We start from the raw sequence: 56,671 nt of genomic DNA on the forward strand, positions 1-56,671 counted from the left end.
TTGCGCCTTGCACGGCGCGTCACTTTTGCCAATCGCGGCAAAAGTAACCAAAACCGCTTGCCCCTGCATCCGGCCCCGGCTTCGCCGGGGTCCCCTCGCTCCGGTGCCGTTCCAGGGGCTCGCCACGAAGGGCCGTCCATGGCCCTCGCGGCTTTCGCGGCATCCCTGCCGCTCAACCCCCTCCACGACACCTGCGCTCGGCCTGCTGATGGGGCGAATTGGTGTGGCCTGATGGTTTTGGTGTGGAAAAGCCAGAAAGCGAAGCTGTTGTGGTCTCGCATCGGCGGCGTTCTGTTGTGCCTTGCACGGCGCGAAATGTTTTTGTAGGAGCCCGCTTGCGGGCGATGCTTTTGCTTCTGTTTCTTGGCGTCTCGCTGAGGTGTTTTGGCCGCCGCGCTTTCCTCGGCCCGAACTACCGATTGCGCCCTGCACGGCGCGTCACTTTTGCCAATCGCGGCAAAAGTAACCAAAACCGCTTGCCCCTGCATCCGGCCCCGGCTTTGCCGGGGTCCCCTCGCTCCGGTGCCGTTCCAGGGGCACGCCGCGAAGGGCCATCCATGGCCCTCGCGGCTCTCGCGGCATCCCTGCCGCTCGACCCCTTCCACGACACCTGCGCTCGGCCTGCTAAAGGGGCGAATTGGTGTGGCCTGTTGGTTTTGGTGTGGCAAGCCAGAAAAGCAGAAGCCGAGCTGTTGTGGTCTCGAACGCGGGAACACCCGTAGGGCGCATCCGCGAAGCAATGCACCGGTTTCGCATCGGCGATGTCCCCGGCGGATTGTTCGCTTCGCTCCGGAATCCGCCCTACGTCTGTAATGCAGCAATCACCCAAACGTCAGCCGCCGTAGGGTGGAAAACCGCAAAGCGTTTTCCACCGCTTGCACTCAACGAAGCCTTTACCTGGCTATCCATGTTGTGCCCAACCGGCGCGTGCTCAAACTTTTGATTTCACTTGCACCACACTCCAGACCACTCGGACCAACCCCCTTTCATCCGGCCGAACGCAGGCGTTGCGCAGGGGGACGCGAGGCAGGACGCCGAGCGAGGCGCGGCGGGACAGGGACGTCCCGTCGTGACGCGCCCCCGGAGCGGCGCCGGAGTGAGGGCAGTCTTCGCGCAGCGAAGACCCGGATGACGGGGCGCGTTTTCTTTTGCTTACTTTTCTTTGCCGCGCGGCAAAGAAAAGTGAGGCGCCGTGCAAGGCGCAACCTGTAGTCCGGCTCGCGGAAAGCGCGGCGCCCAAAACGCCCGGGCGAGACGCCAAGAAACAAAGCAAAAGCATCGCCCGCAAGCGGGCTCCTACAAATTCTTCCAAACTTCCACGCCGTGCAAGGCGCACCTGGCAAGAACTAGACGTCCCCCGGCCTCTAACGTACGGCCATGCCACCCCAACCTTTACCGCCGCTCCCGCCAGCAGCTCTCGCACAGCCGAAACTGCCGGCTCAGCAATGGCATCGCCTTGCCGCATTGGGTGCAGGCTCGTGCGTCGCTGCCGGTGATCCGTCGCTGGTCGGTGCGGCGTGGCTTGCGTTGGCGGGACAGTTCGCGGGTGATGGCATCGTTGAGCAGGCGTCGGTGCTCTTCGCCTTTTTCCACCCAGGGGAAGAAGTCGGGCAGGGCGCGGGCGAGGTGCAGGTAGGTTTCGATCACGTGCAGCGTCGACTCCAGCGTTGCCAGGTCGCTGCCGAGCAGCAGACGCGGCAGGTCGATGGCCTTGCCCTGGGCGACTTTCTTCAGCCATTGCTGCGCGAGAGTAGCCGCCGGGCTGTCGAGCCCGCCGCGGATGGGCGTGCAGGCGAAGATCCAGCGCAGGGCCAGGTCGATCTGCGGATCGTCGATCGCCTTGATCCACTCGGCCAGTTCGTCGGGCAGTACCGAGACGAACTCGGCGCCATAGTTGATGTTGCGGTTGAAGGTCAGCCAGGCGCGTAGCAGGCTCGGCTCGTTCATCAGTTCGGAGATCGCCCGCAGGTGGTCGATCGAGGGGCGCACCTGGAACTGCGCGAGGTCGACCGGCTGGTCCTGGCTGTTGAACAGGCGCTTGATGGTCTTGAGCGTCGACGGATCGAGCGCGGTGATGCTGCCCTCGTCGTGGTGGCCGAAACGGCCGGCGCGCCCGCCGATCTGCTTGACCTCCTGCACGTTGAGCTGGCGGTTCTGGATGCCGTCGAACTTCTCGTCCGTGTAGAAGCACAGCGTGTGCGCGGGCAGGTTGAGCCCCATGCCGACGGCGTCGGTGGCGACCATGATGTCCGCCTCGCCTTCGCGAAAGCGCCGTGCCTGCTCGCGTCGCACTTCTGGCGAGAGGGCGCCGTAGACCACCGACACCGATTTGCCGGTCATCTCCAGCAGGGCCTTGAGTTCGAGCACGGTGCGGCGGCTGAAGGCGACCAGCATCGAACCGGGCTCCAGGTGCTTGAGCGTGGTCGAGTGCCGAGCGACCTCGACCGGCGACAGGCGCTTGGTGCGCTGGATCACCAGCCGGTCTTCGCACAGGTCGCAGAGTGTCTTGAGCGAGGGCTCGATCAGCGCTGGCCCGGTCATCAACAACTCGGGCGTGTGCGCGGCGACCAGCGCATCGACCCATGCCCAGCCGCGTTGCCCGTCGGCCATCATCTGCACCTCGTCGACCACTACCACCTCCCAGTGACGATGGCGGAAGCGGGCGAATTCCTCGACCGTGCAGCAAAAGTGCGTGGCGCCTTCGCGGATGATCTGCTCCTCACCGGTGATGAGCGAGCAGGGTGTGCCGGCGGCCTCGATGCGTTCCTGGTTTTCCAGCGCCATCAGGCGCAGCGGCGAGAGGTAGATGCCGTGTGTGACGTTGCGCATGGCTTCGATCGCGCGATGGGTCTTGCCGCTGTTGGTCGGGCCGAGCAGGGCGGTCCACTTGCGCGTCAGGCGCCGGGCCGAGTACAGCTGGTGGTAATGAGCGAAGCGCGGGTCTTCGAGCAGGATGGCGAAGGCCATCTTCTCGCGGTGATCGCGTACCACGGCGCGGATCGCCCGGCGCGCCTTGCCGGGTTCGAGCAGCAGGATTTCGGCGATGCGCTTCTGGCCGAGCTGGCTGAGGTCCAGTCCTTCGGCTTCGTCGACGAGGCTGTCGAACCGCTCCTGCACCTCCCGGCGGTCCTCGGCCTTGCGCTCGGCGACTTCGGCCGCCGTCAGCACATGGCCCTGACCGGCCGGGATGCGGCGCTGGATGTCGAGCGCCAGGTCGCCGTGGCGCAGCTCGACCACATAGCGCAGCTCGTGGCAGACCTCGTTGAGCGTCTCGACGGCGCGGGGGAGGAAGTCGTCGACCCGCTCCCGCTCGTCCGGCACGCGGGCGAGGCAGGCGGCCTTTTCCTCGTCGCTCATCTGCCGGAAAGGCGCTTCGAGGATCTGCAACCGGCCGCGCACCCAATGCTGGACGGCCAGTCGCGCCTGCTCGTCGAAGTCCGCGACGCTGTGGCTGTCACCGATGCGCAAGGCCCACTCCGGTTGCAAGAGCTGCTGCACGGCGCCGCAGTCGAAGCGCTTCTCGGCGCCGAAGACGTCGACGGTGCAGGCCCAGGTCTCCCGGTGCTTGCCGAGCACCCGGGCCGCCAGCGAGGTCGCCTCCGGCTCGGCCAGCAGCTCGGCGACCGCGGCCGCATCCAATCCGAGCCAGAATGCCTTGGCGGCGCGACCGAACTGCGGGTACGGGAAGCCGGTGTAGGGCGTGAACCACTGTTCCTGGTGTTTGCTCTTGGGGACGAAGTCGGGGTAGGTCGTGCTCGCCCAGCCGAGAAAGCGCTGGAGTCGTTCCAGGCGAATGGCCTTGCGCTGCGGATGGTGCTCCCTGGACATGACCGACCCCTCGCTGATCAATGGCTGTCATAAGTCGGACCTGTCGGCGGGCAAGACGATCAACCGCCTGCGCGACCACCTGGCTACAATGCCGGTCCTTCCTTCTGGGCGCACATCATGACCGACCCCATCCGCCTGTCCAAACGCGTGATCGAATTGACCGGCTGCTCACGCCGCGAGGCCGAGCTGTACATCGGTGGCGGCTGGGTGACGGTCGATGGCGAAGTCATCGACGAACCGCAGTTCAAGGTCGCCGATCAGCGCGTCGAACTGCTGCCCGGCGCAAGCCCCCAACCGCTCGAGCCGGTGACCCTGCTGCTGAACCAGCCGGCGGGCGCCCTCAGCGGCGACGAGGCGCTGCGCCAGCTGCTGCGGGCAGAAACCCACTGGGCGCTCGACCCCCTCGAGCAGCGCGTGCTCAAGGGCCACTTCGTCCGGCTGAGCGGCAGCGTGCCGCTGGTCGCCGGTGCCAGCGGGCTGGCGGTGTTCACCCAGGATTGGCGCACCCAGCGCAAGCTCACGTCGGACATCGGCAAGCTGGAGCAGGAGTACATCGTCGAGGTGAAGGGCGAGATCAGCCCCACCGGGTTTGACCGTCTCAAGCGCGGGCAGACGTACAAGGGCGTGGCTCTGCCGCCCTGCAAGGCGAGCTGGCAGAACGAAAGCCACCTGCGCATCGTCATCAAAAATCCCGGACCCGACCTGATCCAGACGCTGTGCGCGAGCGTCGGGCTGCATGTCGCCGGGCTGAAGCGCATCCGTGTCGGTGGCGTGTCGATGGGCAAACTGCCGCTCGGTGAGTGGCGCTACGTGGCGCCGGCCGAGCGCTTCTGATAGCCAATCCCTAAGTAGGGAAAGTCCGCCGCCGCGCTGCACGATCGACTCGGCAGCCGCGGCGGCGGTGGCAACCCTCAGTGGGCCAGCCACTGGTCGGTGATGCGCTTGTATTCGCCGGTCTTCTTCGCCAGGCGCAGCCATTGGTCGACATAGGCCTTCCAGGCGACGTCGTCGCGCGGCAGCAGGAAGGCCTTCTCGCTGAATTGCAGCGGATGGTCCGGGTTGACGGCGCAGAGGCCCGGGTAGTTGCGCTTCTGGTACAGCGCCTCGGAGGCATCGGTGATCATCACGTCGGCTTCGCCATCGGCCACCTGCTTGAAGATCACCGTGTTGTCCTCGAACAGCTCCAGCTGCGCGTTCGGCAGCTCGCGACGGACGAAGGCTTCGTTGGTGCCACCCGGCGGTTCGATCAGCCGCACCGAGGGCTGGTTGAGCTGCTCGATGGTCTGGTAGCGGGCGACGTCGTCGCAGCGCACCAGCGGGATCTTGCCGTCGACCGCGATTGGGTCGCTGAAGAAGGCGTTCTTCTGCCGTTCCAGCGAGATGGAGATGCCGCCCACGGCGATGTCGCAGCTGCCGTCGAGAAAGTCCGGCATCAGGGTCTTCCAGCGGGTGGGCTCCCATTCGATCTTGACGCCGAGGCTCTTGGCCAGCGATTCGGCCAGTGCGATGTCGATGCCTTCGTAGGTGCCGTCGTCGCGCAGGTAGGTGTAGGGCTTGTAGTCACCGGTGGTGCAGACGGTCAGGGTGCCGCGTTGCTGAACGCTATCGAGCCGCGACTCGGTGGTTGCCGCGTGGGCCGTCGTGCCGGTCATCAGCAGGCCGGCGAGGATCAGGGTTTTCATGCACTGCGTCCTTGGTGCGGCCGCGCCGGGGTGGCGCGGTCGGTTCTTGTCGTCGCCGCAACCGGAGCGGTGGCGGTCACTGGACGCTAGCCGAAGCCGGCGGGCTTTCCAAGGTCGTTGGCCAAATCCGTTGGCCAGCGGTCTGTCGGCGAGCGGATCAGCGCGTGACGATGCGTACGCGCCCGGCCGTGGTGTCGCGCCCGCCGGCACGCGCGTTGGCCGAGCGACCGGGGATGGCCGCCACGCTGTCGGCGATCTCGCCCGCGCTGGTCCGGTCCTCCTCGGTGAGGCCGGTGCTGACCGACGTCGCGTCGGGATAACCGGTGGTCAGTGCCTCGGTGCTGGCCGTGGCGGGGCGTGGGTTGCGTTCGCCCCAGCGGGCGGCGCGCTCGTCGACATCGATCGCACCGTGGCGGGTCATGGCCTGCTCGACCTCGTCGATTCGCGATTCGTCGTCGAGCGTCACGGTGACGAGGGTCGATCCGCGCCGCATCGCTTCGGGAAAATGGGCCAGATGCGCGGGATGGCCTTCGCCGAACAGGCTGTGGAAGAAGCCGCTGACCTTCTCGCCCAGCGATTCCTCGGGCTGGCGCGCGACCTCGACCCGGCTGCCGGCCACCGTCTCCGGGTTGCTCGATGCGGAGAGCTGGAGGGCGTCGGCCGGCAGGCCTGCGGCGAGAAGATCGTGCTTGACCCGTTCGGCGTCGGCGTAATGGTCGAAGGCGGCAATCAGGATGTGCGTCATGGTTGGCTCCGGTCGGTCGTCGGTTTGGGCGTCGGGGAAACGCCAATGCAGTGCGCTATCGAAGGTTGGGCGCGTGGCGCATCGGTAGGTTCAGCCGATCCTGCGAGCCTCGACACCGCCGGTCGAATCGCCCACGCGGCCGCTGGCACCGGGTTGAGGCGCCGCGGGCACGGCGCGTAGAATCCGACTCCTCAGTCACACCCTCCATACCCCATCGTCGCCGATCGCGTCGGGCCTGCCCGTTCGCGCGCCGCGGCATTGGCGGTCGTGGTCATTTCGCAAGCCCGCCCGGGCCAGCAGAGACTCGATGAACCTACCTCCCGACGCCGACAACGGCCGCTGGCTCAGTGTCGTGGCACTGGCGCTGGCCGCTTTCATCTTCAACACCACCGAGTTCGTGCCGATCGCCTTGCTGACCGACATCGGCGCGAGTTTCGACATGCGCCCGGCCGAAGTCGGACTGATGCTGACGCTCTACGCCTGGATCGTGGCGCTGACCTCGCTGCCGATGATGCTGCTGACGCGCAACATTGAACGGCGCCGCCTGTTGATGGGGCTGTTCGGGCTGTTCATCGGCAGCCATCTGGTGTCGAGCGTGGCGACCAGCTACGGCATGCTCATTGTCAGCCGCATCGGCATCGCGCTGGCGCATGCGGTGTTCTGGTCGATCACCGCGTCGCTGGCCGTGCGGGTCGCGCCCGCCGGCAAGCAGGCGCAGGCGCTGGGTTTGCTGGCGACCGGCAGCGCACTGGCGATGGTGCTGGGCATTCCGCTCGGCCGCGTGGTGGGCGAGGCGTTGGGCTGGCGCACCACCTTCCTGGCGATCGCGGTGGTATCGGGGCTGACGATGTTCGTCCTGGCGCGCGCGCTGCCGCTGTTGCCGAGCCAGAACTCGGGCTCGCTGCGCAGCCTACCGATCCTGTTCCGACGCCCGGTGCTGCTGGCCGTCTATGGAATGACGGCGATCGTGATCACCGCGCACTTCACCGCCTACAGCTACATCGAGCCCTTCGCCGAGCGCATCGCGCAGCTGAGCGGGCAATCGATCACGGTGTTGCTGCTGACGTTCGGCGGCGCCGGCCTGTTCGGTTCGATGCTGTTCAGCCGCTACAGCACGGGTTATCCGCGCGCGTTCACGCTGGTGGCGCTCGCGGTGCTGGCCAGCTGTCTGTTGCTGTTGCTGCCGGCGGCGCGCAGCCCGGTTTCGCTGGCGGTGCTGGCGGTGATCTGGGGCGTGGCGGGCATGTGCTTCGGCCTGTCGCTGCAGGCGCGCGTGCTGTCGCTGGCGCGCGATGCGACGGACGTGGCGATGGCGATGTTCTCCGGCATCTACAACATCGGCATCGGCGGTGGGGCGCTGCTCGGCAGCCTGGTGAGCCTTCACCTGGGGCTGCCGAACGTGGGCTATGTCGGCGGCGTGCTGGCGCTGGGCGGCCTGCTGCTCGGCCTGTTCGCCACCTTCCGGCTGGCGCAGCCACAGCCGGCGACGCCGTAAGCGCAGCCGGCCAGCGTCCGGCGGAGCGGGTCAGAGTTCGCGGGTGAAGCGCTCGACCGCGCTGACCACCTGCTTGGCGGCATCCTGGATCTCGACGATCACGGCACCGGCCTGATTGGCCAGCCCCAACCCCTGGACCGCCTGTTCGCGGCTGGCGAACATGTTGCGCACCGCTTCGTCGGCCAGGGCCTGGTTCTGCTGCACCACGGTGACGATCTCGTCGGTGGCGGCGCTGGTACGGCCGGCGAGCTGGCGCACTTCGTCGGCGACCACCGCGAAGCCGCGGCCCTGTTCGCCGGCTCGCGCGGCTTCGATGGCGGCGTTGAGCGCGAGCAGGTTGGTCTGTGCGGCGATGCCGCCGATGGTCTGCACGATCGAGCTGATCAGCAGCGACTGCTTGCCCAGCGCCTCGATGCCGTCGGTGGCCGACTGCACCTCTTCGGCGATCTTCTGCATGGTGGCCTGGGTCTGCTTGACCACGTCGGCACCGCGCTCGGCGCTGACGTCGGTCTGCAGCGAAATGTCGTACGCGGTCCCGGCCGCCTCGCGCACTTCCTTCTCGCGCATCACCTGGTCGGTGACCACGCTGGCGAACTTGACCACCTTGTAGAGCTTGCCCTCGGTGTCGTGCACCGGGTTGTAGGTCGCTTCCAGCCAGACCTCGTTGCCGTGGCGGTCGACCCGCTTGAAGCGGTTGGAGACGTACTCGCCCTTGTTGAGGGTCTGCCAGAACGTCTTGTAGCCCGCCGACGCGGCCTCGTCGGCGGTGCAGAACAGGCTGTGGTGCTTGCCCTGGATGTCGCCGAGCTTGTAGCCCATGGTCCGCAGGAACTGCTCGTTGGCGGTGATCACGGTGCCGTCGAGGTTGAACTGGATGACCGCGGTCGAGCGCAGCAGGGCGGTGATGAAGGCTTCGTTTTCCTTGGCGAGGTGCATCGAATCGCTGACGTCGCTGGCGAAGCCCTGAATGTGCAGGAGCTGGCCATTGGGCGCGGCGATCGGGTACCAGTGCACGTGCAGCCAGGCGAGGCTGCCGTCCTGGCGCAGGTAGCGGTAGTCGTCGTCGACCGGTTGCAGCTTCGCCACTGCGCCACGGAAGTTGTGGAAGCAGGGCAGGTTCTTCACGTACGACGGCACGATCTCGGCCATCGGTCGACCCTCGAGCTGCGCGCGGCTGTAGCCCAGGCAACGGGCGAAGCTGTCGTTGCAGCTGGCGATGCGGAACTGCGGGTCGAGGGTCAACGAGAGCCTGCTCGCATGCATCTTGTCGACCAGCTGGCGCAATCCCTGCAGGGCTGCCTCTTTCTCTTGCAGTTCGGTTTTCAAGCGGCGGTCGAACATGAGCGTTCCTTGGTGTCATGCGAGGACGGGTGACGGGCTATCGGCGCGGCGGCGCCAGCCTTTAGCGCGTGGTGCGATTGATGCAGGCGAGGGCGGGCCGCCCCTCGGCGACCCGCGGCTCTGGCCGATCAGGCCTTGGGTCGGATGGTCTTGAGCAGATCGTCCGGCGTGATGTGGCCGACCACGCCCGCCGCGCTGCCCGGCTGCGGCAGGTCGAGGATGTGCCCCTTCATGCGGCCCACGACGTGCATCTCGCAGGGCTTGCAGTCGAACTTCAAGGTCAGCACCTCATCGCCATGGACCAGCTGCATCGGCGCGACCTTGGTGCGCACACCGGTCACACCCTTGGCCTGCTTCGGGCAGAGGTTGAAGGAGAAGCGCAGGCAGTGCTTGGTGATCATCACCGGTACGTCGCCGGTTTCCTCGTGCGCCTCGTAGGCGGCGTCGATCAGCTGCACGCCGTGGCGATGGTAGAAGGCGCGGGCCTTCTCGTTGTAGACGTTGGCGAGGAATGACAGGTGCGACTCCGGGTAGACCGGCGGCGGCACGCTTTCGGCCTTGCGACCGCCGACCGGGCGGAGCGTGGCGCGCGCCGCATCCAGGGCTTCGATGGCTTCGCGGCGCAGCGCCTTGAGCTGCGAATTGGGAATGAAGAACGCCTCGGGCGCGTCCAGTTCGATGGCCTCGGCGTGGTAGAGGGTCGTGCCGAGCTGGCCGAGCAGGTCTTCGAGTTGCGCCAGCGCCTGCTCGGGTTTCTTCGCTTCGCCGAACGGGCCGTCGAGACGCGCGGTCGCCGCGGCGCCTTCTTCGCTGGTCGCGGTCAGCTGCAGACCATCGCGGCGCAGATAGGCGTGCCAGCGCAGCGCGACACGTCGCTCGGCCGAGGTCTTGAGCAGCGCCTGCTGCCAGTTGTGGTCGAGGTTGCGGTTGAGCGGGTGGTTCGGGCGCAGCTGGCGCAGGGCGGCGGGCATCTCGTTCGGCTCGACGCGGTACTGCCAGCGCGGTTGGCCGTCTTCCTCCAGCTGCTTCAGTGGCTCGACCACGCTGGCGCGAAAACCCACCACCTCCCGCTTGATCAGCACGTTGAGCCCGTCCCCGTTCGACAGCGGCTCCTGCGTCTGCACGGTGAGATCGTGCTTGCCGACCTTGAGCACTTCGCCCACGGCAAGGCCGGTGAAGGTCGGCGAGTCGAAGGCACCGATGTCGATCTTGCGGTCGTTGACGAAGTAATCGGTGCTGCCGCGATGAAAGGTCTTGTCCGGGTCCGGCACGAAGAAATGCTCGGTGCGGCCGCTGGACGCGCGGGCGAGGTCGGTCCGCTCGTCGAGGATTTCATCCAGGCGCTGGCGATAGTAGGCGGTGATGTTCTTGACGTAGCTGACATCCTTGTAGCGCCCCTCGATCTTGAACGAGCGCACGCCGGCCTCGACCAGCGCCCGCAGGTTGGCGCTCTGGTTGTTGTCCTTCATCGACAGCAGATGCTTTTCGAAGGCGACGACACGGCCCTGATCATCCTTGAGCGTGTAGGGCAGGCGGCAGGCCTGCGAGCAATCGCCGCGGTTGGCGCTGCGGCCGGTCTGCGCGTGACTGATGTAGCACTGGCCGGAAAACGCGACGCACAGGGCGCCGTGGATGAAGAATTCCAGCGTCGTGTCCACCTCGTCGTGAATCTCGCGGATCTCCTGCAGATTCAGCTCGCGCGCCAGGACCAGCTGGGAGAAGCCCGCGTTGGCCAGAAATTTCGCGCGCGCCAGGGTGCGGATGTCGGTCTGGGTGCTGGCATGGATCTCGATCGGCGGGATGTCGAGTTCCATGATGCCCATGTCCTGCACGATGAGCGCATCGACGCCGGCGTCGTACAGCTGGTGGATGAGCGCGCGTGCCGCCTCGAGTTCGTCGTCGTGCAGGATGGTGTTCAGCGTGACGAATACCCGGACGTGGAACCGATGGGCGAAGGCCACCAGCTCGGCGATCTCGGCCACGCTGTTCTCGGCGTTGTGCCGCGCACCGAAACTCGGTCCGCCGATGTACACGGCGTCGGCCCCGTGCAGGATCGCTTCGCGGGCGATGGAGACGTCCCGCGCGGGTGCGAGCAATTCGAGATGGTGTTTGGGCAGGGACATGGCGGCGAGTCGGCTGAAGAAAAGAAGGGCGGCATTGTAGCGGCGCTGCGACGGTTTGTAGCGGGCCACCGACCGGGTGGCGGGCCGGCCGTCCGGCTGCAACCGCCGGTCGGTTCGCGCATGATGTGCCGCTACGCCCCGAGGAGATTGCCATGCGTGCCCTGAGCCTGTTCGCCGTCCTCGCCCTGTCGTTCCTCTCGAGCCCGGATTCGTCCCATGCGGCCGAGACGCTGCGGCTGGTCGACGCGATCAACCGCTTCCGCAGCGAGGTCCGCGCCTGCGACGGCGCCGCCTCGGTGCCATCGCCGCCGCTGCGACTGGATTCGCGGCTGGTGTTGCGCGCCGACGGGGCCGGCGACCTGCAAGGCGCGCTCGCCGGGACGGGCTATCCGATGGCGACGGTACGGGCGATCAGCCTGTCCGGGCCTCGCGAGGCGCAGGCGGCGATGAGCGCCCTGGGCGAGAGCTATTGCCGGGTGCTGCTCGATCCGCAATTCGTCGACATCGGCGTCAGCCAGCAAGGGCGCGACTGGCGAATCGTGTTGGCGCGGCCGCTGCTCGCCGGGCGACTCGGCGACTGGCAGGCGGAAGGTCGCGCGTTGCTGGAGCGGATCAACACCCTGCGCGCCGAGCCACGCCAATGTGGCGACCGGACCTTCGCCGCCGCGCCGCCGGTGAGCTGGCAGGCCGTGCTCGGCCAGTCGGCCGAGGCGCATGCCCGCGCCATGGCCAACGGCCGATTCTTCTCGCATCTGGGCGCGGAGGGCTACACGCCCGGTGATCGCGCCGAGCTGGCTGGCTTCGACGGAGCGGTGAACGAGTTGCTGGCGGCCGGCGTCGGCATACCACAGGAGGTGGTCGACGGCTGGCTGGCCACGCCGACGCTATGCGCCGTCGTGATGAATCCTCGATTCAGTCAGTTCGGCGGGGCTTATGCGAGCGACCCGCAGAGCGAGGCTGGCATCTACTGGGTCGGGCTGTTTGGCGCGCCCTAGCGACCCGATCGGCCTAGAGCGACGCGGCAACGGCCAGCAGCATGCCGCTGGCGACGGGCAGCCAGAGCGCAAGGCGCGGGGCGTACGGCATCAGCATCAGCAAGACGAAGCCGGCCAGCGAGATCGAACCGAACCAGGCGACTATCGCCATGCCGACCGGCCAGACAAGCCCGGCTGCCCAACCGGCCAACCCAAGCGACAGCACGCCGATGGGCCTGCACAGGCGCTGGGCGTAGGCGGGTAATCGGCCGGTCGCGAGCTGCTTCCAGTGGCGATCCATACCGAGGCAAAGGCCGAGCATGCCGGCGTAGGCCAGCACGACGCAGAGGGTGAACGAAGCGGCTGGATTCATTGTGCCGCTCCGGCTGGGCGAACCCTAAGGAGCGGCTCGGAGCGGCCTTTCGCCGACAGTGCCGGCACTTTCCACGCCGTCCAGCCGAATACCAGGCCCATCATGGCGGCGGCGGAGTCGATGCTCAGGCGGACCCTGTCGGTCGTGTCGGCGCTGAGGAAATCCAGCAGCGGCAGTGCCAGCGCCAGCACCGCCGCGACCAGCAGTTGCTCGCGCCAGGCGTGGAAGGGCGGGCGCCACATGGCATGCAGCAAGGTGGCCAGCCAGACGCCGAAGAAGGCCGCCAGTTCGGCGCTGGCACGGGCTTCGAGCGCGGCCGGCAGCAGTCGGTTGCTCCACAGCAGCGCCAGGCAGGCGACCGCCAGCCCGGCGATCACCGAGACATTCAGGCGCTCGACGACCGCCAGGAAGCGGTCGTCCCGAGCTTGCTTGCGCTTCTTCACGGCATAGAGCACCAGGCCGCTGCCGATCATCGCGCAGCTGACCAGGCCGCAGAGGAAGTACAACCAGCGCATCGGATAGCCGCCGAACTGCGCGAAATGCAGCCCCGCCAGCACCCGCTGGGTCAGCAGGCTCGCGCGTGCCGGCGCCGGTTCATGCAGCAGCGCGCCGCTTACGCCGTCGTAGGTCAGCCCTTGACCCTTGGTCAGCTCGATGCGGTTACCCAGCACCGGCCGCACCGTGACGCGCGCATCGGCCTGTCCCGGATCGCTCACCGAGACCGCCGCGACCATGCCGCGTCCGTAGTACGCCTCGCCCTGTTCGACGAACTGCCCGAGCGCCAGCAGGGGCGCGGCGGGGGCCTGGCTCTTCGGCGCATCGCGCCCGAAGCCGCGCCCTGTCTGGGCTGCGGCGGCCGGATCGGCCTCGCGGAACAGCGCCTGACGATCGCCGCCGTACAGCGCGTCCACGGCGGCCGGCATGTAGAGCACACAAAAGATCGCCAGCCCGGTGTAGGTGATCATCAGATGGAACGGCAACAGCAGAACGGCGCTGGCGTTATGCCCGTCGAGCCAGGAGCGCTGCCCCTTCGCGGGGCGGAAGGTGAAGAAGTCCTTGAAGATCTTCTTGTGGATGATGATCCCGCTGACCAGCGCCACCAGCATCGCCATCGCCGCGAAACCCACCACCCAGACACCCAGCAGCCGCGGCAGGTGCAAGGTGTAGTGGAAGTGGAAGAAGAACGCCCCGCCGAGCGTGTCGCGCACCGCCAGCGGCTCACCTGACTCGGCATCGAGGGGTGTGTTCTCGCCGCGCCGCTGGCCATCGACCGAAACGGCCAGGCGCGGCGAACGCTCGGTCGGCAGCGCGATGGTCCAGCTCGACGATGTCGGGTGGTTGGCCTGGAGCCAGCGCTGGGCAACGTTCGCCGCCACGACCGGCCCCTGGTCCTGGTTGGTCAGCTCGGGCGCCATCCACCAGTCGATCTCCTTGTCGAAGACGGCCAGCGTGCCGGTCAGGAAGATCGCGAACAGCGCCCATCCCAGCAGCAGCCCCACCCAGGTATGCACGCCGGACATCGACTGCGTGAGCGAAGGTGCGCGCGCCATCAGCGAAGCCCTTCCAGCAGTTGCGGCCAGAAGCCGATCGCCGCCAGCGGCAGCGTCGCCATCACGCCCAGCAGCACGCGCCAGCTCGAGCGCGTGGTCAGCGCCCAAAGCACGAACGTCAGGTAGACGACGAAGGAGGCGAGCATCGCGATGGCCGCCGCATCGTAACGATCGAAGGGCAGCAACCGCGCCAGCGCAGCGGTCGCCGCGTAGGTGAAGGCATAGCCGCCGAGCACAGCCATGACGATGCGTAACAAAAGGACCTGCCAGGCACGCCCATCCTTGGCTGCGGTTCGAGCCATGTCGAAAATCTCTCGTTGCAGGAAATGGTCCCGCGCGCCTCGGGCTCGCTGCGACGATATCGCAGACCCGCCCGGGCGCCGGGCATGCAAATGCTATGTATTCTCAACAAAGAGTAAAGTGCATTTACAAAGTAAACGAGCGAAATGTTGGGAATGGGCTGTCTGCAGGGCCGCGTTGAGGGCAATGAAAGGTCGCCGGTGCGTTGGCGCCACGCCGTCTTGCTGCGGCATTGCAGCGAACGGCCACCTTTTTACGCCTATTCAAAATGGCGTTGCCCCGCGACCTTCGCCGGCCATCCACATCTGGCAAGCGTTCTTAGTCAGCGCAGCTGTGCCGGGTTCCATGCTGGGCCTATCGCCCCTTGTGTCGATGCCTGGCGATGATCGCGTCTTGAAGACTCCGCCCGCGCATGGCCTTTGCCAGTCCCGCGCGGTAAGGTTCGGACCCAGTTCATCGACGAAGCGCACCATGAGAACCGATAGTCGCCTGTCCCGGATGCTTCACGTCCTGCTGCATATGGCGCGGGATGCGCGGCCGGTGACGTCCGAGCAGATCGCGCAGATGCTCGGCACCAACGCGGCGGTGGTGCGGCGCACCATGACCGGGCTGCGCAAGGCCGGGTACGTGCGTGCGGACAAGGGCTACAACGGCGGCTGGAGCCTGGCGGCGGACCTTCATCAGGTGACGTTGCTCGATATCTTCACGGCGGTCGGTGGGCCGCGCATCTTCGCCATCGGCCCGGACCGCGATCACCCCGATTGCCTCGTCGAGCAGGTCGTCAATGCGGTGCTCGACGACGCCCTGCGGCAGGCCGAAGCCCTGTTGTTGCAGCGTCTGGGCGCCGTGACCCTCGCTGACCTGTCGAGCGAGTTCAACAGCCTGTACAGCACGTGTCCGGGCATGCCGTCCGGGCACGCGCCTCCATAACCGACCGAAGCTGCTCGATTACCGGACGAATGCACTTCTCGTCTTTCTGCTAATTAGTGTAACTTCAAAAGCTACATAAATTAGTGAGGGGGCTTCGGTATGTATGACGCAATCATCCTGGGCGGCAGCTACGCGGGATTGTCAGCCGGACTGCCATTGGCGCGGGCTCGCCGACGGGTGCTGGTGATCGACGCCGGCCTGCGTCGCAACCGGTTCGCCGCGGCTTCCCATGGCTTCCTCACGCAGGATGGCGCGCCGCCGGACGAGATCGCCGCGCACGGCCGCGAGCAGCTCATGAACTACGGCACGGTCGACTGGCTGCACACCGAGATTCAGCACGTCGAACGGGCGGAGCAGGGCTTCCGGCTTCTCGATCGGCAGGGCGAGGCGTATCAGGCGCGCGTATTGATCCTGGCGACCGGCGTCGTCGACGAGCTGCCCGATATTCCAGGCCTGGCCGAGCGCTGGGGTACCCGCGTTTTCCATTGTCCGTACTGCCACGGCTATGAGTTGCAGCGGGGCCGTATCGGCGTGCTGGCCGTCTCGGCGATCTCGATGCATCAGGCCCTGATGCTGCCCGACTGGGGCCGCACGACCTTCCTGCTCAACCGAGCCTTCGAGCCGTCCGCCGAAGAGTTGGCGCAGTTGCAGCAACGCGGCGTCGCGCTGGAACGCGCTCCGGTGGTCCGCCTGGATGGCGAGCCGCTGGAGGTGATCCTCGAAGAGGGCCGCACCCTGGCGCTGGATGGCCTGTTCGTCGCACCGCGCATGCGCCTGTCGCCGCTCGTGTCGCAGCTCGGTTGCGCGCTGGAGGAGGGGCCGATGGGGGCGTTCATTCGCACCGACCCGACCCAGGCGACGTCGATTCCCGGGCTGTTCGCCTGTGGCGATGTCGCACGCGGCGCGGGGTCTGTGCCGCTGGCGGTGGGTGACGGCGCGATGGCTGGCACGGCGGCGCATCGCTTTCTGATGTTCGGCTGACAGGCGCCCGCCGTTCGATTCCGGCAATCGTTTTGAAATCCGCCGATTGCCGTGCATGCTCTCGCTCCACTCAAGCCGATAGCCCCTTGGAGAGGACGTGGCCTTGCGACAGAAGAAACCGGTAGACCCCATTCGCCAGGCGGAGAAGAACCGCGCGTACCGTATCGGCTGGCTGATCGCCCTGGCGGGCATCCTGTGCGGATTCGCCCTGCTGGCGCTCAAGCCAGCGTAGGGATTGCTGCTGGTTGGCACGGCGCAAACGCATCGAGCAAGCGCTGCCACGACCCCATGCCAGGCGCTCGCCGGACCTGTCGTCAGCCGATCCGGCGCTCGGACTGACGGCATGCACGTTGCGCCCGGCCAGGGTTCAAACAGGAAGGGCCACTGGCGGCCTGACTGTGAGGTGAACGATGGCAAACGAATCAGAAAACGACCTGACTGGGCAGCACCAGGAAGTCAACCAGCAGGAGCGCGAAGCGCCTTCGCGAAGCGATCCGGGCGTGGACCGCTCTTCGGGTGCCGCGGGCAAGCCGGATGAAGGCGGCCTGACCGATGAGGACGTGGATATGTTCGAGGACGATCCCAACATTCCCACCGAGTGACGTCATTCGGCCCCGCAAGCGCGGGGCCACTTTTAATGGCCGGCGGTGTCCGGCGCCGCACCGCAGTTGCCGAGACGAGCCGTGCAAGGCGGCGAAGTCTTGTACCGCTTGAATCGCACCATCGTCCTACCGAGACCAGCGCCGCAGGCGCCCGCCGATGAAGCCGCCTGTGACGAATACCAGCGACCACAGCGACACGAACAGCAGCCCGACGCCCAGCAGCGGGTCGATGGGCCGGAGTAGAAGCAGATACAGGACCTGCCCCGCCATCCCGCCCAGGTACAGCGCCCAGAGGGGCTTCGGGGCCAAGAGACCGGATAGAACCCCCGACAAAACCAGCGCGACGGCGTAATACCAGCCGTCCGCATCCCAGGGCTCGACGTGCCCCGTCAGCCACGGTGACAGCGCCCACACCGCGAAGGTCGCCACGGTTGCGATCAAGAACGGGCGGATTGGCGACCGGTTCATGTTGGCCTGCCGCTGCCGGGCCGGCGTGCGGGCTGGGCGGTGATCGTCAGGGCAGGATGAGGCGGCATTGTCCGGTTCCATTGTTCGTTGGCGTTCAGCGTGAGGGGATCGTGCTTCAGCCGCCTGACTGCGCAAAGCTGGGCCGGCGGCCCACCGGCCGATCGACGATCTACCCCACGAAGAACATCGCGATACAGCAGGCGGCGCCGAGCAGCCAGAGCACCGACCTCGCATTGGCCCAGTCCGCCAGGTAGGCACCGATGTACCCGATCCGCGTAGCGATGAAGGCGAGAGCGAGGCCATCGATCAGGGCCTGCGATTCTTGCGAGCGCTCGTTCAGCAGCACGCCGGCGATGAAGATCGGGAGTATCTCGAAGCCATTCATCTGCGCGGCGTTCGCTCGGGCCTGCCAGCCCTCCAGGCTCGCCAGCCACTGACGCGGATTATGGTTATCGAAGCCGCCCTCTCCACGCGGCTTGCCGAAGCCCCGGGCCTTGGCGATCCATGCGCAAGCGATGGGAAGCAGGCAGGCAACCAGGATGCAGCCTTCGGCAATCGTCATCTTGTTCAGACCTTTTCAAGTGATGGGCTTGCGCCCGCGACGCGCGACGCTGCCGCTTCGTGGTACGGAACGGTGTGCAGGCGCCCCCGCCGTGGCGCGACCGTGATTCTAGGTCGAGGATCGGTTTTCTGCCCCGGCGAAGGTGCCGATGGGTAGTGCTTCACCGTACCCATCGATCGTAGGTTGGCCGTTCCGCCGGGGCATGGCCTCTGCGCTGCCTTCGTCAGGCCATGGCGATAGGCGTGTCCGTCAATGTTTCCTGGAGCTCGGCGACCAGTTCGTCGACTTCTCGCTGCGCCTGTTTCACCGAGGCCGCCAACACCTCGCCACCCGTTTCCTGACCCTCGATTGCGATTTGATGAATGCGGGTGATGCCGATGAAATTAAGCGCCGTCACCAGATTAGGCTCCAGGTGGTTCATGTGCGCCATGTCGCCGCCGGAGCCGAAGCCGATGCCGCCCCTGGCAGTGAGAATGACGACGTGCCGAGGCCGATCGCCCAGCATGGGAACGTAGGGGTCGGGGTGCCTGGTTTCATCGATGCCGACCGTTCGGCCCAGGCGCACGATCTGATCGACCCAGGCCTTGAGCGCCGCCGGCATGCCGAAGTTGTACAGCGACTGGCAGATGCTCCGCTCCAGGGCCGGTTACCAGCCAGGACAGTGCTAGTAGATAGGCACCATTTAAATCATATGGGTAACTGGCACGAGTCGGTCGCACCCACGAATGAGGAAACGGACGCGACCGGGCGCAGCCCATCAGGTTCGGCGTTGGAGGAACTCTGCCGCTCAAGAGCAGGGCGGGTTGCTTTGAGTCTTGGCGCTACGCCGGCTAATTGGTTTCCTCTTTGTTTATAAAATGACTGGGGCTATACAATGTGGTGCTATGCTTTTGACCGAATTTTCATGGCTAATTTATTCGCATGCCATCCAAATGAGAGATTTAGCATTAAATAATAGACCGAAGTCACCGCGCTTATAATGATGAGCCACGTCGGTGCTGAGAGCGCGGAAAAAATTCCGGTTATTTCAGTAATCCCTTGCGGACCTAATACAACGGAAATCAATATGGCTACGCCGGCGATAGAAATGGCAACTGATGATAATAGGCAGCCTAATATCAAATTGTATTTTTCTGTCTTGTCTGGCGCCCTTTGGTTTATTGTCACAAATTGATTAGAGGTAATAATGGATGCACCCATAAGCATTGCTATGTTTGCTCCGGAGCCGAGGTCAATATCGAAGCCGTATGCAAGCACGTTAAAAAATAGCATTAATGCTGCGTTTAACAACGCAAACAATCCTACATAGTTAATAACCGATATCTCGTTTTTAGATGTCATGGAACGTCCTTGTGTTTCATCGTTGATTAGCAGGTAAGCTGCATTCACGTGTGTGAGTCAATTGCAAAGCGGTCAACGTGAGGGGGTTGATCGCTGGTGTCCTTCAATCTGTCGTGAGCTTCAGCAGGCCGACTGCGAGAAGCAGCCAAGCCATCCCGGCGAAGCAGAGCCACCAGGCCACTACCATGCGGTGTTTAATGAAGTGGGGCAGATTGCGTAGTTCGCTTTCCAACAGGTCTCCCCGGTTTATGTGACCTTTGGGGAACAATGCTATAGCTGCCAAACTGCTGGTTAACACAAAACGGGAGTGAAGGCCGCTGTCACCCCAAAGCATTCTCTGCCTAATCACGTATCCGCTATTTGGGAACGTATGGAGTATCGTGTCGAGATTTTGGTATGCCATTACAAGAATCATGAGCAGGCCTGAGAACCCAATCGCGAAAGGGGCCAGCATAAAAGCGAATGCCCACCAAGAATTCCAAAACTCAGTCATGGCTTAGTCTGCCCGTACAAGAATTCTCCCATCCACTCGCCACCTGCTGAACCACCGGCCCCACCAGCAACCGAAGCTCCGCCAACCACTACCAGACCGCAGGCAACACCGCCCAGTCCGCCTGTCGCAATTCCAAGGGCGACGCAAACCGATCCCGCCGCAGGACTAGCAATCGCCACAGCTAGCGCTCCACCACCGAGCGCCCCAGCAAAATTACCCGTCTCGGTAAATTGAATCTTCTGACACGCCTGGGTTTCGCCGGCCTGACAAACCTCCCGGACTTTTAATGCAGAGGCCGTTGCAGAGGCCGTGCCGCCCAAAGGCAAAGTCTATATAGCTGCCAGCTTATGGTATTTCACCGACATGGCCATTTTGTCCATATGGATGAGGTTGCTGTAGGGCTAGCATGGTGGGCTGGGTACCTTAGCTTTCACTCAATACTACCGAATTTGAGCAGAGCTACTGCGATTAGCAGCCAAGCAAAGCCAACAGACAGAAGGCAGAGCGAGACGCTCATTAGCCGTTTTATATCTGGAGGGAAATTACGAACTTCAACCGGATCAAGCGTGCCTTGCCGAATATGTATTTTTGGCCAAAGTAGGAATCCCCCAGTGCTTCCGACCTGCATAAATCTTGACACAAAATCGAATCCAGCCCAAAGACGCTGATAGTTCTTGACCCCTAGGCTGTTGGGGAAAGCTGCGATTATTTGATCGTAATAGCGATGCGTGACGTATGCCTGAACGGCCAGTCCTGAAAGCCCTATCACAAAAGGTGCTATTAAAAATACTATTTGCAAATCCAATGGCCAAGTTTCAAACCAAGTACTGAAATTCATCACTGGATCCTTTCATAAACTTTGTCCCCGACCAATTCGCCAGCCCATCCACCTCCAGCCCCGCCTACAGTTGAAGCCCCACCGACTACAACCAAGCCACAGACGATGCCGCCAAGCCCGCCGGAGGCCAGACCTATAGCGCCGCACACATAAGGAGCTGCGGCTATTCCTATACCCATGCCAGCCGACCCACCTCCGAGCCCCCCGACGAAACTCCCCGTCTCCGTAAATCGAATCTTCTGACAAGCCTGGGTTTCGCCAGCCTGACACACCTCTTGAACTTTCAAGACGGAGGCCGTGCCGCCCAGGGCAATACCTATGTAGGTGCCGTTCTTGAGGTACTTGGCCGCCTTGGCTATCTCATCCATATGGGTGGCGTATCCGGGAATCTGGCCCGGTGCACCGCCCCTGCTCCAATGGTGTACAAGGCTGCGGGTGGATATGCCGAGATCCTGGCGCAAGGCTGGGTAGTTGCCTAGTCCCAGTTGTTTGCCAAGGAGGGTCGCCTGCAGCTGATTGTCGAGTTGGCGGTAGAGTTGTTGGCGGGACGTGAAGAATTGCTGGCTGCGTAGATGGCCATGCGCTGCGAACTCGCGCTGATGAAGGTATTCGATATCGCGCAGCGTGTTCTCGATTTGCTTCAAGCCGCTCCCAAGCACGTCGGTGCCGAGCCCCAGCGACCCGCTTGCGCCGCCCACCATCAAAGCGATTTCGGCTTGATGGTCGGCCATGAAATTGGCTTCGCTCTCGCTCAATGGCTCCAGAGCCGCGCGCACCTCGGCGGCAGCAGCCATCAGCTCAGCTTCTTCGCGTGAACAAGCAGCTGGATTGATCAGGTTGCCGAGGAGGAACATTTCTCCGGCTTTGAAGCCTTTCGTAAAGGTTGGATTTAGCGCCTTGATGCGGTTGACCAGATGTTTGTGAGGCGTATCCGCAAATAATGTGGCAAGCACCTGCTCGCCGGACATGCTGCGCGGCACGATGTAGAAGCCCGGCGGCAGCGCCTCGGGGAGCTTGAGCATGTCGGGTGGTGGCCAATCCGATAGCTCTGGAGTGGCTTCGGCTTTTTGCTCCCAGGCTGCGAAGGAGGCGCCGCCGTTACCTCGCTTGGCCTTCGGCAGCTTCGCCTGACGGCTCCAGTCATGATCTGGCATCCAGCTGGAGTCGTGGTTACCTTCGTTGTCAGGTTTCCAGCCGGTGTCCGGGTTCCAGCCTTGATCAAACGGGTAGGCCGGGTCTTTGAGGGTGTCCGTCCCCATGTCTATCTCCCTATTGTTGAATCGGGCCGCAGTCTATCTGTTCAAGGCTTTTGCCGATTAGCGCTTGTTCACGAAGCTTACGCCGAGGCAGCACTAGGGAGGCGTTGGGGCGCGAGATGCTCGGGGCTGGCCTCAAACATTGCCTGAAGCTCACCAACCAACGTATCGACCTGGCGCCGGGCGTTGGCCACCGAGGCCGCCAACACCTCGCCCCCCGTTTCCTGACCCTCGATTGCGATTTGATGGATGAGGGTGATGCCAATGAAATTAAGCGCCGTCACCAGATTAGGCTCCAGATGGTTCATGTGCGCCATCTCTCCGCCGGGACCGAAGCCGATGCCGCCCCTGGCGGTGAGAATGACGACGTGCCGAGGCCGATCGCCCAGCATGGGAACGTAGGGGTCGGGGTGCCTGGTTTCATCGATGCCGACCGTTCGGCCCAGGCGTACGATCTGATCGACCCAGGCCTTGAGCGCCGCCGGCATGCCGAAGTTGTAGAGCGGCGTGCCGATGACCAGCACATCGGCGGCCAGCAGTTCGTCGACCAGCCTGTCGCTTTCGGCCAGCGCGTCCTTCATCCACGGCTCCCGGCGCTCCTCCGGCGTGAAGGCCGAGGCGATCCAGTCATGGCTGACGAAGGAGGGCGGGTTCTGGCCGATGTCCCGGTAGGTCACGCCATCCTGCGGGCGACGGGCCAGCCATTGGCTGACGAAGCGCTGGCTGAGGTTACGGCTGTGGGAGCCGTGCTCGTCCTTGCCGGCGAGGCCGGGGCGGGCGCTGGCATCGAGGTGCAGAAGGTGCGTCATGGCGAGTCTCCTCTGTAGAAGAATTCATCTGACATTCGCGGCAGAGTCAGCCTAGGGTTAGGCCCTACAGGCGACAAACGACGATTTCTTCCAGATACAGATGAGGAAAACTCAGCCATGGCGCACCGTTGGTTACCCTCGCTTTCCGCCTTGCGCGCCTTCGAAGCCGCCGCCCGGCACGAGAGCGCCAAGCAGGCTGCCGAGGAGCTGTCTGTCACGGCCACGGCGATCAGCCACCAGATTCGTTCGCTGGAGGAGTCGCTCGGCGTCGCGCTGTTCCTGCGCAAACCGCGCAAGCTGGAGCTGACCGACCAGGGGCGCGAGCTGCAACAGACACTGGAAACGGCCTTCGACAGCATCAGCGCCACGGTCGAACGCCTGAGCGCGAAGCCCTGCCGCCAGGCGATCACCCTCAGCACCACACCGGCCATCGCGGTGCGCTGGCTGGTGCCGTGGGTCTGTCTGCTACGCGATTCGCATCCGGATATCGACCTGCGCTTTCACACCTCCCATGAACCGGTGGCGCTGGATGGCGTCACGGCGGATATCGCCATCCGCTACGGCGACGGCCGCTGGCCGGGGCTGGTGGCGGAGAAGCTGTTCGACAATACCTTTGTCCCGGTCTGCAGCCCGCACCTCGGCTTGCGGGATGTTGCCGAGCTGCCCAAACACCCGTTGATCCACTTCCGTGCGCAAGCCGCCTTGTCCGCGCCGATTCATTGGGCGTCGTGGCAGAAGCTCGCCAACGTGCCGGGGCTGGATGTGAGTGCCGGGCTGGTCTTCTCCGACGAGACCCACGCCATCTCCGCCGCCATCGGCGCGCAGGGTGTGGCATTGATGAGTCGGCAGTTGATCGAGGACGAACTGAGGGACGGGCGGCTGGTGCAACCGTTCGGGCCGGAGATGGAGGGCAAGCCGTTTCACCTTGTGTACCCAGAGAGCCGCAGGGATGACCCGACGGTTCGGGCGGTTAGGGAGTGGGTGATGAAGGTGCCGGGTGGGTTGTGTGAGGTGGTGGGGTGATGTCTCTAAAACGTCTAGCAATCGCAGCTGCTTCGGTCGGCCTCGCGATGGCTGCACCGGTGTCGCGAATTGATAGATGGCTAAATGATGGCAATGTTTCCGTCATGCCCTATAGTGCGCGCTCACTAACAGCGGACCACAAGGACGCGGCATGGAAGAGCTGGCGAAACGTTGCCTTAAGCATTACCAGAGTTTGAATGCCAACAAGCAGCAGCAGATTAAAGAAGGGATGCATGACTACAGCCTGATTACATCAATGTTGAAGCCGTCAAACGAAGTGACGCTTCATTCACGCTTCCTCTGCTCCATGCTTAATCCGAAGGGCGCGCATTATCAGGGCAATGTATTTCTCAAAATTTTCCTAAAAGAGTTACCGGCCGGACTCCGAAACTTCATTGATCCCGATCGCGCCACGATCATTAGAGAAAAGGACAGTATTGACATCTTGGTACATGACGGTGAGCACGCGCTTGTCATCGAGAATAAGGTCTACGCAACAGATCAGCGCTACCAGATCAGTCGCTATATCGGTTGCGTGCAGAGAAAGTTATTTGGCGGTGAGCCGGATGTATCCAAACGGATAGCGGTGATTTACCTGAGCGCCAAACGTACCAATCCGAGCAAGAAGTCCGAGAGCCTGGCGGGGTTTGCACTCATTGGAAATATACTGCGCTGGAAGGGTTTCGCTGGCTGCAAGCCTCATCCTGATCTTCCAGATATTCAGGACGACCTGAACGTAGAAATACCTTTCCATCATGTTCCGTATTTCCCATCGCTGGTTCGGTGGGCTGAGAACTGCGCTGAAAAGGCGCCGGCTGGCGGCATACGAAACGCTTTTGACGAATACCTCCTCGTTTTAAAACGGTTGGAGAAACCCAAGGCTTGGAGAAAAGTCATGACTCTTGATAGCTACGCCATGAGCCTGCCGGACATGGATCAGCGTGAGATGTACGCATTTATGGTCGAGTCGCAGACGGCTCTGGATCGCTTTATTGCGGCGAGGTTGTTTGAAGGCCTTAAGGCGCTGTTCGGTGAAGTGGCGCTCTTGGAGCGCGGCCCGTTCAAAACGCTTGATGAAGACAGCCTATACAACTGGCTAACCAAGAAAGGCAAGGACAAGGATTGGGAGCGTGTGGGTGCCATCTTTGACGCTCCCATACAGCCGGTCGCGCTAGTTTTCGCCAGTGAGTTTGCCTATATGGGCGCTATGTGCGAGAGGCCGTTGTGGGACAAAGAATGTAGGGATGCCAATTTGATCCACGGGGGAGGCGTTAGGAGTCTTCTTCGTACGCAGCTGGACGGCGTGTATCGGTTTCTGCATTACATTCGTAAGCGAGCACTTCAGTGTGGGATTCAGGTGGCTTCGCTTGAGAGTGAATTGTAGAGCTAGAAATGGACGAGTTGCTTGGCGCATTGGTTCCGCCCTGCTGGGCGGGTTCCTTTTGGCAGTCGCCCCAAAAGGAACCAAAAGGTCTTGCCCCTGCATGCGGCCCTGCGCTTCGCTCCGGGTGCGTTCGCTCCATCGCCATTCCAGGGGCACGCCGCGAAGGGCCGTTCCTGGCCCGTCGCGTCTCTCGCGGCATCCATGCCGCTCAACCCCTTCCACAGCGATTCCACTCACCCTCCTGAAAGGGGCGGGTGGTGTCGCCTGCCGGCTCGTGCAAAAGAAGCATATAACCAAAGGACTCGCGGGCGACTCGGACGCCGATCCCCGTCAGGAGGCCGAGTGGAGGTGTTGCGTAGGGGGACGCGAGGCATGGATGCCGAGCGAGGAGCGAAGGGACAGGTATGTCCCTTCGTGACGGCCCCCGGAGCAGCACCGGAACGAGGGAAGTCTGGCCGCAGGCCAGGCCCGGATGCCGGGGTGGCCTTCTCTTTGGTTACTTTCTCTTGGCCAGACAAGAGAAAGTGACTCGCCGCGAAAGGCGAAATCTGTCGGTGGGGCCAAGGAAAGCGTGGCGGGAATTACCGAGCGGCGAGCCCGCAGATCAAAAAATAAATCTGTCCCTTTTTCGCACAGGCTACCTGACCCCAATGGCGGGTATGGAGAATTTAAACTCATTAGTTGCCATTGGCATCCCGTCTCGTTCATAGCCTTGATGTGTACTGCTTGCAGTTATTTTAAAGTTGTGGGCCTCTGCGATTTTTTGTGCGACATATAGTCCAATTCCTAGTCCGTCGTGGTGGAGGCGGTTTGCATATTTTCCGCGGACACCTTTTTTAAATATATCTATTAGCTCATTGTCGGCCAGATGCGGGCCTTCCGATGTTATGCATACGTCGGTTCCTGTGCTGGTGTCTTCTATGCTTATCTCAATTTCCGCTGTCTTTGAATATTTTAATGCGTTCTGAATTAAGCATAGGGGTATTATTGGGAAGGACTCGTATATTGATATTTTTCGGTACGAGGTTCCTTTCATTTTGAATCTTTTGTTGTATTTCTTTCCTTCTGCGTGAAATATTATTGATTGAACTTTATCGAATAGTTTATATATTTCGCAGTTCTGTATTTCTCCATATCTGGCGCTTTCTGGGTTGAAATATATTCCTGTGAGCTTGAATGAATCAACAAGCATGTTGGCAGCTTGAAATAGTGACTTTGTTTCGCTTGTTGAATTCTCTAGTTTCTCTCCGAAGCTCTGTCCTTTGCCTTTCTCAACTATCTTTTCTGCGCTTATATGTATTTGGTTCGCCCATTTTACAGGGTCGTGAAAATAATGTAGAACTTCGGATCTTGAAATCTCAACTTGTTCTTTGATGAGTTTGTTTGTTCTGGATATTTTTTCCATCCAAATATCTGCGAGATATTTGCTGTAGCCTCTCCCTTTTGAGGATTTCTTTAGTGATTTGTCACTGTGATTGGTTTTTCTTCCTAGAACTCCATAAATTGTTAGCCAGCTTTCGTCAACTTTGTATGAGTAGTATGAAAGGCCGAGTTCGCACACTGACTCTCCCTCGTTTTGGGATGAGCTGCATTCTTTGGTTGCGCATCTCGTTGAGCAGTATGGGTGATCTGTCATTCTGCTTTTTATTTTTTTGCCATCCATCCATATTGGTGCTTCTGGTGATGATGTCTCGCTTTCCAAGATTATTTTTAGTATTTCTTTCATATGGATTCGCTTAGCTGGTCTAGCATTTCTTTGTATTTATGTGCATCAAGAGCGTGTGTGGCTGTTGTGCAGGACTTAATTAGATCCATATCGCCTATTTTTTTGTCTATGTATTTAAAGCCAAATTTTAGGACTTTGGCTTTCTGGTCCTGTCTTAGCCCTTTGCCTGTCAGTAGTTCGTCAATTTCTCTCGCCTTGGACTTTGGTGAGTAGATTTTTTCAAGCGTCTCAGTGATGGCTTCTTCTATTTTTTGATCTTTAATCGGTGTCTGTATTTGCTTGTCAGATAGCTTGAAATATTCCGTAAGAGTTGGGTCGTATGATTTTGATGATGCTGCTATTACAGGCTTTCTGGGGTTGTCATTTTTTATTCTTTTCATTAGTTCGAGGCCGCCTCTTTTCATGTCTTCTTCGACTATGTTTGTCACGTCAAGAATTATCAGGTCGTAGTCAAGTAGGTGCTTGTAATTTGCTAGGGATACACTGGTTATACATGTAATGTTGAATCCGGATCGCTGCAAATATGCTGTTGGGTAATTTTCTGGTTGGTCGTCAACAATTGCTATTCGTTTAGATTTTAAGTCTGCAGGGTGTTTGTTTTTTGAGCTTACAAAGGACTGCATGTCTGCGTGAGGTGTAATCTCATTTTTTTTGTTTTTTAGCCAGGTCTTGACGGCTTTGTATATGCCAATGATTGTGAAGATTCCCAGCGTAATAGTGATGAGGTTTGACAACCATCCAAGATCTGCCCAGAACTCTTTTATAAGATTCATTAATTTTTCTCAAAAAAAGCCCCGCGCAAGGCGGGGCTCTGGTCTTTAATCGCTGCCCCAAACTTCCATTTCAGGTAAAGCGCCTTCCAATCTGTCCTAATGGTCTAGACCTAGGAATCAATCCCAACTCAACGCCCCACCCGTCTGATACTCAATAACCCGCGTCTCAAAGAAGTTCTTCTCCTTCTTCAAATCCATGATCTCACTCATCCACGGGAACGGGTTGGTAGTACCCGGATATTCCTCTTTAAGGCCAATCTGCGTCAGGCGGCGGTTGGCGATGAACTTGAGGTAGTCCTCCATCATCGCGGCGTTCATGCCGAGGACGCCGCGGGGCATGGTGTCGCGGGCGTATTCGATTTCGAGCTGGGTGCCCTGGAGGATCATCTGGGTCGCTTCGTCCTTCATGTCGGCGTCCCACAGGTGCGGGTTTTCGATCTTGATCTGGTTGATCATGTCGATGCCGAAGTTCAGGTGCATGGATTCGTCGCGCAGGATGTATTGGAACTGCTCGGCGGTGCCGGTCATCTTGTTGCGGCGGCCCATGGAGAGGATCTGGGTGAAGCCGCAGTAGAAGAAGATGCCTTCGAGCACGCAGTAGTAGGCGATGAGGTTGCGCAGGAACTGCTTGTCGGTCTCCGGGGTGCCGGTCTGGAAGGTCGGGTCGGAGATGGAGCGGGTGTACTTGAGGCCCCAGCTGGCCTTTTTCGCGACGCTCGGGATCTCGTGGTACATGTTGAAGATCTCGCCTTCATCCATGCCCAGCGATTCGATGCAGTACTGGTAGGCGTGGGTGTGGATCGCCTCTTCGAAGGCCTGGCGCAGGATGTACTGGCGGCACTCGGGGTTGGTGATCAGGCGGTAGGTGGCCAGCACGAGGTTGTTGGCGACCAGGCTGTCGGCGGTGGAGAAGAAGCCGAGGTTGCGCTTGACGATGCGGCGCTCGTCTTCGGTGAGGCCGTCCTTGCTCTTCCACAGGGCAATGTCGGCGTTCATGTTCACTTCCTGCGGCATCCAGTGGTTGGCGCAACCATCCAGATACTTCTGCCAGGCCCACTCGTACTTGAAGGGGACGAGTTGGTTGAGGTCGGCGCGGGCGTTGATCATGCGCTTCTCGTCGACGCGCACGCGGGCCGATTCGCCTTCCAGCTCGTTGAGACCTTCCTGGATGTCGAGGTCGTTCAGGGCGGCCTTGGCGCGGGCGACCGCATCGGAGTCGCCGGCGGCGACGGCGCGCGCTTCGTGGGCGGCGGCGTCACCGACCTTGTCGAGCTTTTCCAGGCTCATGTCTGGGGTGGCTTCGGCGTTGGCGGGTTTGGTGGCGACGTCGTCTTCGGGTTTGTCGAATTCTTCCCAGCTCAGCATGGCGGGTTCCTCCTGCGGGACCGGGCGTGCCGGTCGGAATATGGGTTGTGCGGCGGTGCACGCGTTGGCGACGTTCAGGCACCAGCGCCGCTGGTGTTTTTCTTGTGCCGAACCTAGCGCGGTGGGGCGTGGTTCAGTCAATGGTGTTCGGGTGGGTTGGGGCCGTTGCGAGCCAGAACTCGGCGTTTCCCCCTCGCTTCTACAAAGGCCTTCACCCTAGCCCTCTCCGTGGGGAGAGGGGATGGTTCTGTGTGCTTTGGCCTTACGGCCACTGCGGAGTGAGCGTGAAGCTGAGCGAGTGGCTGCTAGGCGCCGGCTGGTGAGGATCCCCTGAGCGTACTGAAGTACGTGATGGGGGCCGATCCAGCCGGCAACAACGCAGACGCCGTTCTTCTCTCTACCTCTTGCCCTCTCCCTGGAAGGAGAGGGCAGCGCGCCTTCCGTTTACTGGCAAGCTTCGCAGTCCGGGTTGTCGATGGAGCACGCCAGCGGCACCGGTGCCGGCTTCGGCGCTTCGGCCGGGGCGGCGGGAGCGGCTTGCAGGCCTTCGGTGTTGCCGCCGGCCGACACGGCGTTGAGCTTGCCGGTGTTGATGGTCGACTTTTCGGTGCTGGTTGCGGCCAGGGCACGGAGGTAGTAGGTGGTCTTCAGGCCACGGAACCACGCCATGCGGTAGGTCACGTCGAGCTTCTTGCCCGAGGCGCCGGCAATGTAGAGGTTCAGCGACTGGGCCTGGTCGATCCACTTCTGGCGACGGCTGGCGGCTTCGACGATCCAGCGGGTTTCCACTTCGAACGCGGTGGCGTAGAGGTCCTTGAGGTCCTGCGGGATGCGCTCGATCTGCTGCACGGAGCCGTCGTAGTACTTGAGGTCGTTGACCATGACCGGGTCCCACAGGCCGCGCGCCTTGAGGTCGTGCACCAGGTAGGGGTTGATCACGGTGAATTCGCCCGAGAGGTTCGATTTCACGTACAGGTTCTGGTAGGTCGGCTCGATCGACTGTGACACGCCGGTGATGTTGGCGATGGTCGCGGTCGGGGCGATGGCCATGATGTTCGAGTTGCGGATGCCCTTCTTCACGCGCTCGCGCACCGGTGCCCAGTCCAGGGATTCGGAGAGGTCGACGTCGATGTACTTCTGGCCGCGCGCTTCGATGAGGATCTGCTGGGAATCCAGCGGCAGGATGCCCTTGGACCACAGCGAACCGTCGAAGCTGGAGTAGGCGCCACGCTCGTCGGCCAGGTCGCAGGACGCCTGGATGGCGAAGTAGCTGATGGCTTCCATCGACTTGTCGGCGAACTCGACGGCCGCATCCGAGCCGTAGGGGATGTGCTGCAGGTACAGCGCATCCTGGAAGCCCATGATGCCGAGGCCCACCGGGCGGTGCTTGAGGTTGGAGTTCTCGGCCTGCGGGACGGAGTAGTAGTTGATGTCGATGACGTTATCGAGCATGCGCACGGCTGTCTTCACGGTGCGCTCGAGCTTGGCGATGTCCAGCTTGCCGTCGACGATGTGGTTCACCAGGTTCACCGAACCCAGGTTGCACACGGCGATCTCGTCCTTGTTGGTGTTCAGCGTGATCTCGGTGCAGAGGTTGGAGCTGTGCACCACGCCGACGTGCTGCTGCGGGCTGCGCAGGTTGCACGGGTCCTTGAAGGTCAGCCACGGGTGGCCGGTCTCGAACAGCATCGAGAGCATCTTGCGCCACAGGTCCTTGGCCGGCAGCGTCTTGAACAGCTTGAGCTTGCCGTACTTGGTCAGCTCCTCGTAGTACTCGTAGCGTTCCTCGAAGGCGCGGCCGGTGAGGTCGTGCAGGTCGGGCACGTCGGACGGGGAGAAGAGCGTCCAGGGACCATCGTCGAACACGCGCTTCATGAACAGGTCCGGAATCCAGTTCGCGGTGTTCATGTCGTGGGTGCGGCGGCGGTCGTCGCCGGTGTTCTTGCGCAGTTCGAGGAATTCCTCGATGTCCAGGTGCCAGGTTTCGAGGTACGCGCAGACCGCGCCCTTGCGCTTGCCGCCCTGGTTGACCGCCACGGCGGTGTCGTTGACGACCTTGAGGAACGGAACCACGCCCTGGCTCTTGCCGTTGGTGCCCTTGATGTAGGCGCCGAGCGCGCGGACCGGCGTCCAGTCGTTGCCCAGACCGCCGGCGAACTTGGAGAGCAGGGCGTTATCGCGGATGGCGTCGTAGATGCCGCCCAGATCGTCCGGCACGGTGGTCAGGTAGCAGGACGACAGTTGCGGACGCAGGGTGCCGGCGTTGAACAGCGTCGGGGTGGATGACATGTAGTCGAACGAGGAGAGCAGGTTGTAGAACTCGATCGCCCGGGCTTCGCGGTCCTGCTTCTCTTCGATGGCCAGGCCCATGGCGACGCGCATGAAGAAGATCTGCGGCAGCTCGAAACGGATACCGTCCTTGTGGATGAAGTAGCGGTCGTAGAGCGTCTGCAGGCCCAGGTAGGTGAACTGCTGGTCGCGCTCGTGATCGAGCGCGGCGCCCAGCTTGGCCAGGTCATAGCCCTTGAGCTTGCTGTCGATCAGCTCGAACTCGGAGCCTTTTTCAACGTAGGCCGGCAGGGCCTTGGCGTACAGCTCGGCCATTTCGTGATGGGTGGCGCTTTCGGCGACGCCGAGAAAGCTCAGGGCTTCGGCGCGCAGGGTGTCCATCAGCAGGCGGGCGGTGACGTAGGAGTAGTTCGGCTCGCGCTCGACCAGGGTACGGGCGGTCATCACCAGGGCAGTGTTGACGTCCTTCTCGCCGACGCCGTCGTAGAGGTTCTTCAGCGTTTCGCGCTCGATCAGCGCGCCGTCGACTTCGGCCAGGCCTTCGCAGGCCTCGCGGATGATGGTCTGCAGACGGCCCATGTCCAGCGGTTGCAGGCTGCCGTCGGCCTTGGTGATGCGGATGCTCGGGTGCGGCTGGGCGATTTCGTCGCCGACGCTGCGCTTGCGCTCCTGGGCGCGGGCTTCGCGGTAGATCACGTAGTCGCGCGCGACCTTGTGCTCGCCGGCGCGCATCAGCGCCAGCTCGACCTGGTCCTGGATTTCTTCGATGTGGATGGTGCCGCCGGAGGGCATGCGGCGCTTGAAGGTGGTGCTGACCTGCTCGGTCAGGCGGCGCACGGTGTCATGGATGCGGGACGAGGCAGCGGCATTGCCGCCTTCCACAGCGAGGAATGCCTTGGTGATGGCCACGGTGATCTTGTCGTCGGTGTAGGGAACGACGGTACCGTTGCGCTTGATCACCCGCAGCTGGCCCGGGGCGGTGGCGGCCAGGTCCTGGCTGCTGTCGGCCGCGGAGGGCGCTGGCTGCGGCTTCTCGCGTGTGGTCTCTGTCTGCATGAGGGTCTCCGGTCTCTGAGTTCTAGTTCTGGAATTGCGTTGGTTCTGGGCTGCACGCCCGGCCTGTGCCTGATAACGACCGCACGCCGGACGGGCCGGCACACGGGTACTGCTGTAACGGAGAGAGGTCCGAGCGCGCCTCCCTGGCTTGACAACGAGCGTGGCCAATGACCACTACATCTAGTGGCACCTTGTACGCTCGTCGCTGAGCATACTCGGCACCGTTGCGCAAGCCTCGCTCTTGAGGAATCGAGCGGCTTGAGCCGGCTTTGAAGCAGCCGGGCGTTGATTCAGGGCCTTGCGCGTGAGGGTTTCCCAACCCTGTCCGTTTCGCTCCGCCTTGTGTCTCTTTGCGATTCTAGCCCCAAGATGTAGGGGCTGCCGCCTGTGGGGCAACACGATAATCGCGCCTCCGGGGTAATGCAAGACAGCCTCGCCGGAACAACCTGTGGATAAATTGTGGGTACACGGTGGGTGACCGCAGCCGGTGCCGGCTAGCCCGCGGATGGCGTGCTTTTGCCGTTCGTCGCGCATTCGAGGTCGATTTCGCATGGCCGATGGCGGCATAGTGCCAACACTATATGTAGTGTTGATTGCAAGTGATTCCGGGCAAGCCGCGAAGCCGTGCCGGATTGCTAGAATGCCGACCTCGTCGCAACCCGGGGGTAACGAGACGTGGAGCACGAAGTCTGGAAGATCCTCATCGTTGAGGACGATCAGCGTCTGGCCGAACTGACGCGCGAGTACCTCGAAGGCAATGGCTTCGCCGTGTCGATCGAGGCCGACGGCGCGCGGGCGGTCGAGCGGATCGTCGGCGAACAGCCGGACCTGGTCGTGCTGGATCTCATGCTGCCCGGGCTCGACGGTCTCTCGGTGTGCCGCGAGGTGCGTGGCCGCTACGACGGGCCGATCCTGATGCTCACCGCGCGAGCCGATGACATGGATCAGGTGCTGGGCCTCGAGATGGGCGCCGATGACTACGTCTGCAAACCCGTCCGCCCGCGCGTGTTGCTGGCGCGGGTGCGTGCGCTGCTCAGGCGCCGCGAGGCGAACGATGCGCCTGCCGTGGCAGCCGACGGCAAGCGGCTGACCTTCGGCCCGCTGACGATCGACAGCGCGCTGCGCGAAGCCTGGCTGCGCGGCGATGGCATCGAGCTGACCAGTGCCGAGTTCGATCTGCTGTGGCTGCTGACGAGCAACGCCGGGCGCACGCTGTCGCGCGAGGAAATCTTCGGCGAGCTGCGCGGCATCGAATACGACGGCCAGGATCGCTCCATCGACGTGCGCATCTCGCGCATCCGGCCCAAGATCGGCGACGACCCGGAGCATCCACGCCTGATCAAGACCATCCGCGGCAAGGGCTACCTGTTCGTCGCCGAGGCGGCGCGGGCGCTGAGCTGACGTGAACTCCATCTTCCTGCGCATTTACGGCGGCATGATCGCCGTGCTGGTGATCGTCGCGGCGCTGGGCGTCGGCGGCCTGCACCTGCTCAACGAGGCGCGCGCCGACCAGTACCGCGAGCAGCTCGCCGCCGGCACCTTCCGCCTGATGGCCCACAACATGAGCCGCATGACGCCCATCGAGCGGCGCCAGGCGGCGAACCTCTGGGGCCGGCTGCTCGGCATTCCGCTGCGGGTGCGCACACTGGACGACGTGCAGCTGGAAAGCCGGCTGGAGGCGCGCCTGCTGCAAGGGCAGGTGCTGGTCGAGCAGACCCGGCCGCACACCGTGACCATCTACAGCCTGGTCAGCGCGGCGGATCGGCTGGTGCTCACGGGCGATGTCGAACAGGTCAGCGAACAGCTCGCTCGCGCCACCATCTACCTGCTGATCGACGAACTGGTACGGGTCCCCGAAGACCAGCAGCCGCAGCGCCTGGCCGCGCTCAAGCAACGCCACGGCTTCGGCTATCCACTGCAACTGGTCACCCGCAACAGCGCCAGCCTCGATGACGACCAGCGCCGTCGGCTCGACGAGGGCGACACCGTGATGGCGCTGGACAAGGGTGGCGATGCCATCCATGTGTTCGCCGCAGTGGCCGGCACGCCGTGGATCGTGCAGCTCGGGCCGATCTACCAGATGAACCCGTACCCGCCGCACTTGCTGGTGCTGATCGGCGTACTCGGCCTCGCGCTGATCGGTGTGACCATCTTCCTGCTGGTACGCCAGTTGGAGCGACGTCTGCGCGAGCTGGAGCGCGCCGCCAGCCAGGTGGCCGGGGGCGATCTCGAAACCCGCGTGCCCGAGGTGGGCAGCGACTCGGTGACCCGGCTGGCATCGGCCTTCAACGGCATGGCGGCGCACCTCCAGCGGCTTTTGAACATCCAGCGCGAAATGGTGCGCGCGGTCGCCCATGAATTCCGCACGCCGGTGGCGCGCCTGCGCTTCGGGCTGGAGATGACCGGCGATGCCGAGACCCCCGAAGCGCGGCGCAAGTACCTCGACGGCATGGACAGCGATATCCAGGACCTGGACCGGCTGGTCGACGAGATGCTCGTCTACTCGCGCCTGGAGCAGGGCTCGCCGGCCCTGCGCTTCGAGCCGGTCGACCTGGCCGCGCTGATCGACCAGGTGATCGACGAACTCGCCCCGTTGCGTCCGGCCGTGCGGGTCGAGCGTGTGCCCGGTCGCCTGGCCGAAGGGGACCAGCAGGCCCGCGTCGACGGCGAGCCGCGCTACCTGCGCCGGGCGCTGACCAATCTGGTCACCAACGCCATGCGCCACGCCGAAACCCAGGTGCGGATCAGCTACAGCCTGGATGCGACCCATGCGTTGCTCGAGGTCGAGGATGACGGTCCGGGCGTACCGGAGGAGGCGTGGGAACGCATCTTCGCGCCGTTCCTGCGACTCGATGACAGCCGCACGCGGGCCTCAGGCGGGCATGGCCTGGGGCTGTCGATCGTGCGGCGGATCGTCTACTGGCACGGCGGACGGTCGCAGCTCGGGCGTAGCGAGGCGCTCGGCGGGGCGCGTTTCGGCCTCTGGTGGCCGAGGCGCCAGGACGGCTCGGTCAACTAGCGACGAAGACGCCTGACCGACATCGGACCGGCCAACGCAGGGTCGATCGCCCGGCTGACCGGCTACGCGATAGGCCGTGCAAGCATCGCGACACGTTGCTTGCCGTGACGAATGGCCCGCTGTCAGCGGCGGGGGGCGGGAGCAGCCGGCACGGCGATCAACGTCAGCAGGCGACCGTCCAGTTCGGCGTAGTAGCCATGCAGCTCGGTGCCGGCCTGCCATTCGGCATCCAGATCGCTCAGCAGACGCAGGCTCGCCACGCCGTCCTGCGCCTGTGTCACCTGTGCCGCTTCGAAATAGAAACGCCGCCGGACCAGCGGATACAGCGCCTTGAACAGGGCTTCCTTCAATGAAAAGGCCAGCGTCAGGCGCCAGGCGCGCGCGGCTTCGTCCACGGTAGCGAGGGCCGCCTGCTCGGTGTCGGTGAGGATTTCCCCGGCCAGCCGCGCGGCCCGCTCCGGCGGCAGCAGGGCTTCGACATCCAACCCCAACCCGCGCCATCGGCTGGCCGATGCCACCGCGGCGCCGGCCCAGCCCGCACCGTGCGTGATGGAGCCGACGGCACCGTCCGGCCAGATCGGCGCACGGTCCACGCCCACGGCGGGCACCGTGCCGATGCCGAGCGCCTGCCGTAGCGCCTCGCGCGCGCAGAGCCGGCCAGCGAGGAATTCCGTCTGGCGCTTGGCCACGCCGCGCGGCTGGGCGATGCCGCAGCGCGAAAAGTCGTCGGCCTCGAGCCGCGTCGCATCGAAGCGGGTGGTCAGCAGCGTGATGCCAGCGAGCGGCTCCGCGAAGGGCCAGCACGGCGAAGGCGGAGCGCAGCAGGCGGGAATGAAGGCGGGCGTGATCATGCCGGGCATTCTGCCACGCGGCGCGACCGGGGGAGGCCAGGGGCGTAGCGGTCGGCCGTCGCCGGAGGATTGCAGGCCCGGCCGGCACGGTTAAAGTGGGCGCCTTCTCCCTCAGGCTTCGCCTCATGCGCATCGTCCCGCTCGCCCTTGCCCTGCTGGCCCCGCTCGCCCTCGCCGGGCCGGCGCCCTACTACAAATGGCAAAGCAAACTGGACGGGCAGATCGCCTGCCAGCAGACCTCGCCGGGCGAAGGCTGGGAATTGTTCGAAGGCACGCCATACCGCGACTTGCGCTGCACCCAGCCGATCGCCCGGATGATCTGGCGCGCTCCCGGTGCGTCGCGCTGAGCGGCCTCTTCGCCAAAGGACCCCCATGACCACCCCCGACCGCCTGGACACGCCGCTGCTGCTCGGCATGATGCGCCTGAACGACTACCCCGAGCTGGCCGATCCGCAGGGCCTGCTGGGCTTCGTCGAGCGTTGCGTCGAACAGGGCCTGACTGCCTTCGATCACGCGGACATCTATGGGCTGGGCCACTGCGAGTCGCAGTTCGGCGCTGCCTTGCGGCTACAACCCGCGCTGCGTCAGCGGCTGACCGTGATCGGCAAGGCGGACATCGTGCTCAAGCCGCAGGACCGCTCGCGCTGGCAGGTCAAGCATTACGACACCAGCGCCGCCTACCTGCGCCGTGCGGTCGAAGGGTCGCTCGAGCGACTGGGCATCGAGCGGCTGGATGGCTTTCTGGTGCATCGCCCCGATCCGCTGATGCAGGTGGAAGACCTCGCCCGGACGCTGGAGGCGCTCCAGGCCGAAGGCAAGATCGGCTGGCTGGGCCTGTCCAACGCCGATCCGCTGCATTGGCGGCTGCTGGGCGAAGCGCTGCCGCTGCGCTGCAACCAGATCGAGCTGTCGCTCATGGCCCAGGACGCCGCCTGGGATGGTCGCCTGCAAACCATGCAGGTCGAGGGTTTGCAGGCCCTGGCCTGGTCACCGTTCGCCGGTGGCCGCTTCCCGGCCGGCCTGCAACAGGCGCTGGCGAACGTCGCCGACGCGCTCGGTGCGACGCCCAACCAGGTCGCGCTCGCCTGGATCCGGCGCCTGCCCGGCGCGCCGGTGCCGATCCTCGGGAGCTTGCGCTGGCCGCGTGTCGAGGAGGCGCTGGCGGGTGCGTCGCTGGCGTTGGATACGCAGGCGTGGTTTTACCTGGCGGAGGCGGCCAGAGGGGTCGAGGCGCCCTGAGGGGATTGCTCGCGACGATCACGGTTGCGCTAGGGGGTTTGAGTGCGGTGTGTTCCTTGTCCCGGAATCACAGATTGCGCCCTGCACGGGGCGAAATGCTGGGAAATGTCGTAGGAGCCCGCTTGCGGGCGAAGCTTTTGTCTTTTGGCTTCACGATCGAGAGTTTCGGACGCCGCGCTTTCCTCGGCCCGGTCTACAGATTGCGCCTTGCACGGCGCCTCACTTTTTTTCAGTCGCGAAAAAAGTAAGCAAAAACGCTTGCCCCTGCATCCGGCCCCGGCTTCGCCGGGGTTCCCTCGCTTCGGTGCCGTTTCAGGGGCACGCCACGAAGGGCCATCCATGGCCCTCGCGGCTCTCGCGGCATCCCTGCCGCTCAACCCCCTCCACGACACCTGCGCTCGGCCTGCTGAAGGGGCGAGTGGTGTGGCCTGGTGGTTTGGGTGTGAGAAGCAGAAAAGCAGAGTTGTATGATCTTGAATGGGACAGCCGCACGTCGGGTGCATTCGCGAAGCAATGCACCGGCTTCGCATCGGCGGCGTCCCCGGCGGATTGTTCGCTTCGCTCCAGAATCCGCCCTACGTCTGTTGCCACCGTAGGGTGGAAAACCGCAAAGCGTTTTCCACCGCTTGCACCCAACCATCAAGCCACTCGGACCACCCCCCTTTCATCCGGCCGAACGCAGGCGTTGCGCAGGGGGACGCGAGGCAGGACGCCGAGCGAGGCGCGGCGGGACAGGGACGTCCCGTCGTGACGCGCCCCCGGAGCGGCGCCGGAGTGAGGGCAGTCTGGCTGCGCAGCAGGCAGACCCGGATGATGGGGCGCGTTTTAAAGTGAGGCGCCGTGCAAGGCGCAACCTGTCGTCCCGGCCGAGGAAAGCGCGGCGTCAAAAACGCCTGAGCGAGACGCCCAGGCGGCCAGCCATCACCGCCCGATACACCACCGGAACGCCACCCCACCCCCTACGCTCTGAACAGAAACGAAGCTCAATCGGCGAGGCGACGCGTGGACAGGCTGAAGATCGCGACATTCAACATCAACGGCATCCGGTCGCGGCTGCCGGCGCTGCTGCAGTGGCTCGACCAGGAGGCGCCGGACGTGGCCTGCCTGCAGGAACTGAAAGCGCAGGAGGCGGCCTTCCCGATCGACGAGATCCGTGCCGCCGGCTATGGCGCCATCTGGCAAGGCCAGAAGTCCTGGAACGGCGTGGCCATCCTCGCGCGTGGCAGCGATCCGATCGAGAGTCGGCGCGGCTTGCCCGGCATGGAGGACGATCCGCAGAGTCGCTACCTCGAGGCAGCCGTGCACGGCGTGCTCGTCGGCTGCCTGTACCTGCCCAACGGCAACCCGCAGCCGGGCCCCAAGTTCGACTACAAGCTCGAGTGGTTCGACTGCCTGATCGGCTATGCGCAGCGCCTGCTCGACAGCGGCCATCCGGTGGTGCTGGCCGGCGACTACAACGTGGTGCCGACCGACGAAGACATCTACAACCCGCGTTCGTGGCGCAAGGATGCCTTGCTGCAGCCCGAGAGCCGCGAGCGCTTCGCACGCCTGCTCACCCAAGGCTGGACCGACGCGCTGCGGGCGAGGTACCCGGACGAGCGCCTCTACACCTTCTGGGATTATTTCCGCCAGCACTGGCAGAAGAACTCCGGCCTGCGCATCGACCACCTGCTGCTCAGCCCCGACGTGGCGGCGCGTCTGCACGACGCCGGGGTCGATCGCTGGGTGCGCGACCAGCCCCATGCCAGCGACCATGCGCCGACCTGGATCGAACTCGACCTGGCCTGACGCATCGAAAAAACACCCGAATCACCTCGTGGAGCCCACTTATGGGATACCGCCTGAAACCGCACAAGAACGCCGCCAAGGACGTGCGTCGCATCGCTCGCGACCGCCTCGAGCGGGCGATCGAGGCGCTGCGTTCGCCGCCGGACGAGCGCGACAAGGGCGTGCATCAGGCGCGCAAGCGCTTCAAGGAGCAGCGTGCCTTGCTGCGGCTGATCCGTCGCCCGCTGGGCAAGTGCTATGCGGTGGAGAACCGGCGGCTGCGGGATGTCGGCCGATCGCTGTCGGCGCTGCGCGATGCCGCGGCGATGGTCGAGGGCTGGGACGCGCTCGCCAGCCATGCCCCGGCGCTGTTCGGTCGACCGTCCTATGCGCGGATTCGCCAACGGTTGGTCGAGCGCGGCAGTACGGGCGGCGCGCAGATCGATCCGGCGCTGTTCGAGCAGGCCATCGGCGAACTGGACGAGGCGCTGGGGGCCATCGAGCACTGGCCGTTGTCGGGCAAGGGCTTCGGCCTGTTCGAGCGCGGTCTCGAAGACAGCTACCGCGCCGGTCGCCGCGCCCTGGCGGCGGCGCGTCGCGACCCGAACGACGAGAACCTGCACGAGTGGCGCAAGCGCGTGAAGGACCAGTGGTACCACACCCGCCTGTTGCTGTCGGCGTGGCCGGCGATGATGCGCGCCCGCTGCGGCCTGCTCGAAGAACTGGCCGAGGCGCTCGGCCACGATCACGACCTCGCGGTGATGAGCCAGTTGATGGACGACGAGCCCGAGCTGTTCGCCGATCAGATCGAACCCTTGCAGCGCCTCATCGCCGAGCGCCGCAAGGCCCTGCGCGAGGAGGCCTTCGCCCTGGGCCGGCGCCTGTATGCCGAACCACCCTCGGCGCTGGTCAAGCGCTGGCAGCGCTACTGGTCGCTGGCGCGCTGCGAAGGCCAGGCCGCTTCACGCGAGGACTGAGCGACCGTTCTTCGACGATCCGCTGACCGGCGTCGCCAACGGCGCCGGCCGATGGATCGGCTGCACGAGGCCAAGCGCGCCGGGCGTGGCTGCGTGCGGCTTCATCGGCCGACGAACTGAGCTCAAGAAGCGCTCGCGCTGCCGATAGCCTGGCACCGTTGCCCGGCGCAGGCCCGTTTCGTTCTGCGCACAGCCGGTCCCTTTCACCTGTCGGACCCTGACGATGCCTGCCGAGCCCTCATCCGCGCGCCTGAGCAATGCCTTTGCCCGGCGCACCTTCCCGGTGGTCGCCGCCGTGATGGTCATGCTGTTGCTGGCCACCGCCGGCCTGCTCGTCGCCGATGCCCTGCGCCAGGACCATGAGACCCGCGACCGCAGCGTGTTCTACGCACGCAGTGCCATCGACGCACTGCGCGAGCGGCACGCCAGCGTGACGCTGGACTACGCCGTGTGGGGCGACATCTTTCGCCACCTGCACCTGACCACCAACCGCCAATGGGCCTACGAGGAGGGCAATGTCGGCGCCAACGTCTTCGAACGCTTCAACATCGAGGGCGTGTTCGTCGTCGACCCAAGCAACCGCACCACCTATGCGGTGATCGAAGGCGAGCTGAGCGACGTCCAGGCCGGTGACTGGCTGAGCGGCGACCTGCAGGCGCTGGTCGAGCGGGCCCGCGCGCCCGAACAGGACGGCAAGGCAGTGACGGCCATCCTGCGCGTCGGCGACAAGCCGGGCTTCGTCTCGGCCGCCGAGATGCAGCCCGACGGCATCCCGGAGCTCGAAGGGTTCCCGGGGCCGGCCTCGGTGCTGGTGTTCGTCGATGTGGTGGACAACGACTTCCTCGGCCCCTTCGGCGAAACCCTCGCGCTCGATCGGCTGCGGTTGCCGCGCGATGCCGCCGACGCCGCCGCCGAGCCGCACCTGCCGCTGAGCGAGGATGGCCAGGTGCGGCTGCGCTGGGATACGCCGGAGGCCGGCCGCGAGCTGCTCGAGACCGTCATGCCGCTGTTCGCCATGGCGGCGCTGATGCTCGCCGGGCTGATCTTCGTCGTGTTCCGCCACGCGCTGGCCGCCGCCCGCTTGATGGAGGCCAACGAAGAACGCTTTCGCGACATCGCCGAGTCGGCCACCGACTGGCTGTGGGAAGTCGATGAGGAGCAGCGCATCACCTACCTGTCGGCCCGGTTCGGCGAGGTCACCGGGCAGGCGCCGGTCCAATGGATCGGCCAGCCGCTCAAGCGCCTCGTGCAAGGCGTCGACGGCGCGCTGGGCGACTGGCTGGCGTCGCTGCAGGGCGACGGGCGGCACTCGCTGACCTGTACCTACCTGACGCGCGAAGGCCAGCGTCGTACCTGCCGGCTCACCGGCCGGCCGATTCTGCACGGTGTCGGCGTCGCCGGCGGCTACCGCGGCACCGCCAACGACATCACCGACGAGATCGAAGCGCGTGCGCGCATCGAGCACATGGCCCGGCACGATCCGCTGACCGGCCTGGCCAACCGCAATCGCCTCGAAGATTGCCTGCGGCGGCTGGCGACGCCGGCATTGACCGGCAGCTTCGCCGTGCTGTGCCTGGACCTGGACCGCTTCAAGCCGGTCAACGACGCGCTCGGCCACTCGGCGGGCGACTTCGTGCTGCGCGAGGTGGCGTATCGGCTGCAACAGCGCCTGCGCGACACCGACCTGGTCGCCCGGGTCGGTGGCGACGAATTCGTCATGGTCCTCACCGGCCAGGACGAGCAGCACCGCGTGGAGCAGATCTGCGCGCGACTGGTGGCCGAGCTCGCCGAGCCCATCCAGTACGGCAATCAGGAAATCCACATCGGCTGCAGCATCGGCATCGCCCTGTTCCCGCACGACGGCCGGGCGCCGGAAGACCTGGTGCGCTTCGCCGACATCGCGCTGTACGAGGCCAAGTCGGCGGGGCGTAACACCTGGCGCTTCTACGCCGCCGAGATGAACGCGCAGATCGCCGCCCGTCGCCAGCTGGAACAGGCGCTGCGCCAGGCGATCCGCGAAGGCGAGTTGCGGCTGTACTTCCAGCCGCGGTACCAGCTCGATTCGCTGCGGCTGGTCAGCGTCGAGGCGCTGGTGCGCTGGGAGCATCCCGAGCGCGGCCTGCTGCTGCCCGAGGCCTTCATTCCGCTGGCCGAGGAAACCGGCCTGATCGTGCCGCTCGGGCAATGGGTGCTCGAGCAGGCCTGTCGCGAGGCGGTCGGCTGGGCCGAGCCGGTGCCGGTGTCGGTCAACCTCTCGCCCCGCCAGTTCAGCCATCCGGCGCTGGTCGCCGACATCGAGCGCACGCTGCGTAGCACCGGCCTGGACGGCCAGCGGCTGGAGCTGGAGCTGACCGAGACGGTGATGGTCAACGACGCCGACGGTGCGCTGGCAATCATGAACGCGCTCAAGGGGCTGGGCGTGCGGCTGAGCATGGACGACTTCGGCACCGGCTTCTCGTCGCTCAGCTACCTGCGTTCGTTCCCGTTCGACGGGCTGAAGATCGACCGCAGCTTCATCGCCGGCATGCTGGAGCGGCCGAACGACCGCTCCATCGTGCAGGCGATCATCTCGCTCGGCCGGTCGCTGGGCATGGCCGTGACGGCCGAGGGCGTCGAGACCGCCGATCAGCTCGACCTGCTGCGCGGCGATGCCTGCGATGAGGTCCAGGGCTTTCACCTCAGCCGGCCGATGCCGGCGACCGCGCTGCATGCCTGTCTGCAACCGAGCGACGCAACCGCCGTGCCCTGCTGAGCGCCGGCCATCGACCGTCGACGGGGCTGAACTCCTGCCCGCGGCTCGGGCTCGAAAGGGAAGATGGCGGTAGCCGGACCGCGCTGACCCGGCGAGGACCACCGAATTCCCTTCGTGACGATCGACGCGGTCGGTGGCTGATTTCAGGTGCTGTGCATGACCCTTGGCAGTAAAGACACCCGTCCACCCCCACCCGAACAGCGTGACGAATCCGACCCCGGCGATGCCTTCGGCCTGCCCGCGCAGGGCCAGCTCGACGGCGACAGCTTCAGCCCGCTCGGCAATCCGGGCGTTCGCCACTGGCAGGCCGGCTATGTGACCCAGGCGGGCCTCGAAGACCGCAGCAGCGTGTTTTTCGCGGCGGTCGAGATGACCCGCATGCCGATGGTCATCACCGATCCGAACCAGCCGGACAACCCCATCGCCTTCGCCAACAAGGCGTTCCTCGACCTCACCGGCTACGAGGAAGAGCAGGTCGTCGGACGCAACTGCCGCATGCTGCAAGGCGAGGAGACCGACCCGGAAACCGTCGCGGAGGTTCGCCGCGCCGTGCAGGAACAGCGCGCCGTGGCCGTGGATATCCTCAACTACAAGGCCGACGGGACCAAGTTCTGGAATGCGTTGTTCATCGGCCCGGTGTTCGACGAGGACGGTCGGCTGCTGTACTTCTTCGCCTCGCAGGTCGACATCACGCGGCGGCGGCTGTCCGAGCAGTCGTTCCGGCAGGCGCAAAAGATGGAAGCGGTCGGCCAGCTCACCGCCGGGCTGGCCCATGACTTCAACAACCTGCTCCAGGTCGTGACCGGCAACCTCGAGGTGGCCGAGCTTCACTGCCGCGACAACCCGGCACTGGCCACGGCGATCGGCAACGCCCAGCGCGCGGCGGAAAGCGGTGCCAGGCTCACCCAGCAGTTGCTGACCTTCGCCCGCAAGCAGCGGCTCGACCCGCGGCGGCTGAACCTCAACGGGCTGGTGGTCGATTTCAGCGAGATGGCGGTCAGGGCGCTGGGCGACCGGATCGACCTGCGACTCGACCTGCGGCCGGGGCTGCCGTCCTGCACGCTGGATGCGGCCCACATGGAAATGGCCTTGCTCAACGTGCTGCTCAACGCCCGCGACGCGATGCCCGACGGCGGCGTCATCACGGTCGGGACCTCGGTGCTCGACGAGCGACGACGTTCCGAGCGGCATCACCTGCAGCCAGGCCAGTACGTGACGCTGTGCGTGATCGACGAAGGCGACGGCATGTCGCCCGATGTGGTGAACCGCGCCGCCGACCCGTTCTTCACCACCAAGCCGCTCGGCACCGGGCTCGGCCTGGCGATGGTCCACGGCTTCGTCCAGCAGTCGCACGGGCGGCTGGAGATCGACAGCGAGCTGGGCAGGGGCACCACCGTGCGACTGATCTTTCCCGTGGCGGCGGAGCGGTCGGTGAATCCGATGCCGGGCAACCTCACGCTCAATGAGGGCGACGATGCCACGCCGCGCATTCTCCTGGTCGAGGACAGCGACGATGTCCGCCAGCTGGCCGAATCGCACCTGCGTTCGCTTGGCTACCGCGTGTTCAGCGCAGCCAGTGGCGAGCAGGCGTTGCGCCTGCTGGACGAGCAGGGCGCGATGGACCTGCTGTTCACCGACGTGATGATGCCGGGCGGTATCAATGGGCTGGTGCTGGCCGAGCGCATGCGCGAGCGCCTTCCCGACCTGCCGGTGCTGCTGGCGACCGGCTATACCGATGAGCTGGCGAGCCAGGGCCTCAATACGGCAGCGTTTTCTGTCATCGGTAAACCTTACCGAAGGGCGGAAGTGGCCGAACGGATTCGGGCCCTGCTCGACGAGCGGGACACTGCCTCACGTGTGCGCGCCGACACCTTCCGGCACGAAGGCTGATCGATGCGGCACGTTCTGGTGGTGGATGACGACCCGCGCATCGCCGAGCTGTTCGCCAGCATGCTCGACGGTGCCGGCTATCGGGTCAGCGTGGCGCTGAGCGGACAGGCGGCGCTCGAACGCGACGCGGCCGATCCGGCGGACGCACTCGTCTCCGACCTGGCCATGCCCGGCATGAACGGCCGCGAACTGCTCGCGGCGCTACGCGAGCGGCGGCCGCAACTGCCGGCGCTGATCGTGTCCGGGTATCCGGGCAACGACCTGGTGGCATTGCCCCGCACGCGCGTGCTGCTCAAGCCGATCCGGCTGGTCCAGTTGGTGGAACACCTCGAGGCGTTGCAGCGGGAGGGCTGATCGCCGCCATCAACCGGCCGCCAGCTGCCGAAGCTGCGCCAGCGCCGTGTCGGCCTGGCGCCGTGCATGGTCGCGGGCGCTGCCGGCGTGCGCCTGCTCGTCGGGCTCATCCAGTTCGGCCATGTCGGCCTCGACGTTGATCAGCGCGGCCTCGATCCCGGCGTGCAGCAATACGCCGCCTGCCAGGGTGTCGCTGCGCAGCGCCGTCGAGGTGTGCCGCCAGGCGGCAAGGGCAAGCGCGAGGCCTTCCAGCCCGCAATGGGCGGTCGCCAGCGGCACGGCGCAGGCCTGCCGGGCGCTGTCCTCGATAGCGGGCGAATCCGTCGCACGACGGGCGCGCAGGTACTGCGCGAACGCCTGCATGTCGGCTTCGGCCAGCACCTGCAGCCGGTCGATCAATCCCTCGGCTTCATGCACCAGGCGCTGCGATGTCTGCAGGGCGCGTTCGTCCGTCGTCGGCGAATCTTGCGGCCGTGCAATGCGCAGCCCCTTGAGCACCAGCGCCAGGCCAAGGGCGACCGTGGTGGCGGCCGCCGGACCGCAACCGGGTGTCGGCTGGGCAGCGGCCGTCTCGTCGAGGTAGGTCCGCAGACGGCGGTGCCAGGGGTGGGAGTCGGTCATGTGCGGTCCGTGGCGGGTCGATCAAGGTTCGAGCGCCCCTTCGACAGGCAGGTTCAGCCCGTGGCGCCGAGCGGTCTTCCATAGGCAAAAGCTTTCGGTCCGATAGGTAAACACCGAGGGAACGGCTCGCCGATGCCGTCCTCCACTTAACAGAGGCTGTGAAAAACAGGCTCAACCCGGGCGATGCCCATGTGAATCGAAGGAGAGCGGGTATAGGGAGCTGATCAAAATTTGCACAGGAGAACACAATGTTCGTCCATAACAAGCGACTGCAATACACCGTGAGGGTGGCGGGGCCCAATCCGGGGCTCGCCAACCTGATGCTCGAACAATTCGGCGGACCGCAAGGCGAACTCGCCGCGGCGATGCGCTACTTCACCCAGGGCCTGGCCGAAGACGACGCAGGCCGCAAGGACATGCTGATGGACATCGCCACCGAGGAGCTGAGCCACCTCGAGATCATCGGTTCGATCGTCGGCATGCTCAACAAGGGCGCCAAGGGCCGGATCGCCGAGGGTGTCGAAGAGGAGTCCGAGCTGTACCGGTCGCTGACCGGCGCCGGGAATGACTCGCACATCACCCAGGTGCTTTACGGCGGTGGCACCGCGCTGATCAACTCGGGCGGCATACCCTGGACTGCCGCCTATGTCGACAGCATCGGCGAGCCCACGGCCGACCTGCGCTCGAACATCGCGGCCGAAGCCCGCGCCAAGATCGTCTACGAGCGGCTGATCAACGTCACTGACGATCCGGGCATCAAGGACGCGCTGAAATTCCTGATGACCCGCGAGATTGCCCACCAGAAGTCCTTCGAGAAGGCGCTGCACTCGATGCAGCCCAATTTCCCGAACGGCAAGCTGCCGCCCGAGCCGCAGTACGCGAGCGTGTACTACAACATGTCGCAGGGCGAAGGCGATCTGCGTGGCTCCTGGAACCAGGGGCCGGAGTGGGAGTTCGTCGAGAGCCCGCAGCCTGCCGTCGACGGCGGCGATGGCCTGGCGACCGTCGAGCTGCCCAAGGGCGAAAAGAAGGTCGTCGAGCAGATGGCCAAGCGGACCATGTCCGACCCGACGGTCGATCCGCTGACAGGCGCCGACCTCGGTGCCGGCGCGGCCTTGACCAAGAAAGGCTGAGTCCCGCCGCACCTCGCTGCGAGCAGCGAAAGGCCGACCCGGCGCGTCCGGGTCGGCCTTTTTTATGGCCGTTGCACCGGCTGGCCGACCGCCTGAACTCGCGCCGCCGCGATCTTGTCGTTAACAGACGATGGCGGCTCGGGCCGCCGTTCACTGACAGGAGACCCCATGACGAGCCTTGGACAAACCGTGGTGGTGTGTGGCGGCACGGCCGGTGTCGGCCGCGCGACCGCGCTTCAGTTCGCCCGCGCCGGCTACCGGGTGGCAGTGATCGCCCGTGGCGAGCAGGGCCTGGCCGGCACCCTCGCCGAGCTGGAGCGCATCGGCGTGCCGGCGCTGGCGATCTCTGCCGACATGGCCGACGCCGCCGCTGTCGACCGCGCCGCCGAGCGCATCGAGCGGGAGCTGGGGCCGATCGAGGTCTGGGTCAACAGCGCGATGGTCACCCTGTTCGGGCCGATCAGCGAGGCCAAGGCCGACGACATTCGCCGCGTCACCGAGGTGACCTACCTGGGCTTCGTCCACGGCACGCTCGCGGCGCTGCGCCACATGCGCCCGCGCGACCGCGGCGTGATCGTGCAGGTTGGCTCGGCCCTGTCGTACCGGGCCATTCCGTTGCAGTCGGCTTATTGCGGGGCGAAGTTCGCCATCCGCGGCTTCACCGATTCGCTGCGCTGCGAGCTGATTCACGACCGGAGCCGGGTGCGGGTGACGATGGTCCAGCTGCCGGCGCACAACACCCCGCAATTCGACTGGGCGCGCAACCTGATGAACAAGCGCCCGCAACCGGTACCGCCGATCCACACACCGGAGGTCGCGGCCCGCGCGATCCTCAAGGCCGCCCGTGAGACGCCCCGCGAGCTGTGGCTGGGCAAGGCCGCGTTCCAGTCGATTCTCGGCAACATGGTGATGCCCGGTCTGCTGGATCGAATGCTCGCCAACCGCGCCTGGGACGGTCAATTGACCCCCGAGAGCGAAACACCCGGTCGCCCGGACAACCTCTACGCGCCGGTCGAAGGGCTGCACCGCACCGATGGCCGCTTCAGCCAGCAGGCGCAGGACAAGGCCGTGGGCCTCGGCTCGGAGCAGGTCGGCCTGCTGCTGGCCGGTGGCGTCGCGCTGCTGGCCGGGGTCACCGGGCTGGCGATCGCCGCGGCCACCCGCAGCCGCGTCAGGGCCGAGTTGGAGCAGACGCGCCCGAGCCTGCGGCGGCTGTTCCGCCATTGATGGAGTGCCCATGAACACCGCCTTCATCGGTCTGGATTACATCGTCGACATCACCCATCCCGACGGCGGGATGGCGTCCTCCGCCGAGCAGGTGGCCGCGCGCCGCGTCATCGCGCATGCCAACCGCGCGCTCGCCATTGGACGCCAGAACGGCTGGCTGAACGTGCTGGTCAAGGTCGGCTTCGCCCGCGGCTACGTGAACCAGCCGAAGCATTCGAAGCTGTTCGGCAAGGCCCACGAACTGGGCTTGCTGGAAGCGGGCAGCCCGGGCCTGGCGTTCCACCCGGAGCTGGACGCCGACAAGGCGGACCTGGTGATCGTCAAGCCGCGCGTCAACGCCTTCTACGGCACCGAGCTGGATGCCGCACTGCGCGCCCGCCGGATCGAGCAGGTGGTCATCGCCGGCGTCAGCTCCGCGATGGCCGTGCAGAGTGCCGTGCGCGACGCCCATGACCGCGACTATCAGGTCCTGGTGCTCGAGTGCGCCTGCGCCGCCGCCATCGAGCGGGACCACGAAGACGCCATGCGCCTGCTCGGCAAGCTCGCCGATTTCGTCACGCTCGAGGCGCTCGAACGGCTCTGAGCACAGGGGTTGCCTGATCGTCCGGCCGGCGCCGTGCAGGTCGGCAGGATCGTGTCTTCCGAGCGGCCAGTGCCGTGCCGATACTTTTGGCAGGCGGCGGCAGATGCCGCCCCGCAACCGGACGAAGCAGGAGACGACAGATGAACCAGACACCCCGTGCCGCCATCGTCACCGGCGCCTCGCGCGGTCTCGGACGAGCCATCGCGCTGCGTCTGGCGGCCGATGGATTCGCCGTGGCCGTCAATTACGCCGGCAACCGCCAGGCGGCCGGCGAGGTGGTGCAAGCCATCATCGACCAGGGCGGCCGGGCCATCGCCGTGCAGGGCGACGTGGCCGAGCTGGCGGACATGCAGCGCCTGTTCGACGAGACCCGTGCGGCGTTCGGTCGGATCGATGTCGTGGTCAACAATGCCGGCACCATGCCTTACCTGACGATCGCCGACCTCGACCTCGACGGCTTCGATGCGGTGATGCGCACCAACCTGCGCGGTGCCTTCATCGTGCTCGGCCTGGCGGCACGGCAGGTGGAAGAGGGCGGTCGCCTCATCGCGTTGTCGACCAGCGTGATCGCCAAGGCCTTCCCGGCATACGGCCCCTACATCGCCTCCAAGTCGGGCGTCGAAGGGCTGGTGCACGTGCTCGCCAACGAACTGCGCGGGCGCAATGTCACGGTCAACGCGGTAGCGCCCGGCCCGGTGCCGACCGAACTCTTCCTCAACGGAAAAAGCGAACAGCAGGTCGAGCAGATCGCCCAGCTCGCGCCGTTGCAGCGTCTCGGCACGCCGGAAGAAATCGCCGCGGCGGTGTCCTTCCTCGCCGGCCCGGACGGAAGTTGGGTGAACAGCCAGGTGATCCGGGCCAATGGCGGGTTCGCGTGAAGACGCGACCCCCGGCGATCCGATCGCGAGCGTTACCCTCGTAGGGTGCATTCGCGAAGCCATGCACCGGTCTCGCCGTGTCGTTACCTCGGTGGTTGCGCCGTGGCGGTGCCCCCGGCGGATTGTTCGCTGCGCTCCTGAATCCGCCCTACGGACAGCGCGGTGGTTCCGCTTCTCGTAGGAGCGAGCTTGCTCGCGAACCGGCCGCCACCGTTACCCCGTAGGGTGCATTTGCGAAGCACCGCACCGGTTTGCGGTGGCGTGGCCCCGGTGGTTTTGCCATGGCGGTGCCCCCGGCGGATTGTTCGCTGCGCTCCTGAATCCGCCCTACGGAGCGCGGTGGTTCGGCCTCTCGTAGGAGCGAGCTCGCTCGCGAACCGGCCGCGGCCGTTACCCCGTAGGGTGCATTCGCGAAGCACTGCACCGGTCTCGCCGTGTCGTGGCCCCGGTGGTTTCGCCGTGTTGTGCCCCCCGGCGGATTGTTCGCTTCGCGCCTGAATCCGCCCTACGGACAGCGCGGTAGTCCGGCCTTTCGTAGGAGCGAGCTCGCTCGCGAACCGGCACGACGGCGAAGGTTGGATGGTGGCGTAGGGTGGGCTTTAGCCCACCAACGTCCTGTGCCGGTGGGCTGAAGCCCACCCTACGGAGGGTGAGCGCGGCGAGGTGCAGAGCGGCTATCAGGTGCCGATCACGCCGCCGTCTTCCTTGGTGACCAGCACCGTGGTGGAGCGGGCGCGGGTTTTGCCGTCGCTGGCCGGGTAGCTCAGTTCCGGGTGCTGGATGTTGACCCACATGGCGCGGTAGTCCGGTGACCAGGTGATGCCGGTGACTTCGCAACCGCGCGGGCCGACCAAGAAGCGTTTGACCTCCCGCGTGCGCGGGTCTGCGCAGAGCAGCTGGTTGCAGCCCATCGCCTGCATGGGGGCTTCGGTGTCGTCGTAGTCGGTCTCGATCCACAGGCGACCGTCACGGTCGAAGGCCAGGCCATCGGGCGAGGAGAAGATGTCGCCGTCGATGGTGCCGATCAGGTTCACCGGCACCGGCTTGCCGGTGGTGTCCCTGGCGCCTGGCTGTTCACCGGCGAGCAGGAAGATCTCCCAGTCGAAGGTGGTCGCCGTCGGGTCGCCGTTCGCTTCGTTCCAGCGCAGGATATGGCCGTGCAGGTTGTTCGGGCGGCGGTTGGCGATGTTCACCGGCTGCTTCGTCCCGCGACCATCGTTGTTGGTCAGGGTGACGTAGACCTCGCGGGTGGTCGGGTGGATGGCGACCCACTCCGGGCGATCCATCGGCGTGGCGCCGAGCTGATCCGCCGCGGCGCGCGCGTTGAGCAGCACCTCGGCCTGACTGGCGAAGCCGTTCTCGACGGTCAGGCCGTCCTGCCCGTGCACCAGCGCCAGCCACTGGCCCTTGCCGCCGCCGTCAAAGCGCGCGACATAGAGCGTGCCCTCGTCCAGCAGGTCGCGATTGGCGGCCAGGTTCTCGTCATCGAACCGCCCGGCCGGGACGAACTTGTAGATGTACTCACCCTTGGTGTCGTCGCCCGAATAGATCGCCATGCGACCGTCGTCGCCCAGCGAGAGCACCGAGCATTCCCGGCAGTAGCGGCCGAAGGCGGTGCGCTTGACCGGCTGGCTATCCGGGTCGAAGGGGTCGACCTCGACCACCCAGCCGAACCGGTGCGGTTCGTTGACGTAGCCGCCGTGCGGCTGCTCGTCGTCCGGCGTTGCGTCGAAGCGCGGGTCGACCGTCTCCCAGGCGTACAGCTTGCTCGGCCCTTCGGTCGCCAGGCCGTAGCGCTTGTGCGAGACGCGCCGGGCGTAGTCCTCGGCGTCACGGTTGACGAAGTAGTTGTGCCAGTTCTCTTCGCAGATCAGGTAGGTGCCCCAGGGCGTGAAGCCGCTGGAGCAGTTGTTTAGCGTGCCCAGCACCTCCAGGCCGCTCGGGTCGCCGGCGGTCTTCATCTGTGCGTGGCCGGCCAGCGGGCCGCTGATGCGCATCGGTGTCATGGCCGAGAGGCGGCGGTTGTAGCGCGAGGGCAGCACGCGCTGCCAGTGGCCGTCGCCGTCCTTCTTCACCTCGATGATCGAGAGCCCATGCGCGGCCTGCTCCTTGCGGACTTCGTCGAGCGGGCGCTTGCCGTCGACGATGGTCATGCCGTCGGGGTGCAGCGTCGGGTTCACGTACTCGTGGTTGATCACCAGCAGGCCGTGGCCGTTGGGGTCGTCCGGAAAGGGGAAGAAGTGCATGCCGTCATGGTTGTCGCCGGCCTGCTTGAGCTGCGCCTGCCAGTCGTCGCTGGCGTCGGGGTGCCAGTCCGGTGCGTCGGCCAGCACCGCGTCGCCCCAGGAGAAGAACGGCTGGGCGCGGTAGCCGGGCGGCACGATCACCTGGTCGAAGTCGACCGCATGCTGGGTCGGAACGCCAGTAAAACCCATCAGCGCGTCGGGCCGGGCGGCGCGGGCGATGCTGGCGCCGCCGGCGAGAAAGCCGAACGCCGCGGCCCCCAGCCCGCCCTTGAGCAGATTGCGTCGGCCGCGATCGACCAGCCTGTCGAGGCTGGGCTCGCCGGTCGGGTTGATGGAGCGGTCGTCGGCCGCTTCGACGGTGGCGTGGAATTCGCTGAAGTTCTGGCTCATGGCTCGTCCGGTCTACTGGATACGATAGTGAAAGGTGTTGCGCACGTTCGGCACGGCCACGGGCCGACCGTCGACCATGCGCGGCTGGTAACGGAAATTCTTCGCCGCGGCGAGTGACGGGCGGATGAACAGCGGGTGGCAGTCCGCCTCGGCCTCGGGATTCTGTACGCGACCCTGGACATCGACGCTGTAGCGCACCGTGCAGTCGCCCTCGATGCGTTTGTCCAGCGCCCGGCCGGGATAATCCGGCGCCGTCTTGCGGATCGGCTCATAGGCGCGGCTGGCCGCGAGGCGCTCGGCCTCGGCACGGGCGGCGGCCTCGGCGGCACGCTGATCGGCCAGTCGCTGGGCTTCGCGCTCGGCGGCTTCGCGGGCCTGGGCTTCGGCACGTTCGCGCGCTTGGCGTTCCCGCTCCCGCTGTTCGTATCGCTGCCGTTCCCGCGCCTGGCGCTCGCGCTCGGCGGCCTGGCGTCGCTCGATCCGCTTGCGGGCCAGTGCGGCCTCGTCGACGGCTGGCGGGATGGGCTCCGGTTCGACGACTGGCGCAGGCGTGGGCGTTGCAGGTTCGGACGGCGCGGGCGGTTGGGCGACCGGCTCGGGAGTCGGCGGCGCGGGTGGCGCTGGCGTGGGCAGGCTCACCAGTTGCGTCCGCAGCGTCATCGGTGCCGCCGGTTCTTCGGGCATGGGCGAGAAGCCCTGCACCAGCAGGGCGAGCGCCAGTGCATGCAGCGCCACGCTGGTGACGATGCCGCGCAGGTGCGGTTGCCAGCCGGGTCGGGCAAATGGGGCTGCGAGGATCAGGCTGCTCATGTCAGGGCGCCTCGGTGATCAGCCCGATCTGCTGCACGCCCTGGCGTTGCAGCGCGGCGATGCAGGCGACCACCGCACCGTAGTCGGCGCCGTGGTCGCCGCGAATGTACACCTGGGTTTCGGGCCGCTCGGCTACCAGCGCCCCGACGCGCGCGGTCATGTCGGCCAAATCCTCGGCGGTCTCGCTGCGGGTTTCGATGTCCAGCTCGCTGCCCAGGTGCCAGTAGAAGCGGCCGTCGGCCTGCACCGACAGCGTGACGATGCGCTGCTGGCTGTTGGCGGCCAGCGCCTCGGCCGCCACCTTCGGCAGCTCCAGTTTCACGCCCTGGGTGAGCATGGGCGCCGTGACCATGAAGATCACCAGAAGTACCAGCATCACGTCGATGTAGGGCACCACGTTCATTTCCGCCTTGGGCGCGTGCGTGCCGGCGGCTCTGCGCAGGACGGCCATGTTCAGGCCGCCTGCGCCAGCGGGGTGGCGGTGTGCAGGGTGCGGTGCAGCCGGCCCTGCACTTCATTGGCGAAGGCGTAGTAGCGGGCCATCAGGCTCTGGGTGCGCGCGGCGAAGCGGTTGTAGGCGATGACCGCCGGGATCGCCGCGAACAGGCCGATGGCGGTGGCGATCAGCGCCTCGGCAATGCCCGGGGCCACGGTGCTGAGCGTCGCCTGCTGCACCTGCGACAGCCCGAGAAAGGAATTCATGATGCCCCAGACGGTGCCGAACAGGCCGATGTAAGGGCTGACCGAACCGACCGTGGCGAGGAACGGCAAGCCTTTCTCCAGGCGCTGCTCCTGCTCGGTGAGCGTCACCGCCAGGCCGTGCTCGACGCCCTCGAGCACCGTTTCCGGCGCGATACCGGGCTCGCGGCGCAGCTCGGCGTAGCTGCGGTAGCCGGTCTGGAACAGCAGCCGGCCGCCGGCATCGAAGGCCGCGCCTTCGCCCAGCGCGCGAGCGAGCCGGGCGAGGTCGGGCGTCGCGCGCAGGGATTGCCGGACGGCGTTCAGTTCACGTTCGCTACGGCGCAGCACACCGGCGCGCCAGACGATCAGGTACCAGCTCGACAGCGAGGCGAGCAGCAGCACCAGCATCACGCCCTGCACCAGCAGGCTGGCCTCGCTGATCAGGCCCCAGACGGTCATCTGTTCGAGGGTGGCGTGCATGTCTGTCTCCTTTTGCGGCCGAGTCGGCCGGACTATTCGATTACAGCCGCGTTACCGTGCGATGACGGCGACGCGGCGGCGGTGGGCTTCAGGGCAGCTTCAGGGCGCGGGCGATGTCGGCCCAGGCGGCGTACTTGAAGTTCTGCGCGGTCTCGGGCATCCGCTTGCGGCCGTCCTGCACCACCAGCATGCCGGCGTGCCAGGGGCCGCCGAGGTTGGCCGAGGTGACTTCCAGGCCGTCGGTCTCCGAGGCGCCATCGATGCCGCGCTCGGCATTCAGGCCCAGGCGGAAGGCGCCGCGCAGGCGGTAGGGCGGGGCGGCATCGAGCACCAGGTAGCTGTCGTTGCCCTGGCTGGAAACCACCAGGTAGCTGTGACCGGCCGTGCGGTAGAGCGCGAGCCCTTCGACGTCCGCATGCAACGCCTCGCCCACCTCGATCACCGGTTCGAGGCGCGGCTCGACCTCGGCGCGCGCATCCAGCGACCAGACGCCGTGCTTCTCTTCGCCGACGTACAGGCGCTGGCCGGCATCGTCGGCGACGCAGCCTTCGGGCTGGCTGTCGACCTTGAACTGGCGGACCCGCACGGCGCGGATGCTGCCGTCGCGGCCGTCGAGCCGGTATTGCAGGAAGCGGCCGTCCTTGTCGTTGGGCAGCGCGTGGATGCTGCCGTCCTGGTCCTGGAACAGGCACAGGCCGTAGATGTCCTTCAATGGCGTCGGCGCGAGGCCCAGCTCGCTGACGACGCCGGACTGCCGGTCGATGGCGAAGAGGTGCAAGGCGTTGCGGTCGCGGTTGCTCGCCACGGCGAGGTCGACCGTGCGATCGCCGAGGCGGAAGTTCGGGCGCACGTCGACGTTGTTCAGCCGACCGACCGGCAGGCTCTGCAGCAGCGTGCCGGCGAGGTCGTAGACCATCAGCCCGCCCTGCTTGTCGGTGCCGAGCACGCGGCTGCGCGTGGCATCGGTGGGGTGCACCCAGATCGCCGGGTCATCGGCCGCGTCGCCGAGGCTCGGCACCGGTTCGGTCTGTGCCTGCACCGGCACGACCGGCAGCGACGCCTCGGTTTCGGCGGCGCTGGGGCGCCAGTCGAGCGTGCCGCCATGCAGCCCCTCGTCATGGGCGATCAGCAGCTCGACGCCGCCGACTGCGGGGCGGACGCTGAGCTGCTCGGCATCGTCCAGATCGCCGAGGGCGAGGGCCGGCTCGGCCTGCCAGCCGGCGCTGCCGTCGCGGTAGCGCAGCAGCTGGCGGGCTTCGGCGTCGAGCAGCAGCACGCCGCCGGGTACCACGGCCATGCCGGCGGCACTCTTGGCGATGTTGCCGAAGGGCTGCATCAGGGCGACCGGCCGGCGCTTCAGCTCGGCCTCGGGGTGCGCGTCGTAGGCCCAGAGGCCGACGCCGGCCTCGTTGACGTACAGGCGATCACGGCTGTCGTCGACCTGGCAGTGCTCGCTTTCCGGCGGCAGGGCGAGACCGCGCACGCGGCGCGGCGTCACCAGGCGGGTGTCCTGGCCGACCAGCCACTGCTCGCCCTGGCCTTCTTCGCCGACCAGAAAGAGAAAGACGTTGCGCGCGGCATCGCGGTACAGGCACAGGCCTTCGACCTTGAACGCGGGCTGCGGCAAGGCGAGCGGGGTGGACCCGTGCTGGCCGTCCTGGAGCGTCATCAGCACCGGGGTCTGGCGATCCAGGTCCATCGTCGCGACCAGCAGGCCATCGGCGCTGACGCGGTGGTCGGTCGGGCCGTAGAAGCCGGCGCGATGCGCCAGGGTGCGGCCGCTCCCGTCGAGCAGGCGCAGGCCGTCACGGCCGGCGAGCAGGCGGTCGGCGTCGAGGTTGGAGCCGTCGGTGGCGATCAGTTGGGCGGCTTCCAGGCCGTCCGTGCGGGCGGTCGACCAGGCGGAGAGCGCGAGGCCGGCCGGCGCGCTGGGCGCGGGCGTGGCGGCCGACTGGCAGCCGGCGACGGCGAGGCAAAGGGCAATCCATAGCGGTTTGCGGATGAAGGTCATCGTGTGCGTCCAGGCAACGGCAGGCGCGCCCACGGCGGGCGCGCTGCCAGGCATCAGAAGTGGGTGAAGGTCAGGCCGACTTTGTACGTCGGGCCGTATTCCTCGTACTGGGCGTTGTACGAGCGGCTGCCGGTATAGACGTAGTAGCTCTCGTCGGTGAGGTTCTGCGCCTCGAACGACAGCTGCAGGCCCTTGGTGAGGAAGTAGCGGGCGCTGAAGTCGACGAACAGCTGGTCGTCGGCGTAGAGGTCATGCGCCGCATCGTCGATACCGGCGACTTCGGCCAGGTAATCCGACTTGTAGTTGGCCGACAACCGCAGGCTCAGGCGGTCGTCCTCCCAGCCGAGCATCAGGTTGCCGACCCGGTCCGACTGGTTCGGCAGGTCGATGTCGCGCTCGAGCGTCCGGCTGGCGTCGGCGCTGTAGCCGGTGATGCTGGCGTCCGACCGGCTGAA

Annotated in this window: 49 protein-coding genes and 1 pseudogene (1 of these 50 cut by a window edge); 22 read left to right on the forward strand and 28 right to left on the reverse strand. The window is 65.2% G+C overall.

The genetic code is table 11. The annotated features are described in order from the left end of the window. Positions 1-1,392: 1,392 nt before the first annotated feature. Complete coding sequence (locus D7325_RS12700; protein ID WP_120996154.1) at positions 1,393-3,828, reverse strand: DEAD/DEAH box helicase; 2,436 nt, start codon at positions 3,826-3,828, stop codon at positions 1,393-1,395. Positions 3,829-3,945: 117 nt separating this feature from the next. Between D7325_RS12700 and D7325_RS12705 the strand changes: the two genes are divergently transcribed. After that, on the forward strand, positions 3,946-4,662 hold the full coding sequence (locus tag D7325_RS12705; RefSeq protein ID WP_120996156.1) for an rRNA pseudouridine synthase: 717 nt from the start codon (positions 3,946-3,948) through the stop codon (positions 4,660-4,662). Between the two features lie 77 nt (positions 4,663-4,739). Here D7325_RS12705 and D7325_RS12710 read toward each other — a convergent pair whose 3' ends face one another. Further along, a complete protein-coding gene (locus tag D7325_RS12710) occupies positions 4,740-5,510 on the reverse strand; it encodes a transporter substrate-binding domain-containing protein (RefSeq protein ID WP_120996158.1) in 771 nt (256 codons plus the stop codon). A gap of 157 nt (positions 5,511-5,667) precedes the next feature. After that, complete coding sequence (locus tag D7325_RS12715) at positions 5,668-6,255, reverse strand: hypothetical protein (protein WP_120996160.1); 588 nt, start codon at positions 6,253-6,255, stop codon at positions 5,668-5,670. A 307-nt stretch (positions 6,256-6,562) separates the two neighbouring features. Here D7325_RS12715 and D7325_RS12720 point away from each other — a divergent pair, with 307 nt between their 5' ends. Next, positions 6,563-7,750 carry a sugar transporter gene (locus D7325_RS12720; RefSeq protein WP_120996162.1) on the forward strand — a complete coding sequence of 396 codons (1,188 nt, stop codon included), beginning with the start codon at positions 6,563-6,565 and terminating at the stop codon, positions 7,748-7,750. Between the two features lie 30 nt (positions 7,751-7,780). Here the strand turns inward: D7325_RS12720 and D7325_RS12725 are convergent, their stop codons facing one another. Both D7325_RS12725 and D7325_RS12730 read right to left on the reverse strand, forming a co-directional pair. Further along, complete coding sequence (locus tag D7325_RS12725) at positions 7,781-9,091, reverse strand: methyl-accepting chemotaxis protein (RefSeq protein ID WP_120996164.1); 1,311 nt, start codon at positions 9,089-9,091, stop codon at positions 7,781-7,783. Between the two features lie 128 nt (positions 9,092-9,219). Next, positions 9,220-11,214 (reverse strand): peptidase U32 family protein, encoded by a 1,995-nt coding sequence (locus tag D7325_RS12730; protein ID WP_120996605.1) that lies wholly within the window; start codon positions 11,212-11,214, stop codon positions 9,220-9,222. A 152-nt stretch (positions 11,215-11,366) separates the two neighbouring features. On the opposite strand from D7325_RS12730, the gene D7325_RS12735 reads away from it, so the two are divergent. Continuing rightward, a complete protein-coding gene (locus tag D7325_RS12735) occupies positions 11,367-12,209 on the forward strand; it encodes a CAP domain-containing protein (RefSeq protein ID WP_120996166.1) in 843 nt (280 codons plus the stop codon). A gap of 13 nt (positions 12,210-12,222) precedes the next feature. Here the strand turns inward: D7325_RS12735 and D7325_RS12740 are convergent, their stop codons facing one another. The 3 genes from D7325_RS12740 to D7325_RS12750 are packed head-to-tail and all read right to left on the reverse strand — an operon-like array spanning position 12,223 to position 14,413. Continuing rightward, positions 12,223-12,561: a DUF3325 domain-containing protein gene (locus D7325_RS12740; protein WP_120996168.1), complete on the reverse strand. Its 339-nt coding sequence runs from the start codon at positions 12,559-12,561 to the stop codon at positions 12,223-12,225. Further along, positions 12,558-14,111, reverse strand: a complete 1,554-nt coding sequence (locus D7325_RS12745; RefSeq protein WP_120996170.1) for a PepSY-associated TM helix domain-containing protein — start codon at positions 14,109-14,111, stop codon at positions 12,558-12,560. The genes D7325_RS12740 and D7325_RS12745 overlap by 4 nt, the downstream gene beginning before the upstream one ends. Then, positions 14,111-14,413, reverse strand: a complete 303-nt coding sequence (locus tag D7325_RS12750; protein ID WP_120996172.1) for an iron transporter — start codon at positions 14,411-14,413, stop codon at positions 14,111-14,113. Before D7325_RS12750 ends, D7325_RS12745 begins: the two co-directional genes overlap by 1 nt. 469 nt (positions 14,414-14,882) lie before the next feature. Here D7325_RS12750 and D7325_RS12755 point away from each other — a divergent pair, with 469 nt between their 5' ends. The 4 genes from D7325_RS12755 (at position 14,883) to D7325_RS12765 (ending at position 16,924) form a co-directional block, all read left to right on the forward strand. After that, positions 14,883-15,341: an Rrf2 family transcriptional regulator gene (locus D7325_RS12755; protein ID WP_120996174.1), complete on the forward strand. Its 459-nt coding sequence runs from the start codon at positions 14,883-14,885 to the stop codon at positions 15,339-15,341. Positions 15,342-15,440: 99 nt separating this feature from the next. Next, positions 15,441-16,322, forward strand: coding sequence for an NAD(P)/FAD-dependent oxidoreductase (locus tag D7325_RS12760; RefSeq protein ID WP_120996176.1), 882 nt, complete (start codon positions 15,441-15,443; stop codon positions 16,320-16,322). Between the two features lie 103 nt (positions 16,323-16,425). Next, positions 16,426-16,554, forward strand: coding sequence for a hypothetical protein (locus D7325_RS19380; protein WP_281273515.1), 129 nt, complete (start codon positions 16,426-16,428; stop codon positions 16,552-16,554). 178 nt (positions 16,555-16,732) lie between these two features. Beyond that, positions 16,733-16,924: a hypothetical protein gene (locus D7325_RS12765; RefSeq protein ID WP_120996178.1), complete on the forward strand. Its 192-nt coding sequence runs from the start codon at positions 16,733-16,735 to the stop codon at positions 16,922-16,924. Positions 16,925-17,050: 126 nt separating this feature from the next. Here D7325_RS12765 and D7325_RS12770 read toward each other — a convergent pair whose 3' ends face one another. The 8 genes and pseudogenes from D7325_RS12770 to D7325_RS12795 form a co-directional block, all read right to left on the reverse strand. After that, a complete protein-coding gene (locus tag D7325_RS12770) occupies positions 17,051-17,473 on the reverse strand; it encodes a hypothetical protein (protein WP_245962076.1) in 423 nt (140 codons plus the stop codon). Positions 17,474-17,561: 88 nt separating this feature from the next. Further along, entirely contained in the window at positions 17,562-17,954 is a 393-nt protein-coding gene (locus D7325_RS12775) for an MAPEG family protein (RefSeq protein ID WP_120996180.1), read from the reverse strand. A gap of 223 nt (positions 17,955-18,177) precedes the next feature. After that, positions 18,178-18,570, reverse strand: a pseudogene (locus D7325_RS12780) (NAD(P)H-dependent oxidoreductase); the annotation flags it as partial. A 266-nt stretch (positions 18,571-18,836) separates the two neighbouring features. After that, on the reverse strand, positions 18,837-19,295 hold the full coding sequence (locus D7325_RS19095; RefSeq protein WP_162988046.1) for an ABZJ_00895 family protein: 459 nt from the start codon (positions 19,293-19,295) through the stop codon (positions 18,837-18,839). Positions 19,296-19,398: 103 nt separating this feature from the next. Next, a complete protein-coding gene (locus tag D7325_RS12785) occupies positions 19,399-19,788 on the reverse strand; it encodes a hypothetical protein (RefSeq protein WP_120996182.1) in 390 nt (129 codons plus the stop codon). Between the two features lie 430 nt (positions 19,789-20,218). Continuing rightward, positions 20,219-20,626 (reverse strand): hypothetical protein, encoded by a 408-nt coding sequence (locus D7325_RS19100; RefSeq protein WP_162988047.1) that lies wholly within the window; start codon positions 20,624-20,626, stop codon positions 20,219-20,221. Then, entirely contained in the window at positions 20,626-21,885 is a 1,260-nt protein-coding gene (locus D7325_RS12790) for a hypothetical protein (RefSeq protein WP_120996184.1), read from the reverse strand. Before D7325_RS12790 ends, D7325_RS19100 begins: the two co-directional genes overlap by 1 nt. Before the next feature lie 77 nt (positions 21,886-21,962). Then, the gene (locus tag D7325_RS12795) at positions 21,963-22,691 is read right to left on the reverse strand and encodes an FMN-dependent NADH-azoreductase (protein ID WP_120996186.1); all 729 of its coding nucleotides are present in this window, start codon (positions 22,689-22,691) and stop codon (positions 21,963-21,965) included. Between the two features lie 117 nt (positions 22,692-22,808). Between D7325_RS12795 and gcvA the strand changes: the two genes are divergently transcribed. Next, positions 22,809-23,714 carry a transcriptional regulator GcvA gene (gene gcvA, locus D7325_RS12800; RefSeq protein ID WP_120996188.1) on the forward strand — a complete coding sequence of 302 codons (906 nt, stop codon included), beginning with the start codon at positions 22,809-22,811 and terminating at the stop codon, positions 23,712-23,714. Between the two features lie 151 nt (positions 23,715-23,865). Further along, positions 23,866-25,098, forward strand: coding sequence for a PDDEXK-like family protein (locus D7325_RS12805; protein ID WP_120996190.1), 1,233 nt, complete (start codon positions 23,866-23,868; stop codon positions 25,096-25,098). 637 nt (positions 25,099-25,735) lie between these two features. On the opposite strand, the gene D7325_RS12810 is transcribed toward D7325_RS12805, so the two are convergent. From D7325_RS12810 to D7325_RS12825, 4 genes are all read right to left on the reverse strand, one after another. After that, a complete protein-coding gene (locus D7325_RS12810) occupies positions 25,736-26,824 on the reverse strand; it encodes a sensor histidine kinase (RefSeq protein ID WP_120996192.1) in 1,089 nt (362 codons plus the stop codon). After that, entirely contained in the window at positions 26,821-27,597 is a 777-nt protein-coding gene (locus tag D7325_RS12815) for a response regulator (protein WP_120996194.1), read from the reverse strand. Before D7325_RS12815 ends, D7325_RS12810 begins: the two co-directional genes overlap by 4 nt. Before the next feature lie 117 nt (positions 27,598-27,714). Beyond that, positions 27,715-28,962, reverse strand: a complete 1,248-nt coding sequence (locus D7325_RS12820) for a ribonucleotide-diphosphate reductase subunit beta (RefSeq protein WP_120996196.1) — start codon at positions 28,960-28,962, stop codon at positions 27,715-27,717. A gap of 444 nt (positions 28,963-29,406) precedes the next feature. After that, complete coding sequence (locus D7325_RS12825; protein ID WP_120996198.1) at positions 29,407-32,307, reverse strand: ribonucleoside-diphosphate reductase subunit alpha; 2,901 nt, start codon at positions 32,305-32,307, stop codon at positions 29,407-29,409. A 675-nt stretch (positions 32,308-32,982) separates the two neighbouring features. On the opposite strand from D7325_RS12825, the gene D7325_RS12830 reads away from it, so the two are divergent. Together D7325_RS12830 and D7325_RS12835 are read left to right on the forward strand one after the other, a co-directional pair. Continuing rightward, positions 32,983-33,708 carry a response regulator gene (locus tag D7325_RS12830; RefSeq protein WP_120996201.1) on the forward strand — a complete coding sequence of 242 codons (726 nt, stop codon included), beginning with the start codon at positions 32,983-32,985 and terminating at the stop codon, positions 33,706-33,708. Position 33,709: 1 nt separating this feature from the next. Beyond that, positions 33,710-35,326 carry an ATP-binding protein gene (locus D7325_RS12835; protein ID WP_120996202.1) on the forward strand — a complete coding sequence of 539 codons (1,617 nt, stop codon included), beginning with the start codon at positions 33,710-33,712 and terminating at the stop codon, positions 35,324-35,326. 122 nt (positions 35,327-35,448) lie between these two features. On the opposite strand, the gene D7325_RS12840 is transcribed toward D7325_RS12835, so the two are convergent. Further along, positions 35,449-36,186, reverse strand: a complete 738-nt coding sequence (locus D7325_RS12840) for a 4'-phosphopantetheinyl transferase family protein (protein WP_120996204.1) — start codon at positions 36,184-36,186, stop codon at positions 35,449-35,451. 116 nt (positions 36,187-36,302) lie between these two features. Here D7325_RS12840 and D7325_RS12845 point away from each other — a divergent pair, with 116 nt between their 5' ends. From D7325_RS12845 to D7325_RS12875, 7 genes are all read left to right on the forward strand, one after another. After that, positions 36,303-36,524: a hypothetical protein gene (locus tag D7325_RS12845; protein ID WP_120996206.1), complete on the forward strand. Its 222-nt coding sequence runs from the start codon at positions 36,303-36,305 to the stop codon at positions 36,522-36,524. Between the two features lie 25 nt (positions 36,525-36,549). Beyond that, positions 36,550-37,416, forward strand: a complete 867-nt coding sequence (locus D7325_RS12850) for an aldo/keto reductase (protein WP_120996208.1) — start codon at positions 36,550-36,552, stop codon at positions 37,414-37,416. Between the two features lie 1,002 nt (positions 37,417-38,418). Then, positions 38,419-39,204: an exodeoxyribonuclease III gene (locus D7325_RS12855; protein WP_120996210.1), complete on the forward strand. Its 786-nt coding sequence runs from the start codon at positions 38,419-38,421 to the stop codon at positions 39,202-39,204. 41 nt (positions 39,205-39,245) lie between these two features. Then, positions 39,246-40,160 (forward strand): CHAD domain-containing protein, encoded by a 915-nt coding sequence (locus tag D7325_RS12860; RefSeq protein WP_120996213.1) that lies wholly within the window; start codon positions 39,246-39,248, stop codon positions 40,158-40,160. 223 nt (positions 40,161-40,383) lie between these two features. Beyond that, positions 40,384-42,912: a bifunctional diguanylate cyclase/phosphodiesterase gene (locus D7325_RS12865; RefSeq protein ID WP_120996215.1), complete on the forward strand. Its 2,529-nt coding sequence runs from the start codon at positions 40,384-40,386 to the stop codon at positions 42,910-42,912. Between the two features lie 156 nt (positions 42,913-43,068). Then, positions 43,069-44,802: a histidine kinase famiy protein gene (locus tag D7325_RS12870; RefSeq protein ID WP_120996217.1), complete on the forward strand. Its 1,734-nt coding sequence runs from the start codon at positions 43,069-43,071 to the stop codon at positions 44,800-44,802. A 3-nt stretch (positions 44,803-44,805) separates the two neighbouring features. After that, the gene (locus tag D7325_RS12875; RefSeq protein ID WP_120996219.1) at positions 44,806-45,156 is read left to right on the forward strand and encodes a response regulator; all 351 of its coding nucleotides are present in this window, start codon (positions 44,806-44,808) and stop codon (positions 45,154-45,156) included. Between the two features lie 9 nt (positions 45,157-45,165). On the opposite strand, the gene D7325_RS12880 is transcribed toward D7325_RS12875, so the two are convergent. Further along, positions 45,166-45,777, reverse strand: a complete 612-nt coding sequence (locus D7325_RS12880; RefSeq protein WP_120996221.1) for a cyclodeaminase/cyclohydrolase family protein — start codon at positions 45,775-45,777, stop codon at positions 45,166-45,168. A gap of 248 nt (positions 45,778-46,025) precedes the next feature. Here D7325_RS12880 and D7325_RS12885 point away from each other — a divergent pair, with 248 nt between their 5' ends. The 4 genes from D7325_RS12885 to D7325_RS12900 all read left to right on the forward strand — a co-directional run bounded on the left by D7325_RS12885 (position 46,026) and on the right by D7325_RS12900 (position 49,598). After that, positions 46,026-46,910, forward strand: coding sequence for a manganese catalase family protein (locus D7325_RS12885; protein WP_120996223.1), 885 nt, complete (start codon positions 46,026-46,028; stop codon positions 46,908-46,910). A 168-nt stretch (positions 46,911-47,078) separates the two neighbouring features. Continuing rightward, on the forward strand, positions 47,079-48,137 hold the full coding sequence (locus D7325_RS12890; protein WP_120996225.1) for an SDR family oxidoreductase: 1,059 nt from the start codon (positions 47,079-47,081) through the stop codon (positions 48,135-48,137). A 10-nt stretch (positions 48,138-48,147) separates the two neighbouring features. Further along, positions 48,148-48,720 (forward strand): cysteine hydrolase family protein, encoded by a 573-nt coding sequence (locus tag D7325_RS12895; RefSeq protein WP_120996227.1) that lies wholly within the window; start codon positions 48,148-48,150, stop codon positions 48,718-48,720. 140 nt (positions 48,721-48,860) lie between these two features. Further along, positions 48,861-49,598: an SDR family oxidoreductase gene (locus tag D7325_RS12900; protein ID WP_120996229.1), complete on the forward strand. Its 738-nt coding sequence runs from the start codon at positions 48,861-48,863 to the stop codon at positions 49,596-49,598. A 677-nt stretch (positions 49,599-50,275) separates the two neighbouring features. On the opposite strand, the gene D7325_RS12905 is transcribed toward D7325_RS12900, so the two are convergent. The 6 genes from D7325_RS12905 to D7325_RS12930 all read right to left on the reverse strand — a co-directional run. Continuing rightward, complete coding sequence (locus tag D7325_RS12905) at positions 50,276-52,234, reverse strand: PhoX family protein (RefSeq protein WP_120996231.1); 1,959 nt, start codon at positions 52,232-52,234, stop codon at positions 50,276-50,278. A 12-nt stretch (positions 52,235-52,246) separates the two neighbouring features. Beyond that, positions 52,247-53,044: an energy transducer TonB gene (locus tag D7325_RS12910; protein ID WP_120996233.1), complete on the reverse strand. Its 798-nt coding sequence runs from the start codon at positions 53,042-53,044 to the stop codon at positions 52,247-52,249. 1 nt (position 53,045) lies between these two features. Continuing rightward, complete coding sequence (gene tolR / locus D7325_RS12915; protein WP_120996235.1) at positions 53,046-53,495, reverse strand: protein TolR; 450 nt, start codon at positions 53,493-53,495, stop codon at positions 53,046-53,048. A gap of 2 nt (positions 53,496-53,497) precedes the next feature. After that, complete coding sequence (tolQ, locus tag D7325_RS12920) at positions 53,498-54,205, reverse strand: protein TolQ (RefSeq protein ID WP_120996237.1); 708 nt, start codon at positions 54,203-54,205, stop codon at positions 53,498-53,500. Between the two features lie 88 nt (positions 54,206-54,293). After that, a complete protein-coding gene (locus D7325_RS12925; protein WP_120996240.1) occupies positions 54,294-56,216 on the reverse strand; it encodes a phytase in 1,923 nt (640 codons plus the stop codon). 53 nt (positions 56,217-56,269) lie between these two features. Beyond that, positions 56,270-56,671 carry the 3' portion of a TonB-dependent receptor gene (locus D7325_RS12930; protein ID WP_120996242.1) on the reverse strand. It continues 2,121 nt past the right edge of the window, so only the last 402 of its 2,523 coding nucleotides appear in the window; its start codon lies beyond the right edge, outside the window; the stop codon is at positions 56,270-56,272.

Source organism: Stutzerimonas urumqiensis (assembly GCF_003640395.1).
In the GTDB taxonomy this organism is placed as follows: domain Bacteria; phylum Pseudomonadota; class Gammaproteobacteria; order Pseudomonadales; family Pseudomonadaceae; genus Stutzerimonas; species Stutzerimonas urumqiensis.

Excerpts from the sequence above, each read along its gene's own strand:
- D7325_RS12700 (WP_120996154.1), bottom strand. The coding sequence starts at position 3,828 with ATGTCCAGGGAGCACCATCCGCAGCGCAAGGCCATTCGCCTGGAACGA.
- D7325_RS12705 (WP_120996156.1), top strand. The coding sequence starts at position 3,946 with ATGACCGACCCCATCCGCCTGTCCAAACGCGTGATCGAATTGACCGGC.
- D7325_RS12710 (WP_120996158.1), bottom strand. The coding sequence starts at position 5,510 with ATGAAAACCCTGATCCTCGCCGGCCTGCTGATGACCGGCACGACGGCC.
- D7325_RS12715 (WP_120996160.1), bottom strand. The coding sequence starts at position 6,255 with ATGACGCACATCCTGATTGCCGCCTTCGACCATTACGCCGACGCCGAA.
- D7325_RS12720 (WP_120996162.1), top strand. The coding sequence starts at position 6,563 with ATGAACCTACCTCCCGACGCCGACAACGGCCGCTGGCTCAGTGTCGTG.
- D7325_RS12725 (WP_120996164.1), bottom strand. The coding sequence starts at position 9,091 with ATGTTCGACCGCCGCTTGAAAACCGAACTGCAAGAGAAAGAGGCAGCC.
- D7325_RS12730 (WP_120996605.1), bottom strand. The coding sequence starts at position 11,214 with ATGTCCCTGCCCAAACACCATCTCGAATTGCTCGCACCCGCGCGGGAC.
- D7325_RS12735 (WP_120996166.1), top strand. The coding sequence starts at position 11,367 with ATGCGTGCCCTGAGCCTGTTCGCCGTCCTCGCCCTGTCGTTCCTCTCG.
- D7325_RS12740 (WP_120996168.1), bottom strand. The coding sequence starts at position 12,561 with ATGAATCCAGCCGCTTCGTTCACCCTCTGCGTCGTGCTGGCCTACGCC.
- D7325_RS12745 (WP_120996170.1), bottom strand. The coding sequence starts at position 14,111 with ATGGCGCGCGCACCTTCGCTCACGCAGTCGATGTCCGGCGTGCATACC.
- D7325_RS12750 (WP_120996172.1), bottom strand. The coding sequence starts at position 14,413 with ATGGCTCGAACCGCAGCCAAGGATGGGCGTGCCTGGCAGGTCCTTTTG.
- D7325_RS12755 (WP_120996174.1), top strand. The coding sequence starts at position 14,883 with ATGAGAACCGATAGTCGCCTGTCCCGGATGCTTCACGTCCTGCTGCAT.
- D7325_RS12760 (WP_120996176.1), top strand. The coding sequence starts at position 15,441 with ATGTATGACGCAATCATCCTGGGCGGCAGCTACGCGGGATTGTCAGCC.
- D7325_RS12765 (WP_120996178.1), top strand. The coding sequence starts at position 16,733 with ATGGCAAACGAATCAGAAAACGACCTGACTGGGCAGCACCAGGAAGTC.
- D7325_RS12770 (WP_245962076.1), bottom strand. The coding sequence starts at position 17,473 with ATGGAACCGGACAATGCCGCCTCATCCTGCCCTGACGATCACCGCCCA.
- D7325_RS12775 (WP_120996180.1), bottom strand. The coding sequence starts at position 17,954 with ATGACGATTGCCGAAGGCTGCATCCTGGTTGCCTGCCTGCTTCCCATC.
- D7325_RS19095 (WP_162988046.1), bottom strand. The coding sequence starts at position 19,295 with ATGACATCTAAAAACGAGATATCGGTTATTAACTATGTAGGATTGTTT.
- D7325_RS12785 (WP_120996182.1), bottom strand. The coding sequence starts at position 19,788 with ATGACTGAGTTTTGGAATTCTTGGTGGGCATTCGCTTTTATGCTGGCC.
- D7325_RS19100 (WP_162988047.1), bottom strand. The coding sequence starts at position 20,626 with ATGAATTTCAGTACTTGGTTTGAAACTTGGCCATTGGATTTGCAAATA.
- D7325_RS12790 (WP_120996184.1), bottom strand. The coding sequence starts at position 21,885 with ATGGGGACGGACACCCTCAAAGACCCGGCCTACCCGTTTGATCAAGGC.
- D7325_RS12795 (WP_120996186.1), bottom strand. The coding sequence starts at position 22,691 with ATGACGCACCTTCTGCACCTCGATGCCAGCGCCCGCCCCGGCCTCGCC.
- gcvA (WP_120996188.1), top strand. The coding sequence starts at position 22,809 with ATGGCGCACCGTTGGTTACCCTCGCTTTCCGCCTTGCGCGCCTTCGAA.
- D7325_RS12805 (WP_120996190.1), top strand. The coding sequence starts at position 23,866 with ATGGAAGAGCTGGCGAAACGTTGCCTTAAGCATTACCAGAGTTTGAAT.
- D7325_RS12810 (WP_120996192.1), bottom strand. The coding sequence starts at position 26,824 with ATGAAAGAAATACTAAAAATAATCTTGGAAAGCGAGACATCATCACCA.
- D7325_RS12815 (WP_120996194.1), bottom strand. The coding sequence starts at position 27,597 with ATGAATCTTATAAAAGAGTTCTGGGCAGATCTTGGATGGTTGTCAAAC.
- D7325_RS12820 (WP_120996196.1), bottom strand. The coding sequence starts at position 28,962 with ATGCTGAGCTGGGAAGAATTCGACAAACCCGAAGACGACGTCGCCACC.
- D7325_RS12825 (WP_120996198.1), bottom strand. The coding sequence starts at position 32,307 with ATGCAGACAGAGACCACACGCGAGAAGCCGCAGCCAGCGCCCTCCGCG.
- D7325_RS12840 (WP_120996204.1), bottom strand. The coding sequence starts at position 36,186 with ATGCCCGGCATGATCACGCCCGCCTTCATTCCCGCCTGCTGCGCTCCG.
- D7325_RS12845 (WP_120996206.1), top strand. The coding sequence starts at position 36,303 with ATGCGCATCGTCCCGCTCGCCCTTGCCCTGCTGGCCCCGCTCGCCCTC.
- D7325_RS12850 (WP_120996208.1), top strand. The coding sequence starts at position 36,550 with ATGACCACCCCCGACCGCCTGGACACGCCGCTGCTGCTCGGCATGATG.
- D7325_RS12860 (WP_120996213.1), top strand. The coding sequence starts at position 39,246 with ATGGGATACCGCCTGAAACCGCACAAGAACGCCGCCAAGGACGTGCGT.
- D7325_RS12865 (WP_120996215.1), top strand. The coding sequence starts at position 40,384 with ATGCCTGCCGAGCCCTCATCCGCGCGCCTGAGCAATGCCTTTGCCCGG.
- D7325_RS12870 (WP_120996217.1), top strand. The coding sequence starts at position 43,069 with ATGACCCTTGGCAGTAAAGACACCCGTCCACCCCCACCCGAACAGCGT.
- D7325_RS12875 (WP_120996219.1), top strand. The coding sequence starts at position 44,806 with ATGCGGCACGTTCTGGTGGTGGATGACGACCCGCGCATCGCCGAGCTG.
- D7325_RS12880 (WP_120996221.1), bottom strand. The coding sequence starts at position 45,777 with ATGACCGACTCCCACCCCTGGCACCGCCGTCTGCGGACCTACCTCGAC.
- D7325_RS12885 (WP_120996223.1), top strand. The coding sequence starts at position 46,026 with ATGTTCGTCCATAACAAGCGACTGCAATACACCGTGAGGGTGGCGGGG.
- D7325_RS12890 (WP_120996225.1), top strand. The coding sequence starts at position 47,079 with ATGACGAGCCTTGGACAAACCGTGGTGGTGTGTGGCGGCACGGCCGGT.
- D7325_RS12895 (WP_120996227.1), top strand. The coding sequence starts at position 48,148 with ATGAACACCGCCTTCATCGGTCTGGATTACATCGTCGACATCACCCAT.
- D7325_RS12900 (WP_120996229.1), top strand. The coding sequence starts at position 48,861 with ATGAACCAGACACCCCGTGCCGCCATCGTCACCGGCGCCTCGCGCGGT.
- D7325_RS12905 (WP_120996231.1), bottom strand. The coding sequence starts at position 52,234 with ATGAGCCAGAACTTCAGCGAATTCCACGCCACCGTCGAAGCGGCCGAC.
- D7325_RS12910 (WP_120996233.1), bottom strand. The coding sequence starts at position 53,044 with ATGAGCAGCCTGATCCTCGCAGCCCCATTTGCCCGACCCGGCTGGCAA.
- tolR (WP_120996235.1), bottom strand. The coding sequence starts at position 53,495 with ATGGCCGTCCTGCGCAGAGCCGCCGGCACGCACGCGCCCAAGGCGGAA.
- tolQ (WP_120996237.1), bottom strand. The coding sequence starts at position 54,205 with ATGCACGCCACCCTCGAACAGATGACCGTCTGGGGCCTGATCAGCGAG.
- D7325_RS12925 (WP_120996240.1), bottom strand. The coding sequence starts at position 56,216 with ATGACCTTCATCCGCAAACCGCTATGGATTGCCCTTTGCCTCGCCGTC.